We start from the raw sequence: 57444 nt of genomic DNA, 5'->3' as shown, positions 1-57444 counted from the left end.
GACGGCGCTCGTGCAGGCCACCGGCTCGACCCTCTCGGTCACGGTCTACCTCGCCGGCATGACGGTGATCGGCCTGATCGCGACGCTCCTCTTGCGCGATCGCAGCGGCATCCCACTCGGCCCCGAGCATGAGGCCGAGCAGGCGAAGAGCCCGATCTACGGAGCGGCGCGCGGCTGACGCGTTCCGCGACGAGGCCCGCACGTCCGAGGAGTCGGCGTGCGGGCCTCGTCGTCGCGCCCGACCGGGCGTCGTCGAGGTGTTCCGCCTGGTGACCCCCGCCGTGCGCTGAGCCGTCAGCCGTCGAGGGCCGAGCGGATCGCGGCGGCGCACCGCTCGAGGCGCCGGGCGATGGGCTCGGGGTCGTCGGGGCTGGCGACGTGCACGACGGCGATGGCGGCGGCGGGCCGTCCGCGCAGGGCGAGCGGCACGGCGACGGCCCGCACGGTCGGGATGACCTCGTCGGCGCTCGTCGCGTATCCGAGTTCTCCGGCGGCGCGCACCTGGGCGCGCAGGGCGTCGGAGGCGCCGGGGGGCCATTCGCCGGGGGCGAGCTGCGCGAGGATCGCCTTGCCGGGTGCGCCGACGGTCACGGCGTGACGGGCGCCCGGTCGCTGGGCGACCGAGGCGACGGCGTGGCGCGGTTCGACGCTGGCGAGGGTGACGCACTCGTCGCGGTCGTGCACCGCGAGGAAGCACGTCATGCCGAGCTCGTTGGCGACGGCGGTGAGCTCGGGCAGTGCCTCGGCCTGCAGGTCGGCGGAGACCCGCGAGGCGAGCGCGGCGAGCCGGGCGCCGAGGGCGAGCCTGCCGCCGGCGTCCCGCACGACGAGTGCGTGGTCCTCGAGGGTGCGCACGAGCCGGTAGGCGACCGAGCGGTGCACGCCGAGTCGCGCGGCGACCTCGTCGATCGAGAGCGGACCGGTCGCCTCGGCGAGCACCTCGAGCACGCGGATGCCGCGGCTGAGGGTCTGCGAGGCGGGCTGATCGCGGGCGCTCTCGGGGGGCATGCGGCATCCTCTCGTCGCCGTTCCCTTGTGGGCGCCGGACGTCGTCGTATACGATCCATTCAATAGTAGAACGGCGTGTTCGAATATAGAACATAGCGCGCGAGCGCCCCGCCGTCCACACCCTCGACGTCGATGTCGCAGGAAGGGATCGAAGACGATGCAGTTCCACCACCACGGTTACGTGTCCGCCGACCCGCGGGTGCAGCCCGCCGCCGGCATCGGCCTCGACCGGCCCGCCGATCTCCCCGACGCCGTCGACGTGCTCATCGTCGGGTCGGGCCCCGCGGGCATGCTCCTCGCCGCCCAGCTCTCGCAGTACCCGAGCGTCGTGACCCGCATCGTCGAGAAGCGGGAGGGACGCCTCGTGCTCGGCCAGGCCGACGGCATCCAGCCGCGCAGCGTCGAGACGTTCCAGGCCTTCGGGTTCGCCGAGCGCATCGTGGCCGAGGCCTACAACATCGGCTGGATGAACTTCTGGGGACCCGACCCCGCCGATCCCACCGCCATCGTGCGGCGCTCCCGCACGGCCGACTACGCCTTCGACATCAGCGAGTTCCCGCACCTCATCGTCAACCAGGCGCGCGTGCTCGACTACTTCGCCGAGGCCGCCGCCGCCGGCCCCGGCCGCATCGTTCCCGACTTCGGCGTCGAGTTCGCCGGCCTCACCCGCGACGACGCCGAGGAGTATCCGCTCGCCGTCGAGCTGCGTACCGCCGAGGGCGCCCGCACCGTGCGGGCGAAGTACGTCGTCGGCTGCGACGGCGCCCGCAGCCAGGTGCGCGAGGCGATCGGCCGCCGCCACCTGGGCGGCATCTCGGCCCACGCCTGGGGGGTCATGGACGTGCTCGTCGAGACCGACTTCCCCGACTGGCGCGTGAAGTGCGCGATCAACTCCGAGGCCGGCAACATCCTGCACATCCCGCGCGAGGGCGGCTACCTCAGCCGCATGTACATCGACCTCGGCGAGGTCGCCGCCGATGACGACCACCGCGTGCGTCAGACGCCCATCGAGGACGTCATCCGTCGGGCCAACGAGATTCTGCATCCGTACTCGATCGACGTGAAGGATGTCGCGTGGCACAGCGTCTACGAGGTGGGACACCGCGTCACCGACCGGTTCGACGACGTGCCGGACGACGGGTCGCGCTCGCCCCGGGTGTTCCTCACCGGTGACGCGTGCCACACGCACAGTGCGAAGGCCGGGCAGGGCATGAACGTGTCGATGCAGGACGGCTTCAACCTGGGCTGGAAGCTCGGCTCCGTGCTGACAGGTCTCAGCCCCGAGACGCTGCTCGACACGTACTCGTCGGAACGGCAGCCCGTCGCCCAGCAGCTCATCGACTTCGACCGGGAATGGTCGTCGCTCATGGCGCGCAAGCCCGAGGAGATCTCCGACCCCGGCGACCTCGCCACCTACTACCTCGCCACCGCCGAGTTCCCGTCGGGGTTCATGACCCAGTACCCGCCGTCGTCGATCGTCGCCGCCCACGCCCGCCCCGAGCTCGCCACCGGGTTCCCGCTCGGCAAGCGCTTCAAGTCCTCGCCCGTCGTGCTGGCGAGCGACGGCAACGTCGTTCACCTCGGGCACCACGCGCGCGCCGACGGCCGCTGGCGCATCTACGCGTTCGGCGACGCCGACGGACTCGCCGAGGGCTCCGCGCTCTCGCGGTTCGCCGACTGGCTGCTCACGGGCGACGCGTCGCCGGTGCGGCGCTTCACCCCCGCGGATGCCGCGCTCGACGCCGTGTTCGACGTCAAGGCGATCGTGCCCCAGAGCTTCGAGGACGTCGACGTCACCGCCGCACCGCGGGTGTTCCGTCCGCGCAACGGCGCGCTCGGGATCACCGACTGGGAGAAGGTGTTCGCCGCCGGCGCGAGCCGCTGGAACGACAGCGACATCTACGCCGAGCGCGGCATCGACCGGGCGGGCGCGGTCGTGGTCGTGCGCCCCGACCAGTACGTCGCCGACGTGCTCTCGCTCGCCGACACCGACGCGCTCGCCGCGTTCTTCGAGGGCACCCTGCTGCCGCAGCGGCAGCCGGCCGCCGTCTGACTCACCGCGGTGCGCGGGCGCCGTCGAGCCGCAGCTCCTCCAGGTCGAGGCCCGACTGCAGTCGACGGGCGACGAGGTCGTCGATCGTGCCCTCGCGCCGCAGGCGCAGCAGCACCTCGCGCTTGCGTCCGAGCAGGGCGAGCCGCAGTCGGGATGCCTCGTCGAACCGCACGATCGGGGAGCGCTGCGCGACATCCACGTCGGTGCTCGACGCGAGCATCTCGAGAGGCGCCGCCGCCGCGGCACCGCTCGGCGCGACGAACGACGTCGTCGAGGTGTCCGCGCGCACCGCGTCGTCGTCGGTCGTCGCGATCACGATCTCGAGCTCGGCGATCTCGCGGTTGAGCAGCGTCTGACGCTGTCGTTCGAGTGCACGGGCGTTGGCGAGCTCGAGGTGCTCGTAGCCGTCGCGCCGGGCGCGGTCGCGCACGTCGTCGCTGATGCCGTGCTCGAGGGCGAGGTCGTCGAGGGCCGCGAGGGCGGCCGCCGAGATCGCCCGCTGGGCGATCTCGATCTCGTCGAGGTCGGCGTCGTCCTGCGGCAGGCGCGCCCACCGTACGACGCCGACGAGCAGCGGCCCCTGCACGAGCAGGCTCAGCACGATGACCCCGGCGGTGACGAACACGACGGCGTCGCGTCCGTCGAGGGGCGCGCCCGCCGCGGTCACCGTCGGCACCGAGAGGGCGATCGCGAGCGAGACCGCGCCGCGGAATCCGGCCACCGTGCTCACGAGGCGCGACCGGTGCCGGGGACCGGCGGCCGCGCCCGCGGGCGGGCGCGAGAACGGGGCGAACAGCAGTTGGAAGAGGTACCGCACAACCAGGAGCGCGAGCCAGGCGCCCACGGTCACGAGCGAGAGCCACCCGATCTGCGCGGGGGAGATCTCGTGCACCACGTGCTGCACCTCGAGACCGATGAGCACGAACAGCGCACCGTTGAGCAGGTAGACGCCGAGGGGCCACGCGGCATCCGCCTGCCGTCTCGACGAGGCTGTCGTCACCCGCGGCGAGACCCAGGCCACGATGATGCCCGCGAACACGACCGCGAGCACGCCCGACGCGTCGATCAGCTCGGCGATGAGGAAGGCGGTGAACGGCACGAGCAGCAGGGTCAGGTTGATCGCGAGGGTTCCCGACAGGCGCCGTAGCAGCAGGTACGCGGCGGCCGCCACGACGATACCGGCCGCGGCTCCGCCGACGTACGACACGAGCACCGTGAGGGTGACGCTCCACGGCGTGATCTGGCCGCCGAGGGCGAGGGAGAGAGCGATCGCGTAGAGCACGAGGGCCGTGCCGTCGTTCGTCAGGCTCTCCGCCTTGAGCTTCATGAAGGTGCGCGCGGGCAGCAGGCGTCCGAGCGCCGCGACCGCCGTGGCATCCGGCGGGGCGACCGCCGCCCCCAGCAGCAGGGCCGCCTCCCACGGCACACCCATCGCCGCGGCGATGCCGGCGACGGCGAACGCGGACGCCACGACCAGCAGCGTGCTCATCGGCACGATGTAGCGCAGCGACCGGCGCACCGCCCGCAGCGATGTCGTGAGGCTCTCCCAGAACAGCATCACGGGGAGGAACAGCAGCAGCACGGTCTCCGGCGGGAGCTCCACACCGCGCAGGGCCGGCACGAATCCGAGCGCGAGCCCGATGATCAGGAGCACCAGCGGGGTGGCGAGCCGCAGCCTCGGCGCGAGCAGCGTCCCGGCGAGGATCGAGACCCCCAGCAGCACCGTGAGTTCGAGGCCTTCCATGGCGGCTCCCTTCGTCGCGCTCCAGTGTGCGCCCGCATCACAACGCTGCGCCAGGGACCGGCATTCCCCCTCTCGGTGACGGTCGTCCGCGTCAGGAGTTCACGCGGATGATCTCCCGCTGGTAGGGCGCGATCACGTCGGGCGAGATGCGCAGATCGAGCATGAGGAACCGCCGCTCGCCGACCGGCTCCGCCGCCCACGTGCCGAGCCGGTCGAGGTCGGCGAGCGAGCGCACCACGACTCCCTCGGCACCGACGGCCGTCCCGAGGGCCGCGAAGTCGACGTCGGGGATGAGCATGGGCTCCGTCGCGAGGCCCTTCAGGCCGTAGAGGTTCACCTCGGCGCCATACGCGCCGTCGTTCCACACGACCGCGACCCCCCGGCCGCCCGCCACCCGCACCGCCGACTCGAGGTCTGCGAGCGCCATCAGTCCGCCGCCATCGCCGGTGGTGAGCACCACGGTCGAGTCCGGCCGCGCGAGGGCTGCGCCCGGCACGCTCGCGAGCCCCAGTCCGATCGACTGGTAGGCGGTGCCGACCATCATGGCGCGGTCGGGGGAGGTGACATCCCAGTACATGTTCGACCAGCCGAGGAAGTGTCCGCCGTCGCTCACGACCACCCGGTCGCGCGGCAGCAGCTCACCGATGCGCGCCGCGGCCGAGCGGGGATCGAGGCGGCCGTCCGGGGCGAGTGCGTCGCCGGCCTCCCGCGCCCGCCAGCCGGCGACCTCGTCGGCGGACGCCCAGGGCGCTCGCGACGCGGAGCCGATGGCGTCACGCAGCACCTCGGCGGCGAGCCGCGCGTCGGCGCGCACGTACACACCGACATGAGGATGCGTCGCCGCCGGCGCCACATCCACCTGCACGACATGCGTGCCCGGGGAGAACAGCTCGCCGAAGCGCATCGTGAACTGGTTGAGCGAGGCGCCGAACACGACGGCGACGTCGGCCCGGGCGATGGCGGCCATCGCGCCGTCCGCACCGAAGCCGCCCGTGACGCCGAGGTCGCGCGCCGGGTCGGCGAACAGGCCGCGCCCGAGGGCGGTCGTGGCGGTGAGCGCGCCGGTCGCCGACGCGAGGGCGTCGAGGGCCGGGCCCGCCCCCGCCAGCCAGGCACCGCGCCCCGCGATCAGCACGGGCCGCGACGCCCCGGCGAGCAGCTCGCCGACACGACGCAGGGTCGCCGTGTCGAAGCCGGGCTGCACGGCCAGCGGTGCGGGCACCGCGGGGGCCGCGGCATCCGGCACGTCACCCGCGTCGCGCCGCGCGACGTCGTAGGGGATCGCGAGCACCGCGGGTACCCGGTAGGCGAGGGCGTGCTCGATGGCGATCGCCGTGGTGGCCGCGGCATCCGTGCGCCCGACCGTGTACGTGCGCGCGCCGACGGCCGACGCGAGGGCGATCTGGTCGACGTCCCACGGACGTGGCCCCGATGTCGGCTCGTCGCCGACGACGAGCACGAGCGGCACGTGGGCCTGCACCGCCTCGGCGAGGGCGGTGAGGGTGTTGGTGAAGCCGGCGCCGTAGGTGGCGGTGGCGGCGGCGATGCGTCCGGACGCGCGGTAGTGCGCGTCGGCGGCGACGACCGCGCCCGCCTCGTGCCGCAGCGCGGTGTAGGTCGCGGCGGTGCCGGTCACGAGGGCATCGAGGAAGTAGGCGTTGCCGTTGCCCATCACGCCGAAGACGTGATCGACGTGTCGGGCGAGGGTGTGGGCAACGTGGGCGGAGACGGTGGGCATGGCGAAGCGCTTTCGACAGGAACGGAACTGAGGCCGTGTGTGTCTCGCGCGCCGGCAGGCGGCTTCGTGCCCTTTTTTCGAGCACCGGGGCGTCGATGCCCGCGGACACGGTGAGTATACGACGCGTGCGGAGGCCGTCGTCAGCGACCGACGATGCGCCGCGCTGTCGAGGTGACGTTCGTGTGATCGCCGTGATGGCGAAACGTCCCGCGCACGACGGCGTGAGAATGGGACCGAACCACCGATTGATCGTATACGATCCATACCAGGGCGCCCGCGCGGCCGCCCGTGACGAGGGAGTCCCATGAGCGAGAACCGCGAGCGCGACCTGCTGGCCGCCGTCCCCGACAGCCTGTTCATCGGCGGCGAATGGCGTCGCGGCGAACGCGAGAGCACCGTCAAGGTCTACGACCCGGCGACCGGGGAGCTCATCAAGGAGATCGCGGATGCCTCGCCCGCCGACGGCATCGCGGCACTGGATGCCGCGGCCACCGCGTTCGAGACGTGGTCGCGCACGCCGTCACGTCAGCGCGCCGAGATCCTGCGCCGCGCGTTCGACCTGCTGCAGGAGCGCAAGGAGGACTTCGCGCTGCTGATGACCCTCGAGATGGGGAAGCCCCTCGCCGAGGCCCGCGGAGAGGTCGCGTACGGCGGCGAGTTCCTGCGCTGGTTCAGCGAGGAGACCGCCCACGTGCAGGGCCGGTACGGCGCGAACCCCGAGGGCACCGGCCGCATGATCGTCTCGCAGCACGCCGTCGGGCCCTGCTTCCTCATCACCCCCTGGAACTTCCCGCTCGCGATGGCGACCCGCAAGATCGCGCCCGCGCTCGCCGCCGGGTGCACGGTGGTCGTCAAGCCCGCCGAGCTGACCCCGCTCACGACCCTCGCCTTCGCCAAGCTGCTCGAAGATGCGGGCGTGCCCGCCGGTGTCGTCAACGTCATCACGACCTCCACCTCGGGCGCCGTGTCCGAGCCGATCATCCGCGACCCGCGGCTGCGCAAGCTCTCGTTCACGGGTTCCACCCCGGTGGGCCAGCGTCTGCTCGAGCAGGCCTCGCAGGGCGTGCTGCGCACCTCCATGGAGCTCGGCGGCAACGCGCCGTTCGTCGTGTTCGACGACGCCGACCTCGACAAGGCCGTCGACGGCGCGATCGCTGCGAAGTTCCGCAACATCGGCCAGGCCTGCACGGCCGCCAACCGCTTCATCGTGCACCGCTCGGTCGCCGACGAGTTCGCCCGCCGGGTCACCGAGCGGGTCGAGGCGTTCGGCATCGGACGCGGAACCGAGGACGGCGTCACCATCGGCCCGCTCATCGACGACCGAGCGGTCGCCAAGGCGCAGAGCCTCGTCGCCGACGCCGTCGGGCGCGGCGCGAGCCTGCGCACCGGCGGCTCGCCGATCGACCGGCCCGGTACGTTCTTCGAGCCGACGGTGATCTCCGACGTGCCGGCGGGAAGCGACATCCTTCGGGAGGAGATCTTCGGACCGGTGCTCGCCATCGTCCCGTTCGACGACGAGGACGACGCGGTCGCGCTCGCCAACTCGACCGAGTACGGACTCGTGTCATACGTCTACACCGAGAACCTCGCCCGCGGGCAGCGCATGATCGAGCGCCTCGAGACCGGGATGATGGGCCTGAACATCGGCGTCGTGTCGAACGCCGCCGCCCCCTTCGGCGGGTGGAAGCTCTCCGGGCTCGGCCGCGAAGGCGGCGCCGAGGGCATCCACGAGTACCTGCAGACCAAGTACACGTTGACGCCGAACCCTTTCGCCTGAGTTCGCCGATGTCGACGGGTGCCGCCAGACTGACGCGGTGGCATCCGTCGACCTGATCGAGCACCGCCTGCGCTCGCACCTGCTCGCCGCGCCCGAGGGCGGGGTGGTGGCGGCGGCACGCCACATGGTCGCGACCCAGGCGCAGGAGTGGTGGGCCGGGCGGTGGGGACTCGCACTGCGCACCTCGGGCACGCCGGGCGCGGCCGCGGTCGACAGTGCGTTCGACGACGGCCTGCTCGTGCGCTCGTGGACGCAACGCGGCACCCTGCACATCGTCGCGGCGGGCGACCTCCGCTCGTTCCTCGCCCTCACCGCCGATCGTCAGCACGCCCAGGCCGCGAGCGTGCACCGCAGCCGCGGGATCGACGCGGCTGTGATCGCCCGCGTCGAGCGCTCCGTGCACCGCGCGCTCGCCGATGCGGGCCGCCTGTCGCGCGCCGAGCTGTTCGACGTGATGCGTGCCGACGGCGTCGACACGGGCGACATGCGTGGCTCGCTCCTCCTTCAGGCGCTGAGCCTGCGCGGTCTGATCTGCCAGGGACCGACCCGCCCGGAGCCCGATGGGCTGTCCCGCGAGCAGTGGTTCGTGCTCGTCGACGACGTCGTCCCCGACGGGAAGGCCGCCGACCTCGCGACGCTGTTCACCCGCTTCGTCCACGGGCACGGTCCGGCGTCCAGCCGCGATTTCGCCTGGTGGATGGGGCTCACGCGCACCGCCGCGCGCGCCGCCGCGCTCGCGGCGACCGATGTGGACAGGCTCGACGACGACCTGTGGGCGCCGCTGCTCACACCCCGCGACCCCGCGGCGCCCGACCTCGTCGCCCTCCCCGCGTTCGACGAGTACGTGCTGTCGTACGTCGATCGCAGCGCGGTGTGCGCGCCGGAGGATCTGGGCGCGGTGGGACCCACGGCCAACGGCGTGCTGAGTCCCGTGCTGCTGCATCGGGGCCGCGTCGTCGGCACGTGGACCCACTCTCGCGCCCGCGGTCGTCTCGCCGAACGCCCGGTCGCGACGCTCTTCGCCACCGCCGCCGATCAGGTCGCGCCGGGCGAGATCGAGGCCGCACTCTCCCGCTACACCGGGTTCCTCGGCGGGTGAGGGGTCCCGCCGTCTGACACACTGATCGCGTGAGCACCGAGACCGGCGCCGACGCGCCCGCGGCCCCCGCCCCTGCGCCGCGCCCACGCCGCGGGCTTCTCTGGATCGCCGTCGGCGCGGTCGTGGTGGTCGCGGTCTACGTGACCGTCGCCGTGCTCTACGCGATCAGCGCGGCCGGCTCGACGTCGACCCCGATCAGCGCGGCGAACCCGCAGGCGGTCGTGGTGCTCAGCCCGCAGTCGATGGATGCCGCCGGCAACCGTCTCACCCTGTCGATCGACGTGCAGCCGGGGGAGTCGCTCACCGGCGGCGGCCTGTTCCTGACGAAGCCGCTCACGCTGCTCATCAGCGATGTCGACGGTCCGCGTACGATCACCTTCGCGGCGGGGCAGGCTCCGTCTGTCGTGAGCGTCAAGGTGATCACGTCCGGGCTCGTCGAGCAGTGGCCCTTCGATCGATACGCGGTGTCGCAGATGAACATCGCCCTCGCGCAGACCGCCGACGACGGCACGACACTGCACACCGTGCCGGTCAGCTGGCAGGTGTCCGACCGGGTGCCCGGCTGGAACGTCGAGTTCCGCGGTCAGCCCGATTCCACGAACGACGAGGTGTTGGTGACGGATGTGGCCGCCTCCCGTTCCGCGTCGACGGTGGCGTTCGCGATCGTCCTGATCACCCTCATGCTGGTGCTGCCCGCTCTCGCCCTCACGGTCGCGATCTCGGCCTTCCGGGGGCGTCGCAAGACGGAGGCGACCCTGCTCAGCTGGATCGGCGCGATGCTGTTCGCGATCGTGCCGCTGCGCGGCTTCTTCCCCGGCTCCCCTCCGATCGGGTCGTGGGTCGACTACCTCGTCGTGCTGTGGGTGGTCGCGGGGCTCATCGCCGCGCTCGTCGTGTTCGTCGCGGCATGGATGCGCTGGGTGCCGGGGGCCGGCGAGCGACCGGTGCGCTGAGGCATCCTGGTCGTCTCCGGCGGGTACGCTCCCGGGTCGGGGTGATCAGCCGCCCGCGTGCCGTTCGAGGAATGCATACACCTCGGAGTCGTCGATGCCGGGGAACAGGCCCGTCGGCAGCGGCGAGAACATCTGCATGTGCACGCGTGCGCTCGGCCAGGCCTTGCCGACCCAGCGGGCGGCGACCTCGTCGGCCGGGCGGCGGCAGCACGACTCGTCGGGGCAGCGCGACACGGCGCGGTTCTGCGTCTCACGGCCGCGGAACCAGCGGGCGTCGTCGAACGGCACGCCCACGGTGATGGAGAACTCGCCATCGGAGGTGGACCCCGTCTGCGTCGAGCACCAGTACGTGCCGGCGGGGGTGTCGGTGTACTGGTAGTGCTCGACGGTGCGGTTCTGCTCGGCGAACGCCGACCGTGCCGAGAACCACCGGCAGACGACCTGACCCTCGACGGCGCCGGTCACGTCCATCGGCAGCGGCAGGTCGTCGTTCTCGTAGACGCGGGAGACGGCGCCGGCGCCGTCGACGCGCAGGAAGTGCAGCGGGATCTCGAAGTGCCGCGTGAGGAGGTTGGTCATGCGCATCCCGGCGGCCTCGTGGGTGACGCCGAACGCATCGCGGAAGTCCTCGACGGCGAGGTTCCGGTCCTTCTTCGCCTGCTGCAGGAACGCGACCGACTGCGTCTCGGGCATGAGCGCGCACGCCGCGTAGTAGTTGATCTCGAGTCGCTGCTGCAGGAAGTCGGCGTAGTCGGTGGGCGGCTTGTGCCCGAGAAGGCGGTGCGCCATGGCCTGCAGCGCCATCGACCGCAGGCCGTGGCCGCCCGGGATCGAGGCGGGCGGCAGGTAGATGCGGCCGTTCTCGAGGTCGGTGACCGAGCGCGCCGAGTGCGGCAGATCGCTCACGTAGATCAGCTCGAAGCCCAGCTGCTCGGCCATGATGCTCACCGTGCGGTGGGTGAGGGCGCCGCCGTGGTGGCCCGCCGCCTTGAGCTGCTTCTCGGCGAGACGCTCGATGTCGCCGAGATAGTTGTTCTGGTCCCGCATCCGCAGGCGCAGATCGGTGTTCGCACGCCGAGCTTCCTCCGGGGTGGCGATCGTGGCACGCTCGCGCCGCTGCAGTTCGCGGTGCAGGCCGAGGATCGTCTCGATCGTCTCGTCAGGGAGTCCCTTCGACACCTTCACCGGGGGGATCCCGAGCTGGCGGAAGAGGTGTCCGGTCTGCGCCCGCTCGAGCTCGATCTCCAGCGCCGCCCGGCGGTTCGGCGGCTCGCTCGAGAGGAGGTCGGAGAGCTGGCTGTCGGTGGCGTCGGCGATCTGCTGCAGCAGCGAGAGCTTGGGCTCTCGCTTCCCGTTCTCGATGAGGCTGAGGTGGCTGCCGGCGACGCCGACGAGTGCGCCGAGCTCGTCGAGGGTGAGCCCCTTCTCGGAGCGACGGTGTCGGATGCGGTGCCCCAGGGTGGACAGCTCGATCGAGGTCGGCATTGTTTGAGTATACGGAAAGAACGCCTCTTCTTTCGCCGGAAACGTGGGAAAAGAGTGCGCGCTCCTCCGTGAGAGTGGAGGCACGACCCGTCCACGACACCGACCGTCACGACACGAGGAGCGCGCCATGGCCCTGGCTGAGACCTTCACCCCGACCGCATCCGGCACCCGCGCCGGCGGCGTCGCCGCCTTCGGGCAGCGACCCGAGGCATCCGGCCCCGCCATCGAGAAGCTCTATGCCTGGGTCGACGAGCTCACCGCGCTGCTCAAGCCCGAGCGGGTGCACTGGGTCGACGGATCGCGCGCCGAGAACGAGGCCCTGCTGCGCGAGCAGGTCGCCGAGGGCAAGCTCATCAAGCTCAACCCCGAGTGGCGGCCGGGCTCCTACCTCGCCCGCTCACACCCCAGCGACGTCGCCCGCACCGAGGGGCGTACCTTCATCGCCTCCGAGAAGGAGGAGGACGCCGGACCCACGAACAACTGGGTCGCGCCGGCCGAGATCCGCACGACCCTCACGGGCCTGTTCGACGGGGCGATGCGGGGCCGCACGCTCTACGTCGTGCCGTTCTCGATGGGTGCCGTCGGCGGACCCCTCTCCCACATCGGCGTGCAGCTGACCGACAGCGCCTACGCGGTCACCTCGATCGGCATCATGACCCGCGTCGGTGCGGAGGTCGTCGAGCAGATCGCCGCCGGCGCTGCGTGGGTCAAGACGGTGCACTCGGTGGGTGCCCCGCTCGAGCCCGGTCAGGCGGATGTCGCGTGGCCGTGCAACGACGACAAGTACATCGTGCACTTCCCCGACACCCTCGAGGTGTGGTCGTACGGCTCGGGGTACGGCGGCAACGCGATCCTCGCGAAGAAGTGCTTCGCGCTGCGCATCGCCTCGGTCATCGGACGCGACGAGGGCTGGCTCGCCGAGCACATGCTGCTCATCCGCGTCATCAGCCCCGAGGGCAAGGCCTACCACGTGGCCGCCGCGTTCCCGTCGGCCTGTGGCAAGACGAACCTCGCCATGCTGCGGCCGACGATCCCCGGCTGGCGCGTCGAGACCCTCGGCGACGACATCGCGTGGCTGCGTCCGGGGGAGGACGGCCGGCTCTGGGCGATCAACCCCGAGGCGGGCTTCTTCGGTGTCGCGCCGGGCACCGGCGAGTCGACCAACGTCACCGCGGTGGAGACCCTGTGGGGCAACACGATCTTCACGAACGTGGCGCTGCGTCCCGACGGCGACGTGTGGTGGGAGGGTCTGACCGACCAGCCGCCGGCAGAGCTGACCGACTGGGAGGGCAACGCGTGGACCCCGGCGTCGGGCCGGCCGGCCGCGCACCCGAACTCGCGTTTCACTGTCTCGGCCGCGCAGTGCCCGCAGATCGCCCCCGACTGGGATGCCGCGGAGGGCGTGCCGCTCGACGCGATCCTGTTCGGCGGGCGCCGGGCGACTAACGTGCCGCTCGTGGTCGAGGCCACCGACTGGACGCACGGCGTCTTCCTCGGCTCGACGATCTCGTCGGAGCGCACCGCCGCCGCCGAGGGCACCGTCGGCGAGCTGCGCCGCGACCCGTTCGCGATGCTGCCGTTCTGCGGCTACAACATGGCCGACTACTTCGGCCACTGGATCGAGGTGGGGCAGAAGCTCCGCTTCGACCGTGCGCCGCGCATCTTCCAGGTGAACTGGTTCCGTCGGGGTGCCGACGGCCGGTTCCTGTGGCCGGGCTTCGGAGACAACGCCCGTGTCATCGACTGGATCATCCGTCGCGTCGAGGGCAGCGTCCCCGCCGTGTCGAGCCCCATCGGTCGCCTCCCGCGCACCGATGACCTGAACCTCGAGGGCATCGAGGTGCCCGATGAGGACCTGGCCGAACTGTTCTCGATCGACCGCGACTCGTGGCTGACCGAGGCCGATCTCACGGAGCAGTTCTACGCCACCTTCGGTGGCCGGGTTCCGGCGGCGCTCCAGTCGGAGCTGTCGTCGCTGCGCTACCGCCTCAAGAGCGCGTAGCTCCCGCCCTCCCGGGCACGAACGGGCCCCCGTCGATCGCGCGACGGGGGCCCGTTGCGTCCCGTGCCGCCCGGGCGGTCGGCGCGGTGATCGTTCAGGCGGCGGGCTCGAGCGTGGCGGCCGGAACGTGCATGCCGGGCCGCGAGCGGAAGTGGCCGGCGACCGTCAGCACGACGCCGAGCACGACCCATCCGCCGAGCACCAGCCATTGAGCGGTGGCGTCGGCATCGGGGAAGTAGCTGAGCCCGCGCAGCAGCCACGACGCCGCGCCGGGCACCAGGTACTGCCCGATCGCGCCCCAGGGGGCCACGAGGAACTGCCACGGCATGGTCGCGCCCGAGATCGGGTTCGCGAACAGGATGGTGACCACGGCGCCGATGCCGATGCCGGCGGGGCCGAAGAGCGATGCGCACCCGACGACGAAGGCGGATGTCGCGGCGATCACGAGGGCGATGGCGGCGGCGTTGAGCAGGAAGTCGCCCTGCAGGTAGCCGAACCAGGTCTGCAGCACCACGGCGAGGAGGAGCCCGACCCCGACGCCGTACGCGAGGAGCGCCGTGAGGCGGCGGAGAGGACCGACCACGAGCAGCGAGATGAGCACGCCGCCCAGCATGCCGCCGAGGGTCAGTGGGAACGCCGCGGCGGCGAGGCCGGTGCCGGAAGGGTCGCTGTCCGACAGTGGCACGACGGCGGTCACGGCGACCTGCGGCACGGTGGGCGCGCCGGCGGCGTGCGCCTGCTGGCTGAGCTGGGCCTGCAGCTGTGCGGCGAGACCGGTGAGCAGCTGGGTCGGCACGGCTCCCGCAGCGGGGGCGGTCAGCACCTCGGGGGCGGCGGTCGCCGACAGCACGATCGCACCGTAGGTCGCCCGCGTCTCGATCTGGTGCGCGGCGTCCTCGCGGTCGGTCGAGGCCACGAAGGTGATGCTGTCGCCGCGGGCGGCCACGGCGTCCTCGATCGCGGTGACCGCGGCGTCCGGGCCGCTGATGCCGATCGGGAGGTCATGGGCGCTGGCGGTCTTGGTGGGCCAGAGGAAGGCGAGCACGACGACCCCGACGACGAGGGCGCCGATGAGCCCGAAGGCGAGCGAGAGTGTCCAGCGGGTGTGCGGACGGACCGGAGCGGCCATGGGGATCCCCTTTAAAAAGAACATCTGATCTGTTTGAGATCACCATAGCAGAACGTCTATTCTGTGTACGTGCCCCGCTTGAAAGAGGAGACCCGCCTCGCCCGCCGCCGCGAGATCGCCGAGGCGGCCCTGCGGTGCTTCGCCCGTCAGGGGTTCGCCGCGACATCCATGGCCGACATCATCGCCGAGTCGGGGCTGTCCGCCGGATCCATCTACTCGCACTACGACAGCAAGGCGGCGCTCGTGCACGAGGCCGCCAAGGAGATCCTCGACGACAGGTTCCGTCAGGTCGTCGCGGCGATCGACCTCGACGGCACCGCGACGATCAGCCCCGGCCGGCTCTTCCTCGCGGTCGTGGAGACGATGTTCGTCGCGAGCGCGGGGCCGGTGCTGCTGCGTGTGTGGGCCGAGATGCCCGTCGACCCGGAGCTCGCCGCGGTCGGCGTGAAGAACGTCGGGTTCATGCGCGCCCGCGTCTCCGAGCTGCTCGTGCCCTGGGTCGGCGCTCGCGCCGGCGCTGAGCTCACGGCCGACGATCCCCTCGTCGGCCGCACCGCCGACCTCGTCATCGCCGCCGTGCAGGGACTTCTCGTCCGTGCCGCGTTCGACGAGCCCGAGACGCTCGCCGCACTGCGTCAGACCCTGGCGCGCGCGCTCGACACCGCCGAGGTGTGAGGCGGCTGCCGCTCAGACCAGCAGCTGGTGCTTCGCCAGGTCTCGGTAGAGCGGCGTGGACGCCACGAGCTCCGAGTGGGTGCCGACCCCGACGACCTCGCCGCGATCCATCACGACGATGAGGTCGCTGTCGACCACCGTCGACAGGCGGTGCGCGATGACGACGAGCGTGCGACCGGTGGCGACCGCGTCGATGGCCTCCCGCATGCGCTGCTCGTTGAGACCGTCGAGCGACGACGTCGACTCGTCGAGCAGCAGGATCGGGGGAGCGGCCAGCAGTGCGCGGGCGATCGCGAGGCGCTGACGCTCGCCGCCCGACAGCATCACTCCCGCCTCGCCGACCTGCGCATCGAGCCCCTCGGCACTGCGGTCGAGCACGTCGCCGAGGTTCACCGCCCGCAGCACCGCCTCGCACGCCTCGTCGGTCGCGTCGGGGGAGGCGAGGCGCAGGTTGTCGCCGATCGAGCCCGCGAGAGTCGGGGCATCCTGCTCGACATAGCCGAGCCGCGCGCGCAGCGCGGTGCGATCGTGCAGGCGCACATCCACCCCATCGACCAGCACCGCACCGCCCGTCGCGTCGTAGAACCGCTCGATGAGCGCGAGCGTCGTCGACTTCCCGGCGCCCGAGGGGCCGACCAGCGCGACGCGCGATCCCCGCGGCACCCGGAAGCTCACCCCGCGCAGCACCTGCGCGCCCCCCTCGTCCCCCTCGTCCTCGATCGCCGACGCATCCACCCGCACGCTCGCCAGCGCCCGTCGCGCCTCGCCCTCGGCCCGGCGGCGGGTCGCGACGACGGCGTCGGGATAGGAGAAGTGCACGTCGCGGAACTCGACGGCGGGGGCGGATGCCGCGGCATCCGCATCATCGACGACGACGCCCGCCGCGCGCTGCGCGTCGTCGGCGTCCTCGGTGGGGAGGTCGAGCACCTCCTGGATGCGTCCGAGGGCGCCGAGCGCCTGGTTGATCGACAGGATCGCGCCCACGAACGTGCCGAGGGGAGCCACCAGCAGGAAGAGGAACATGATGAACGCCACGAGGTTGGCGATGCCGAGATCGCCGGAGGCGACGCGCAGGCCGCCGACCCCGAGCACCACGAGCAGGGAGACCTGCAGCGCGATGCCCGCGACCGGAACCACGAGCGCCGACACCTTCGCGATGCGCACCCCCACGGTGTACGCCTCGTCGGCGAGGCGGGTGACGCTCGCCGTCTCCCGCTCGGTCGCGCCCGCCGCCCGCACGGTGCGGATCGACCCGATCGCGCGCTCGACGCCCGAGGCCAGCTCGCCGACCTTCGCCTGCTGCGCACGCGTCGCAACGCGGATGCGCCCCGAGAGCACCACGACAGCGCCGATCGACGCGCCCAACACGATGACGATCAGAAGCAGCAGCACCGGGTCGATGACCGCCATCGCGATGAGCGCCCCGAGGAAGATGAGGGCGTTGCCGACGGCGTCCGCGAGACCCTGCGTGAGCACTGCATAGAGAAGAGTCGTGTCGGTGCCGACCCGCGAGACGAGGTCGCCGGTGCGGCGGGCGTCGAACTCGGCGATCGGGAGCCGCAGGATGCGGGCGATGAGTCGGCGGCGGCTGGATGCGACGACCGCGGTGCCGGTGCGCTGCAGCAGATAGTGCTGGTACCCGGAGATGAGCGACGTCACGACGACGAGCGCCACGATGGCCCAGACGAGCGGGCCGAGCCCGGTGCCCGACTGCACCTCGGCGATCACCTGCTGCACGACGAGCGGCTGGGCGAGCGTGGTCACCGCGCCGACGACGCTCAGCAGCGCGACGGCGATGAGGGTGCCGCGGTGGTCGGCGAGGAAGGGGAGGAGCTGCCGCACGCTCGCGCGCGGACCGTCGTCCTTCGACGGACGGGCGAACGGGCTGCGACGCGGGGTGGCGGGTGCGGACATGACTTCCTCATCGGTCTCGGCCGGCGCCCCCACGTGCCCGACGGGCGCCTCGGGGGATGCGGCACCGCTCACGAGTATCGCCCCGCACCGGGTCCCGCTCACAATCGACCCGGCGATGTCGCCGCCGCGGGCTACGGTGGATCGCGTGCCAACCCCCGTGATCACCGCTCAGAACCTCGCCAAGTCCTACCGCGTCAAGGGCAAGCCCGACTTCGTCGCGGTCGACGGACTCAGCTTCGAGGTCACGGCCGGGGAGTCGTTCGGGTTGTTGGGGCCGAACGGGGCGGGCAAGTCGACCACCATGAAGATGGTCGGCGCCGTGTCGTCGCGCACCGGGGGGAGTCTCAGCATCCTGGGGCTCGATCCCGACCGCTACGGACCCGAGATCCGCTCGCGCCTGGGCGTCGTGCCCCAGCAGGACAACCTCGACGCCGAGCTCAACGCGCGCGAGAACCTCTACATCTACGGCCGCTACTTCGGCCTGCCGGGAAAGGTCTGCCGCGAGCGCGCCGAGGAGCTGCTCTCGTTCGCGCAGCTCGAGGACAAGGCCACCGCCAAGGTCGATCAGCTCTCCGGTGGCATGAAGCGCCGCCTCACCATCGCCCGGGCTCTCATCAACGAGCCGCGCATCCTGCTGCTCGACGAGCCGACGACCGGCCTCGACCCGCAGGCGCGCCATGTGCTGTGGGACCGGCTGTTCCGGCTGAAGGAGCAGGGCACGACTCTCGTGCTGACGACCCACTACATGGACGAGGCCGAGCAGCTGTGCGACCGCCTGGTCGTCGTCGACAAGGGCCGCATCATGGCCGAGGGGTCGCCCGCGACCCTCATCCGCGAGCATTCGAGTCGCGAGGTGCTCGAGGTGCGCTTCGGCTCCGACCGCAACGAGCAGGTCGCGCCGCAGCTGGCCGGCATCGGCGATCGCGTCGAGGTGCTGCCCGACCGCATCCTCATCTACGCCGACGACGGCGAGGCGGCCCTCGAGCGCATCCACGCCCTGGGACTCGAGCCCGTCACCTCGCTCGTGCGCCGCTCGTCGCTCGAGGACGTCTTCCTGCGCCTCACCGGACGGTCGCTGGTCGAATGAGCGAGCTGAGAACCACCCCGACCCTCGACGAGCTGCGCGACGAGGCGCTCGCCTGGGGTCGCACGCCCCGGCGGGCGGGCACCCTGTTCGTGCTCGAGCACTGGCTGCGCGCCATGCGCGCGTACGGCTGGACGATCGTCGTCAACGCGATCGGGCAGCCCATCGTCTACCTGCTCGGCCTCGGCCTCGGCCTCGCCGCGCTCATCGCGGTGCCGATCGACGACGGCACGCAGCACGTCCGCTACGTCGTGTTCGTCGCGCCCGCCCTGCTCGTCACCGCGGCCGTCGCCGTGGCATCCGAGGAGTCGACCTATCCGGTGATGGCGGGCTTCAAATGGCGTCGCTACTTCTTCGGGTTCAACGCCGCGCCGCTCTCGCCCCGGCAGATCGTGAACGGCGTCGCCGCCGGCGCCTGCGTGCGCATGTTCATCGTCGTTGCCGCGTACTACGTGATCATCTGGGTGTTCCAGGCCGTGCCGCACCCCGAGACCGGGTGGCTGTCGATCATCGCCGGCGTGCTCGGCGGGCTCGCCTTCGGCGCCCCCCTCATGGCCTATGCGGCCTCCATCGAAGACGACCGCGGCCAGTTCGCGCTCGTGCAGCGGTTCATCTTCATGCCGCTGTTCCTGTTCTCCGGCACGTTCTACCCGCTCGGCAACGTCGGCTGGCTGCAGTGGATCGGGTGGCTCTCGCCCGTGTGGCACGCCTCGGAGCTGTCCCGCATGGTGACCTACGGGCGCGCGATCGAGCCGTGGCTGATCGCCGTGCATCTCGGCTACCTCGTGGTGCTGGCTGCGGTCGGCCTGCTCGCGGCGCACCACTTCTTCGGACGGAGGCTCTCGCGATGACCAGCACCGTCGCCTCCGCACCCGTGCGCGCCGGCAGCGTGCGGGCCCTCTGGGCCGGCAACCCGCAGTCCGTCGTGCAGCGCGGTCTGCTCTCGGCGCGGTCGTCGAGCTGGGTGGTCGTGCTCTCCGGCTTCTTCGAGCCCGTCTTCTATCTGCTCGCGATGGGCGTCGGACTCGGCTCCCTCATCCCGGGTGTCACGGTCAACGGCCAGAGCGTCGCGTACGCCGCCTACATCGCCCCGGCACTCCTCGCGGTGTCGGCGATGAACGGTGCCATCTACGACTCGACGTGGAACGTCTTCTTCAAGATGAACTACGGCAAGCTCTACGAGGGCATGTTGGCCACATCGCTCGGCCCGCTCGACGTCGCGCTCGGCGAGATCCTCTACGCGCTGCTGCGGGGGCTCCTCTACGCCTGCGGCTTCATGGTGATCATGCAGGTGCTCGGGCTCAATCTCTCGTTCACCGCGCTCCTCGCGCTCCCCGCGGTGCTGCTGATCGCGTTCGGATTCGCGAGCGTCGGCATGGCGGTCACGAGCTACATGAAGACCTTCCAGCAGATGGACTGGATCAACTTCGTGCTGTTGCCGATGTTCCTGTTCTCGGCGACGTTCTTTCCGCTCTCTGTCTACCCCGAACCGGTGCAGTGGATCGTGCAGGCGTTCCCGCTGTGGCACGGCGTCGAGCTCATCCGCGGGCTCACCACCGGCATCCTCACCCCGGCGATGCTCATCCACGTCGGCTACTTCGTGGCGATGATCACCGTCGGGCTCGTCTTCACCACGACGCGACTGCGCGCGCTATTCCTCGACTGACGTCGCACAGAACGCGGATGCCGCGGGGCGCCCGGCCCCGCGGCATCCGCGTTCTGTCGTGGTGCGCGGTTCAGAGGGAACCCGTCGATCCCACGCCGATGTTGTCGTCGTACGAGGCGTCCTTCGTCTCGCGCGACAGGAGCAGCGCGATGAGGGTGAGCACGGAGCATCCGGTCAGATACAGCCCGACGAGCCACGGCGAACCGCCCGCGGCGGCCCAGAGGGCCACAGCCACGATGGGGGCGAGCGCCGCGCCGAGGATCGACGACACGTTGTAGGAGATCGCCGAGCCCGTGTAGCGCACGTTCGTGGGGAACAGCTCCGGCAGGATCGCGCCCATCGGGCCGAAGGTCGAGCCCATCAGCACGAAGCCGAACACGAGGAACGCCTGCGTGAGCGCCCCGGTGAGCTTCGGGTCGGCGTACGGCGCGAGGAACACCGAGAAGGTGAGGCCGAACACGATGATGCCGACCGTCACCCAGATCAGCAGCTTGCGGCGTCCGATCGCGTCGGCGAGGGGGCCGGAGATCAGCGTGAAGATGCCGAAGAAGACCACGCCGATGATCTGCATGATGACGAAGTCGGTGTAGGCGAAGCCTTGGCCGGGCACATAGCTCGCGGCGAACGCCGCGGGATCGAACACCTTGCCGGCCGCCTCCGCGGCCTTCTGTGCGGCCGCGCTCGCCGTCGCGAGAGTGGCCTTGGTGCCGTACGAGAGGGTGAAGCTCGTCATCAGGTAGAAGAGCACGTAGGTCGCCAGCATGATGAACGTGCCGAGCACCAGGTGCCACCAGTGGCGCCGCAGCACCTCGCCGAGCGGGAACTTGCGGATCGCGCCGGTCTTCTCGGCCTTCGTGAACGTCTCCGACTCGACCAGACGCAGACGCACCCACAGGCCGATGATGACCATGACGGCGGAGAAGAGGAACGGCACGCGCCATCCCCAGCTGAGGAAGGCCTCCGAGCGCTGCGCGCCGCCGTCGGGGTGGGGCAGGGCGAAGTTGATGACCAGGAACACGCCGTTGGCGATGATGAAGCCGATGGGGGCGCCCAGCTGCGGGAAGGTGCCGTACCAGGCACGCTTGCCGGCTGGTGCGTTCTCGGTCGCCACGAGGGCGGCGCCCGACCACTCCCCGCCGAGCGCGAAGCCCTGCGCGAGGCGAAGGATCAGCAGCAGCACGGCCGCCCAGACGCCGATCTGGTTGAAGGTGGGCAGGCAGCCGATGAGGAACGTCGCGATGCCCATCGTGAGCAGCGACGTGACGAGGGTGGCCTTGCGGCCGAACCGGTCGCCGAAGTGGCCGAACACGACGGCGCCGATGGGTCGTGCGACCATCGCGGCGCCGAAGACGCCGAACGAGGCGAGCAGCGACGCGGTGTCGTTGCCGGTGGGGAAGAACAGCACCGGAAACACGAGCACCGCCGCCGTGGCGTACGCGTAGAAGTCGTAGAACTCGATCGTGGTGCCGATGAGGCTCGCCGTGATGACGCGCGAGCGCGGATTGGCGGGTGCGGGAGCGGAGGAAGGTGCGGACGAGACAGCCGTAGACATGCAAAACCTGCGTACAGAGAAGGGAGGAGGGGAGCGGTGCCGGAGGCGACGCACCTCGCGGGTGTGCGAGGGCCGGGACCGGGGCGCCACGGGATGGGTGACGCGGACCAGGTGTTCAGCCTACTCTTCGGCGACACCTGTCGGATTCGCGGTCCTCACCGTCCGGGGAGCGGCCCCAGCGATACCTTCACCTACGATGAAGGTATGGACACGCTTCTCGGAATCCTGCACGTCGGCACGGCCGTCTTCATCGTCGGACCGCTCGCGATCCTCCCGCACACCGCCCTGCGGGCGCTGCGCATCCGCAACGTCGACTCGGTGCGCACCCTCGCCACTTCGACGATGGTCTTCGCATGGCTGTCGTTGCTCACGTTCGTCTTCGGGTTCGGCGCCATGGGCATGGCCGATCCGAAGTATCAGCTGACGTTCACGACCCCGTGGATCCTGATCTCGATCATCCTGTACGCCGTCGCGTTCCTGCTGGCGGTGTTCCTGCTCGTCCCGCGCCTGCGCGCCGGGGCCGACGCCATCGAGGCGGCGGGGGCGGATGCCGCGGCGAAGCCCGCCGGCTACGGCGCGATCGCCGGCGTCAGCGGTGTGGTCACCCTGCTGCTCGTCGCGATCGTCGTGCTGATGATCTGGAAGCCCTGAGGCCCGTTCGGCGTCGCGCCCCTCGGCGCGCGACGCCGATCCGTGTCAGGCCCCGCGCAGCTCGCGCAGCGTGAGCGCGGTGCGCAGCGCGGCATCCGCCGCCTCGGCGCCCTTGTCCTCGGTCGACCCGGGGAGGCCCGCGCGGTCGATGCCCTGCTGTTCGTCGTCGAGGGTGAGCACCCCGAATCCGACCGGCTTCCCGGTGTCGAGCGCGACGCGGGTGAGCCCGTCGGTCGCGGCCGACGCGACGAAGTCGAAGTGCGGGGTCCCGCCGCGGATGATCACCCCGAGGGCGACGACCGCGTCGGCTCCGCTTGTGAGTGCAGCCTGCGCCACGACCGGAAGCTCGAACGACCCGGGCACCCGCACGAGCCGCCAGGTGGCGCCGGCGGCGTCGAGCGTGCGGGCCGCTCCGGCGATGAGTCCGTCGGTGATCGTCTCGTGCCACGTGCCGGCGATGACGACGACCTCGATGCCGGTCGCGTCGATCTGATCGGCGGTGCGCGGGGCGCCGTGTCCGCTCATCGGGCGTTCGCCTCGGTGCTGGGGGCCGCCTGGTGGGCGGCGGTGGTGGCGAGCGCCTCGGCGAGAGCGCCGTCGGCGATGATGTGACCCATGCGGTCGCGCTTGGTCTCGAGGTAGCCCTGGTTCGCGGGCCCGACCCCGACGATCAGCGGAACCTGCTCGACGACGTCGACGCCCAGGCGGCGCAGCTGCGCGACCTTGTCGGTGTTGTTCGTCAACAGCCGCACGCGCGCGACGCCGAGGTCCGAGAGGATGCCGGCGGCCGCCGCGTAGTCCCGGGCGTCGGCCGGGAGCCCCAGGGCGAGGTTCGCGTCGACGGTGTCGAGTCCGCGCTCCTGCAGGCTGTACGCGCGCAGCTTGTTGATGAGGCCGATCCCGCGACCCTCGTGGCCGCGCATGTAGATGACGATGCCGCCGTCCTGCTCGATGACGTCGAGGGCGGCGTCGAGCTGCGGGCCGCACTCGCACTTGAGCGAGCCGAACGCCTCGCCCGTGAGGCACTCGGAGTGCACGCGCACCAGCGGGGCCTCCTCGGTGAGCTCGCCCGAGACCACGGCGAGGTGGTCGGTGCCGCTGATGCGGTCGCGGTAGGCGAGGAAGCGGAACACGCCGTGTGACGTCGGCACGAGCGCCTCGGCGCGCAGACTGACGCGACGGCGCGGGCCGGAGGCCGCGGCATCCGTCGGCTCGACCTCGTCGAGATAGGCGATCAGCTGCTCGATCGTGATCACCGGCAGACCGTCGGTCTCGCCGAGCTCGAGCAGCCCGGGCAGTCGCATCATGCTGCCGTCGTCGGACACGATCTCGCAGATGCCGCCGACCGGGGGGAGCCCGGCGAGGCGCATCAGGTCGACAGCTGCCTCGGTGTGACCGGCGCGCTCGCGCACGCCGCCGTCGACGGCGCGCAGCGGCAGGATGTGGCCGGGGCGGATGACGCTCGACGGCGTCGACGCGGCGTCGGCCAGCACGTTGAGGGTGTGCGCGCGGTCCGAGGCGCTGATGCCCGTCGACTGGCGGTCGGCGGCGTCGACGCTGACCGTGTAGGCGGTGCCGCGGGCGTCCTGGTTGACCGGCACCATCGGGGGGAGGTCGAGGCGGTCGGCCCACTCGCCGGGGAGCGGGGCGCAGATGAATCCGCTGGAGTGGCGCACGATCCACGCGATCCACTCCGGGGTCGCGAGGGCGGCGGAGATGATCGCGTCGCCCTCGTTCTCGCGGTTCTCATCGTCGGCGACGATGACGGGCTTGCCCTGACGCAGGGCTTCGAGGGCTTCGGGAATGGTCGACAGGCTCATCGGGAGCCTCCTTCTTCGGGGGATGCAGCGGGGGTGATCGGGGCGCCGGCGGCCGGGAAGGCCAGCAGTCGGCGCACGTGGCGGGCGAGGATGTCGGTCTCGAGGTTCACCGCGTCGCCGACAGCGCGGCGGCCGAGCGTCGTCGCCTCGAGGGTCTCGGGGATGAGCGAGACCTCGAACCAGGGGACGGATGCCGCGGGCTCGCTGACCGCGCTCACGGTCAGTGACGTGCCGTCGACCGCGATCGATCCCTTGTCGACGACGAGGGGCGCGAGCTCGGTGGGCAGCGAGATGCGCAGCACGCGCCACTGGGCGCCCGGGCGCACCTCGAGCAGTGCGCCGGTGCCGTCGACGTGGCCCTGCACGATGTGGCCGCCCAGCCGTCCGCCCGCGCTCGTCGCGCGCTCGACGTTGACGGGGGTGCCGGCGCCGACGCTCGCGAGGGTCGTGACGTCGAGCGTCTGGCGCATCACGTCGGCGGTGAACCAGTCGTCGCCCTGGTCGATGACGGTGAGGCACACGCCCGAGATCGCGATCGAGTCGCCGTGGTGCGCGTCGGACACCGCCGCGGGCGCCCGCACGGTGAACCGTGCGCCGTCGCCCGAGGGCGAGACATCCGTCACGGTGCCGATCTCTTCCACGATGCCGGTGAACATCAGCTCTCCTTCTCAGAGGTGGTCTCGGACGCCGCGGGCACCGCGACGACCAGCAGGTCGTCGCCGAGCCGCTCGAGGTGGGTGAGGGCGAGGCGGCGCTGGTCGGCGATCGTGTCGACGCCGATCACCCGCAGTGCGGGGTTGTCCCGCCCGTCGGAGCCCGCACCGATGAGCGTCGGGGCGATGTAGGCGAGCACCTCGTCGGCGAGCCCGGCGCGCAGGAACGCGCTCGCGATCGTCGGGCCGCCCTCGACGAACACGCGCTGCACGCCGCGGTCGCGCAGTTCGGACAGCACGGATGCGGCGCGGTCGTCGCCGGGGTGCTCGCCGAAGAGGTTGTGACCGTCGCGCTGCAGGAATCCACGCGGGTGCGCGCGCACGAGCGCACGGTCGGGCACGATTCGGGCGCCGAGCACGACCGGCAACGGCTGGTGGTCGTAGAGGGTGCCGTCGGGGTGACGGGCGGTGAGGGCCGCGTCATCGACGAGGATCGTGCCGATGCCGGCCACGATCGCGTCGGCCTCGGCGCGGCGACGGTGCACGTCGGCGCGCGCCGCGGCTCCCGTGATCCAGCGGCTCGTGCCGTCGGCGGCGGCCGCGCGGCCGTCGAGCGACTGCGCCCACTTGACGGTGACGTGCGGACGGCCGAGCCGCTGCACGGTCAGCCACGAGTCGAGCAGGGATGCCGCGGCATCCGCCTCGAGGCCCGACTCCACGTCGACGCCGCCGTCGCGCAGGGTGTCGCCCCCGCCGTGGGCGTTCTCGGTCGGATCGGGGAGCGCGTACACCACGCGGGCGACGCCGGCGGCGAGCAGCGCCTGCGCGCACGGGCCGGTGCGGCCGGTGTGGTTGCACGGCTCGAGAGTGACGATCGCTGTCGCACCCTGCGCCTCGCCCGGGGCGAGCCGCGAGAGCGCGTCGACCTCGGCGTGCGCGGTTCCGGCGCCGCGGTGGAAGCCCTCGGCGAGCACGTCGCCGGTGGGGGAGAGGATCACGGCGCCGACCTGCGGGTTGACGCCGCGCGGGCCTTCGGCCGCGAGTGCGAGGGCACGTCGCATCGCCGCGTGTTCGGCGGGGGTCGTGCTCATGTCGTCTCGTCCTGTCGGTGTGGACTCCGGGCAGGGTCGACGAGCGCACCGCGGTGCGCGTGCCTCCTCCCATCCGGACTAGAGACGCCTGAGCGCCTCATCACCGTCGGTCCCGGAATTCCACCGGGTCGACCGCGACGGTGCCGATGTGGCACGGATGTCGCGGCTCGCGGACTGTCACCGCCGGTTCGGATTCTCACCGACCCCGGAGCACGTTGCTGTACTCGAGTGTACTGAACGCCGCTGACACGGATTCATTCCGCGACATGTGGGGACCCGCAGCATCCGCTCAGTGCAGCAGCCGCGACATCCGCCGGTCGGCGAGCGGGGTGCCGCCGGTCTGACACGTCGGGCAGTACTCGAGCGAGCGCTCCGCGAAGAACACCGACCGCACCGTGTCGCCGCAGACCGGGCAGGTCTCGCCGCGCCGGCCGTGCACCTTCATGCCGCGCCGCTTGGCGTCCTTCAGGTCGGCCGGGGGCTTTCCGGATGCCTCGGCCACCGCCTCGGCGAGGGTCGCGACCATCGCGTCGTAAAGCCGGGCGACCGTCGCCTCGTCGAGGGTCGCGGCGATCGCGTAGGGCGACAGGTGCGCGGCGTGCAGGATCTCGTCGGAGTAGGCGTTGCCGATGCCCGCGATCGTCGCCTGATCGCGCAGGAGCCCCTTGATCTGCGTGCGACGGCCGGAGAGCAGCGCCACGAAGGCGTCGAGATCGAACGCGGCATCGAGGGGGTCGGGCCCGAGGGTCGCGACCTGCGGTACGTCAGCGGGGCGGCGCACCACCGACACCGCCAGCGACTTCTTGGTCGCCGCCTCGGTGAGATCGAACCCGGAACCGTCGTCGAAGCCGACCCGCAGGGCGATCGGGCTGCGGCCCGGGCGGATCACTGTCGCCGGGAGTGCGTCGTACCAGCGCAGCCACCCCGACTTGGCGAGGTGGAACACGAGATGCAGGTCGCCCGCTGCCGCGGTGGCCGCGATGTCGAGGAACTTGCCGTGCCGCGCCACGCCGGACACGACCGCTCCCTCCAAGGCATGCACCGGCGGATCGAACGTCTTCAGCGCGGCGACGGCCGTCACCCGCACGGTGCTGAAGGTGCGCCCACGCAGCCGCCCGTCGAGGAAGTCGACGAGCCCCTGCACCTCCGGCATCTCCGGCATGCGGCCATCCTCGCACGGGTGGATGCCAGCGGGTCAGTCCCCGAGCGGCGGCCACGGCCGCGGCATCCGATCATCGCTCGCGAGCAGTCCGCCGACCCAGGCGTCGAAGCGCTCGCCGGCGCCGTTGAGCAACGACTGGCGCAGAAGGCCCTCGTAGCGGATGCCCACGGCGCGGGCGAGGCGTGCGGAGCCGATGTTGCCGACGACCGCCCGCCATTCGATGCGGGACAGCGCCGCGCCGTCGGCGGCGAAGCCGAACGCGATGACCGCGCGCGCGGCCTCCGTCGGGAACCCGCGGCGCCGGCCGCCCGGGGCCATCCAGTAGCCGATCTCGGCGTTTCCGCGCGCGACGCGGTGCAGACCGATCATGCCCACGAGCTCGTCGTCGTGACGGATGCCCCAGGTGAGCTCCGTGCCGTCCTCCCACCACCCGGCGGCCTTCTCGACGAACCCGACCGCGTGCTCGCGCAGGTAGGGCGTCGGCACGGTCGTGTAGCGCTGCACGTCGGGGTCCTGGCACGCCGCGAAGATCGCGTCGACATCGTCGGACGTCGGAGGCGAGAGCGTGAGCCGGGCGGTGTGGAGCGTGACGGGGGTCATGCCCCGAGAGTAGCGGCGGGGTGCGTGCGGGCGAGTCACGCCGGTGCTGCCCGAGCTCGCTGTGCCGTAACTCCGGAGATTCAGGTCTCCGCCGGTGAGGATGCGGCGCATCTCTCCGTATCTCCGGAGTTACGGCACAGCGCCGGCCGCGCCGCGGCACGAGTCCGCGCCCGAGGTAGTCCCTCGCCGCGCCCCCTCGAGACACCCCGCGTCGCCGCCTGCGCGCCGGCTCCTGCCGAACAGCGTGCGCCCTCGTGAATTCCACCGCACCCTCGGGGTGCCGCAACCGAGCAGTCGATGTCGGGCACTCTGCCCCGATGACAACGCCAGCGCTCTTCCGCACGATCGACACCGCCGCGCTGTCCCGGCGCACACGCCGAAGGATGGTCCAGAACGGCGACATCATCAGAGTTCGCCGGGGACGATACGTGGCGGGCGACCTCCCCGACCCGGTGGTGCGCGCCGCCCGGCTCGGCGGGCGCCTCGACTGCGTGAGCCTCCTCCGTGAGGTCGGAGTGTTCGTGGCCCGATCGCACGGGCTTCACCTGCAGGTTGAGCCGCACGCAAGTCGGCTGCCGCATCGCCCGAAGGACGTGCGCGCCCATTGGCGCGGTGACTCCGCCGATCCGACCCGCCTCGGCACCGATCTCGTCGGCGCGATCGTGCAGGCTGTGCGCTGCCAGTCGCCGCGCGACGCGGTCGCCACGCTCGACAGCGCGTTGCATCTCGGTCTCCTCGACGAGGAGATGATTGGCCAGGTGTTCGCGGCCCTGCCGGACAGGTGGCAGCGACTCCGGGCACTCGTCGATGGCCGTGCGGAGTCTGGCATCGAGACGTTGGTGAGGCTGATGCTCCGGGGTATCGGCGTCCCGTTCGAGGTGCAGGTGCGGATCACGGGAGTAGGGCGTGTCGACCTCCTCGTCGCAGGTCGGCTCATCATCGAGTGCGACAGTCGAGCATTTCACGGCGACGTCGCCACACAGCGGCGAGATCGCGCGCGCGATCGGGCCGCGGCCGAGCGGGGGTACGTCACGCTGCGGCTCCTCGCCGAAGACGTGCTGTTCCGTCCGGAACACACTCTCGCGGCCTTGCGTGGCGCGGTTTCCGGGGTGCGTCGTGGACAGGTGGACCGCAACTCCGGAGTTCGGACGCGTCGCCGGGGGGTCCCGGGCTGATTCCCCAGATTCTCCGGAGTTGCCGCACACCGTAGACCGGGGACGCGCCGCGGCGGGTGGCTCACCGGCGGCGCAGCAGGCCGATCTTGTCGTAGACCGCGTCGAGGGTCGCGTCGGCGACGGATGCCGCACGCTCGGCGTTGGCCGCGAGCACCCGGTCGAGCTCGGCCTCGTCGGACAGCAGCGCCAGCGCCCGCTCACGCACCGGACCGAACTCCGACACCACGACCTCGGCGAGGCCCTTCTTGAAGTCGCCGTAGCCACGACCCGCGTACTCGTCCTCGATCGAGGGGATCTGGCGTCCGGTGAGGGCCGCGTAGATCACGAGCAGGTTCGAGACGCCGGGCTTGTTCTCCCGGTCGTAGCGCACCGAGCCCTCGGAGTCCGTCACCGCGCGCATGACCTTCTTGGCCGACACCGACGGCTCGTCGAGCAGCCACAGCACGCCCGCGTCGGACTCTGCCGACTTCGACATCTTCGCGGTCGGGTTCTGCAGGTCGTAGATGCGTGCGGTCTCCTGCTGGATCATCGGCACGGGCACGGTGAAGGTCTCGCCGAACCTCGAGTTGAAGCGCTCCGCGAGGTCGCGGGTGAGTTCGACGTGCTGCTTCTGGTCGTCGCCGACGGGCACGACCGACGCCTGGAAGAGCAGGATGTCGGCGGCCATCAGCACCGGGTAGGTGAAGAGTCCGACCGTGGTGCCGTCGGTGCCGTAGCGCTGCGACTTGTCCTTGAACTGCGTCATGCGACTCGCCTCGCCGAAGCCGGTGAGGGTGCCGAGCACCCACGCGAGCTCGGCGTGCGCGGTGACGTGCGACTGCACGTACAGCGTCGACTTGGCGGGCTCGATGCCGGCCGCGATGTACTGCGCGGCCGTTCGGCGGGTCTTCTCACGCATCTCGGCGGGGTCGAACGGCTGCGTCAGCGCGTGCAGGTCGACCACCGAGAAGTACGCGTCGTACGACTCCTGAAGGTCGCGCCACTGCAGGAGGGCCCCGATGTAGTTGCCGACCTGCAGAGAGTCGGCGGAGGGCTGCATTCCCGAGTACAGACGCGCTTTGGTCACTCCCCGATTCTAGAGCGGTCGGATGCCGCGCCCCGCGGCATGCGGACGGCGGCGGGCCCCGCACCGGCAGGGCCGACATGACGACAGTGCGCTCTCAGCGACCGATCGCGTAGTCGGCGACGACCGGGGCGTGATCACTCCACCGCTCGGCGTAGGTCGCCGCCCGCGCCACGTGGTAGCCGCTCTCGCGTGCCGCGAGCGCGGCGGTCGCCAGGTGGTAGTCGATGCGCCAGCCGGTGTCATTGTCGAACGCCTGACCGCGGTTCGACCACCACGTGTACGGCCCCTCGACCTCTCCCGCATGACGGCGGCCGATGTCGACCCAGCCGAGACCGGTGCCGGTCGAGCCGTCGACACCGACGACCTGTGCGCCCTCGTCGCCGAGGAACCGGTCGACATAGGCCCGCTCCTTCGGCAGGAAGCCGGCCTTCTTCTGGTTCCCTCGCCAGTTCTTGATGTCGAGCGGGCGGTGGCCGACGTTCAGATCGCCCGTGACGAGCACGAGCGCACCGCCGGCGGCGAGGCGCGACATCCGCTCGGTCATCGCGTCGAGGAAGCCGTACTTCGCGTCCTGGCGCGGGGTGCCGTCCTCCCCGGAGTGCACGTAGGCGCTCACGACGGTGACGGTCTCGCCGTCGACCTCGAGGTCGGCCTCGATCCAGCGCCCCCGGGAGTCCACGCCCTCGCCGAGGTCGATGCGCGATGCGGCCGCAGGGATGCGGGACAGTACCGCGACCCCCGATCGCCCCTTGCTGAGCGACTCGTCATGCACGATGTGCCACCCGGGCAGCAGCTCGGTGATGTGCGTCGTTTCGGCGCGCACCTCTTGCAGCGTGAGGATGTCGACGCCGGCACCGTCGAGCCAGCCGGTCATGCCGTTGCGCACCGCCGCCCGGATGCCGTTGACGTTGACACTGGCGATGCGGACGGAGCGGGGCACGGGCTCCACCCTAGCGGCGGCCTCCGACGTCCTCGCCGTCCTCGGCCTCGAGCTGCTCCACCTCGAGTTCGGCCTGGGCGACCCGGCGGCGTGCGGCACGACTGCGCCACCAGGGAGCCTCGGTCTGCTCCTGGCGTGCGCGCCGCAGGTCGACCCGTGCGACGACCAGCCGAGCCTCACGCTCGATCGCGCGTCGCTCGGCGTCGGAGGTCGGCACGATCGCGACGTGGCGGTCGGCGGCGGCGACAGCGATCCACGCCGAGGCCACGAGGATGACCACGCCGACCACCCGGAACAGGAGCAGGAATCCGATGAAGGCCGTGAACGTCGCGAGCAGCGGATTGCGCGGGGCGTAGAGCAGCAGCAGCCCGGCGCCGAGCTGCACGATCGCGAGCGCAGCGCCGCCCATGAGCGACCCCGGCAGAATGCGTCGCCATCGCAGCGCGGCGCCGATCAGGAACCGGTAGAGGGCCGCGAGGGCGGCTGAGTTGATGACGAAGGCGACGAGCAGAGACGCGCCGCGCACGCTCACGCTCGACCAGAACGAATCACCGTCCAGCCCGAGCAGCGACCACACGAGATCGATCGCCCAGGTCGTGAACGAGCCGACCACGGCGCCGAGCAGGAGCGCGACGCCGAACACCAGCGCCGCGAGGAAGTCGCGTGCCTTCAGCAGCACGTACGACCTCGAGTCGTAGGGCAGGCCGAAGATGTCGCGCACCGCGCGGCGGGCGTAGGTCACGAAACCGATCGCCGTCCAGATGACGACGATCGCGGCCACGGCGCCGGTCACACCCAGCAGGCCGCGCCCGCCGCTCGCGACATCCTGCACCTGGTCGGTGCTGACCAGACTCGACTCGCCGCCGATGAGACCGGGGATGTACCGGTTTATGAGGTCGATGAGACCCTGCACGGCCTGGGGAGAGCCGCCGAGCCACAGACCCACGGCGGCGAACGCGAGGTAGAGCACCGCGAAGATCGCGAACAGCGACTGATAGCTCATTCCGGCGGCGAGCAGCAGGCCGTTGCGCTGCAGGAAGAGCCGCCACACCCGCACGGGGAACCACCCGAGCGTGCGCCGGGTGACCCGCGTCGCCTGGGCGATCGGCTCGTCGAGACGCTCGCGCACGACCCGCTGCGCGTCCTGCAGGCGGGCGCGCACACGCTCGGCGAGCTCGCGCTCCTCGTCGGCCGGGTCGGTCCGACCCCGGTCGGTGGTCACGGAGCCAGACTAGCCAGCGTCGGCCGCGGTGACGGATGCCGCGGGCCGCCGCAGCCGTCGGAGAACCGGCAGCACGGCGGCGAGGGCCACCGCGGGCAGCAGGAAACCGAGGGCGAGTGCGGGACCGCCGGAGAGCAGCCCGACCAGCACGGCGCCCGCGATCGCGCCGGCGTAGTTGAAGAGGTTGACCCGCGCGATGATCTCGTCGCTGCGCGCGGGATCGAGCTCGCCGGTCGCGCCGAATGTGATTGGCACGAGGGCGCCGACCGCCACACCGGCCAGGGCGAAGCCCGCGATCGCGGCACCACCGACCGGCACGAGGGCGACGACGAGGCATCCGATGACCGACACGATGACCGCGGCGGCTGCCACCGTGGCGCGAGGGAGCGTGCCGAGCAGCCGGTCGGTCACGAGGCGCGTCACCAGGATCACCACCTGGTAGAGCGCGTAGCCGAGCGGGGCGAGCGCAAGTGTCGTGCCGAGGTTGTCCGTGAGGAGGATCGAGCTCCACGTGCTCACGGCCGAGTCGACGGTGAACGCGGCCAGGATGATGAATCCGAGCGCCCAGATCGCGCGGTGGGGGAGCGCGGTGCGCTCCGCGGCGACAGCGGTCTCGGGCGCCGCCTCCCGGGCGAAGAAGCGCAGCCCCGCGAGAGCGACGAGCAGCGCGATCGCCGCCCCGACACCGAGCGCGACGCCTGCCGTCGTCGGGGTCAGCGCGAAGGCCGACACCAGCAGGGCGCCGACGATCGCGGCCGCCGTGTAGGCGGCGAAGAACCCGCCGAGCAGGGACCGGCCGTACGCCCGCTGCACCACGACGCCCTGCATCGCCGACGCCGCGTCGACGCATCCGAGACCCACGCCGTAGACGACGAAGGCCGCCACGAACACCGGAAACGGCACGGGCACCGCCGCCACCGGCAGGGCGATCGCCTGCAGCACGAACCCCGCCGAGAGCGCCACGCGCCCGCCCAGCCGAGTCGCCAGCGCACCGGCCAGCACCGATCCGGCGGCGGCGGCGACGCACACCCCCAGGATGATCAGACTCACGACCGTGTCGTCGATCTGCTGCCGGTTCTTCAACGTCGGCAACGACGTGACGACCACCGCGTAGCCGAGACCCTGCGTCGCGTAGGCGGCGGTCACCGCCACGCGGGAGGCGCGCGGCATCCGCTCACTGCCGGGGGAAGGAGCGAGCGGCACCGCCATCACCTCACGGCTTGCCGCGCAGAACCGCCTGCTTGACCTCGGCGATCGCCTGCGTCACCTGGATGCCGCGGGGGCACGCCTCGGTGCAGTTGAAGGTCGTGCGGCAGCGCCACACGCCCTCCTTGTCGTTCAGGATGTCGAGACGCACGTCGCCTGCGTCGTCGCGCGAGTCGAAGATGAAGCGGTGCGCGTTGACGATCGCCGCCGGTCCGAAGTACTGGCCGTCGGTCCAGAACACCGGGCACGACGAGGTGCACGCGGCACACAGGATGCACTTGGTCGTGTCGTCGAAGCGCTCGCGGTCGACGATCGACTGCACGCGCTCCTTGCCCTTCTCGGGGACCGAGCTGGAGATGAGGAACGGCTGCACCTCGCGGTAGGAGGCGAAGAACGGCTCCATGTCGACGATGAGGTCCTTCTCCAGCGGCAGGCCCTTGATCGCCTCGACGTAGATCGGCTTCGAGATGTCGAGGTCCTTGATCAGGGTCTTGCAGGCGAGGCGGTTACGGCCGTTGATGCGCATCGCGTCCGAACCGCAGATGCCGTGGGCGCACGAGCGACGGAAGCTCAGCGAGCCGTCGACCTCCCACTTGATCTTGTGGAGCGCGTCGAGGACGCGGTCGGTCGAGTAGACCTCGACGTCGTAGTCCACCCAGCGCGGCTCTTCGTCGACCTCAGGATTGAATCGACGCACGATGAAGGTGACCAGGAACGCCTGGATGCCGGTGTCGTCCGCCTCTTCGAGGTTCGCGACGGCGTCGGGATCGACGAGAGCGGTGGACATCAGTACTTCCTCTCCAGCGGGGGATAACGCAACTCGCCGGCCTCGTTCTTCGTGAAGACGACCGGCTTCCAGCCGAGCGCGATGTGGTCCTCCGGGCTCGACGAGTGCGGGTCGCCCGAGAGGTAGGCCATCGTGTGCTGCATGTAGTTCTCGTCGTCGCGCTTCGGGAAGTCGTCGCGCATGTGACCGCCGCGGCTCTCCTTGCGGTTCTTCGCGGTGACGACGACGACCTCGGCGATGTCGAGGAGGAATCCGAGCTCGACGGCCTCGAGCAGGTCGGTGTTGTACCGCTTGCCCTTGTCGTCGACGTGCACGTTCTTGAAGCGCTCGCGCAGCTCCTCGATGACCTCCAGCACCTCGCCGAGTGACTCGTCGGTGCGGAACACCTGCGCCTTGCGGTCCATCTCGTCCTGCAGCGTCTTGCGCAGCACCGCGATGCGCTCGGTGCCCTCGTTCGTGCGCAGGCCCTCGATGAGCTCGCGCACCTCCTTCGCGGGGTCCTCGGGGAGGGCGACGAAATCGGCGGTCTTGACGTACTCGACGGCATTGCGGCCGGCGCGCTTGCCGAACACGTTGATGTCGAGCAGCGAGTTGGTGCCGAGGCGGTTCGAGCCGTGCACCGACACGCACGCGCACTCGCCGGCGGCGTAGAGGCCCGGCACGACGGTCGTGTTGTCGCTGAGCACCTCGGCGTTGTTGTTCGTCGGGATGCCGCCCATCGCGTAGTGCGCGGTCGGCATCACGGGAACGGGCTCGACCACCGGGTCGACACCCAGGTAGGTGCGGGCGAACTCGGTGATGTCGGGGAGCTTCGTCTCGAGCACCTCGGCGCCGAGGTGGGTGCAGTCCAGCAGCACGTAGTCGCGGTGAGGACCGGCGCCGCGGCCCTCCGCGACCTCCTGCACCATGCAGCGGCTCACGATGTCGCGCGGCGCGAGGTCCTTGATCGTGGGGGCGTAGCGCTCCATGAAGCGCTCACCCGACATGTTGCGCAGGATGGCGCCCTCGCCTCGGGCTCCCTCGGTGAGGAGGATGCCGAGCCCGGCGAGGCCGGTCGGGTGGAACTGGAAGAACTCCATGTCCTCCAGCGGCAGGCCCTTCCGCCAGATGATGCCGACGCCGTCGCCCGTGAGGGTGTGGGCGTTGGAGGTGGTCTTGAAGATCTTGCCGAAGCCGCCGGTCGCGAAGATCACGGCCTTCGACTGGAACACGTGCAGGTCGCCCGTGGCGAGCTCGTAGGCGACCACGCCCGCGACCTTCGTCGAGCCGTCCGCATCCTTCACCGTCACGAGGTCGAGCACGTAGAACTCGTTGAAGAAGTTGATGCCGAGCTTCACGCAGTTCTGGAACAGCGTCTGCAGGATCATGTGACCCGTGCGGTCGGCCGCGTAGCACGCGCGGCGCACGGGGGTCTTGCCGTGGTCGGCGGTGTGTCCGCCGAACCGGCGCTGATCGATCTTGCCCTCGGGCGTGCGGTTGAACGGCAGGCCCATGTTCTCGAGGTCGATGACGGCGTCGATGGCCTCCTTCGCGAGGATCTCGGCCGCATCCTGGTCGACGAGGTAGTCGCCGCCCTTCACGGTGTCGAAGGTGTGCCACTCCCACGAGTCCTCTTCGACGTTGGCGAGCGCTGCCGCCATGCCGCCCTGCGCCGCACCCGTGTGGGAGCGCGTCGGGTAGAGCTTCGAGATGACCGCCGTGCGGGCGCCCGGACCGGCCTCGATCGCCGCGCGCATGCCGGCGCCACCGGCGCCCACGATGACGATGTCGAACTGGTGGTAGTAGACCCCGTCCTTCAGGACGGGCGCGGTGTCGGAGGCGGTGTCAGTCGTCATGATCGCAATCGGTGAGGCTCAGGAAGCGCTGCAGAAGTCGGGGAGAAGGTTGGCGGCGGCGCCGGCCGGGCACGGGTCGAATGTGAAGACGACGAGCGTGCCGAGGAGGATGAGGAAGGCCGCGACGAGCCAGATCGCCCAGATGAGCGTGCGTCGCACGCCGTTGTGGGTGACGTAGTCGTTGGTCACTGTGCGCATGCCGTTGGCGCCGTGGATGAGGGCCAGCCACAGCATCAGCACGTCCCACCACTGCCAGAACGGCGAGGAGAGCTTCCCGCCGACGAACGCGAAGTCGATCTGGTGGATGCCTTCGCCCGTGAGGAGGTTCACGAACAGGTGGCCGAAGATGAGCACGATCAGCAGCACGCCCGAGACGCGCATGTAGATCCAGCCCCACTTCTCGAGGTTGAGGCCCGTGCGGCGCGGCGCGGTGTGCGGGGCGCGCGGGTCGGCGATGGTGGTCATCAGTGCCCCCCTCCCGTCGCCGAGAAGACGTTCATGAGGTGGATGGGCGCGAAGCCGAGCATCGTGATCAGCCAGATCACCAGCACGACCCACCACAGCTGACGCTGGTACTTGGCGCCCTTCGACCAGGCGTCGACCAGGATGATGCGCAGGCCGTTGAACGCGTGGTAGGTGATCGCGGCGACCAGGATCGTCTCGCCGACGCCCATGACCTGGTTCTTGTAGGTGCCGATCACCGCGTTGTACGCATCGGGGGAGACCCGGATGAGCGCGGTGTCGAGGATGTGCACCAGCAGGAAGAAGAAGATCGAGACGCCGGTGATCCGGTGCAGTACCCACGACCACATGCCCTCGTGTCCGCGGTACAGCGTTCCGCGCGGGACTTTCGATGTGGTTTCCGAGATCTGCGGCGTGACACGCGCTGGTGCAGACACGACGGTCCTCCCTGTTCGAACACGGTCGGGGCAGACGTTGCCCCCGGAGGCAGAGCCCCCTGGCGTCACTCGGGCGCTGGGTCTCATCCTATGCCGAGCATGTGCATCGGTTCGCGTTAGGCAGACCTAACTGTCTTGATATCGAGATAAACGGGAGCGTCATCCGACACCGCTACTCTGTGGCCATGACCGAGCCGATCCCCGACTTCTACGCCGTCATCCCCGCCGGAGGGGTGGGATCACGACTCTGGCCGCTGTCGCGTGCCGACGCACCCAAGTTCCTCCACGACCTGACCGGGTCGGGGCACACCCTGCTCCGCGACACCTGGAACCGTCTCGAGCCGCTCGCCGGGCACGACCGCATCGCCGTCGTCACCGGGCGTGCGCATCGCGCGGCGGTGGAGGCGGAGCTTCCCGGCGTGCTCGACCGCAACGTCATCCTCGAGTCGGAACCGCGCGACTCGACCGCCGCCATCGGGCTCGCCGCCGCCATCCTCGTGCGTCGGGAGCCCGACGTCATCATCGGATCGTTCGCGGCCGACCACGTCATCAAGGTGCTCCCGGTGTTCACCTGGGCCGTGGAGCAGGCCGTCGCCGTCGCGCGCGAGGGATACGTGTGCACGATCGGCATCCAGCCGACCGAGCCGTCGGTCGGTTTCGGTTACATCCGCAAGGGTCAGATGCTGACCGTCGCCGGTGCTCCGGAGGCGGCGCTGGTCGACGCGTTCGTCGAGAAGCCCGACGCGGAGACCGCGCGCGGCTACTTCGCCGATCGCGGCTACCTCTGGAACGCGGGCATGTTCATCTCCCGGGCCGACGTGCTCCTCGCCGAGATCGAGGCGAACGAGCCCGAGCTGCACGCCGGACTCATCGAGCTCGCGGAGGCGTGGGACGACCGTGATCGTCGAGGCCCCGCCGTCGACCGCATCTGGCCGCGCCTGAAGAAGATCGCGATCGACTACGTGGTCGCCGAGCCCGCCGCCGCGAAGGGGCGACTCGCCGTCGTGCCCGGCCATTTCGACTGGGACGACGTGGGCGATTTCGCCAGCCTCGCCAAGCTCAACAGCAGCGGCCGCAAGAACGAGCTCGCGATTCTGGGGGAGAACGCCCGCATCCTCGCCGACGCGTCGAGCGGGATCGTCGTCTCGCAGACCTCTCGTGTCATCAGCGTCATCGGCGTGCAGGACATCGTGGTCGTCGACACCGAGGACGCGCTGCTGGTGACCACGAGCGAGCACGCGCAGAAGGTGAAGGGGATCGTCGACGCCCTCAAGCTCAGCGGTCAGGGCGACGTGCTCTGACCGAGCGCTCCGAGCGCGGCCCGATGGCGCACATGAGCATTTCGCGGCGTTCTGTTAAGTGTTTGTAACCATTCCGTACCAGGTGTTGGCCAGGACAACAATTCGCCCGACGCGATAGGTAACTTCGACTCGTCCCGACTCCCCGCGACATCCGCGGGGTACCGATTATGGAGGAACGAGTGACCATCTCAACCACCAAGAAGATCGCCGGCGCAGCCACCGCCGCCGGGCTTCTCGTGGCTCTCGCCGGCTGCGGATCCGCGCCGACGGCCACCAGCACCACCACCGCTCCCGCTGTCGCGGGCTTCAAGCCGTGCATCGTCTCCGACGCGGGCGGCTGGAACGACAAGTCGTTCAACGAGTACGCCAAGAAGGGTCTCGACGAGGCTGCCGCGACCCTGGGTGTCACCCCGGTCGAGGTGCAGTCGAGCTCCGCGAACGACTACGCGCCCAACCTCGAGAGCCTCGTCGCCGCGAACTGCACGCTGATCATCTCGGTCGGCTTCAACCTGGCCGCCGACACCGTGAAGTCCGCCCTCGCGAACCCGAACCTGCAGTACGCGATCGTCGACGACAGCGCCGACCTCAACAACGACGGCAAGACGGATGCCCCCAACATCAAGCCGCTGCTGTTCAACACGGTCGAGGCGGGCTACCTCGGCGGCTACGCCGCCGCGGCGTGGTCGGCGCAGGACGGCGTGAACAAGGTCGGCACCTTCGGCGGCATGCAGATCCCGCCGGTGACGATCTTCATGGACGGCTTCATCGACGGCGTGCAGAAGTACAACACCGACAAGGGCGCGAACGTCCAGACGTTCGGCTGGGACGTCGCCTCGCAGAAGGGCGTCTTCACCGGCGGCTTCGAGGCGAACGACACCGCGAAGCAGACCGCGAAGAGCATCCTCGACCAGGGTGTCGACGTGATCCTCCCCGTCGGCGGACCGATCTACCAGAGCGCCGCTCAGGCGATCAAGGAGTCGGGCAAGAACACCGTCATGCTCGGTGTCGACTCCGACCTCGCCGTCGCCGACCCCTCGGTCGCCTCGGTGCTGCTCACCTCGATCACCAAGCACGTCGACAACGCCGTGCGCGACACGGTGATCGCGGCGGCCGCGGGCAAGTACGACCCGACCCCGTACGTGGGCACGCTCGCCAACGGTGGTGTCGGTCTCGCCGACTTCCACGACTTCACGAGCAAGCTCCCGGCCGGTCTGACCGACGAGCTCGCGAAGCTCCAGAGCGAGATTATCGCCGGCACCCTCACGGTGACGTCGCCCAGCTCGCCCAAGTGATCTGATCACCCAGCTGCGGCCGGGGACGCGTCAGCGCCCCCGGCCGCAGTCCGTTGTCCACGACACCTCGATCGATAAGGTGCACTTATGAAGCTCGAACTCCGTGGCATCACGAAGCGGTTCGGAGCACTCGTCGCCAACAACCACATCGACCTCACGGTCGAGGCGGGCGAGATCCACGCTCTCCTGGGGGAGAACGGCGCCGGCAAGTCCACGCTCATGAACGTGCTGTACGGCCTGTACCAGGCCGACGAGGGCGAGATCCTCCTCGATGACGAGGTGCAGCACTTCCGCGGTCCCGGCGACGCGATGCGCGCCGGTATCGGCATGGTGCACCAGCACTTCATGCTCATCCCCGTCTTCACGGTCGCCGAGAACGTCATGCTCGGCCATGAAGAGACCAAGGGTCTCGGCACACTCGACCTCGCGAAGGCGCGAGCGCGGGTGCGCGAGATCGCCGACCGGTTCGGGTTCGACGTCGATCCCGATGCCCGCGTCGAGGACCTCCCCGTCGGCGTGCAGCAGCGCGTCGAGATCATCAAGGCGCTCTCCCGCAACGCGCGCGTGCTCGTGTTCGACGAGCCGACAGCTGTGCTCACCCCGCAGGAGACGGACGAGCTCATGGCGATCATGCGCCAGCTGCGCGACGAGGGCACATCGATCGTGTTCATCACCCACAAGCTGCGCGAGGTGCGCGAGGTCGCCGACCGCATCACCGTGGTGCGCCTCGGCACGGTCGTCGGCGAGGCGAGCCCCACCGCGTCGAACGCCGAGCTGGCGTCGATGATGGTGGGTCGCGCCGTCGAGCTGCGCGTGCAGAAGGATGCGGCGACCCCCGGTGAGGGCGGGCTCGCCGTGCGCGACCTGCGCGTCATCGACCCCGCGGGCGTCGTCGTCGTCGACGACGTCAGCTTCGACGTGCGCCCCGGTGAGGTGCTGGCGATCGCCGGTGTGCAGGGCAACGGCCAGACCGAACTGTCCGAAGCCATCGTCGGCCTCCAGGCGCGCGTCACCGGGTCGGTGCGGCTGGGCTCGGTGGAGCTCGTCGGCAAGAGTGTGCGCGGCATCCTCGACGAAGGTGTCGGGTTCGTGCCCGAGGACCGCACGCACGACGGTCTGGTCGGCTCGTTCTCGGTCGCCGAGAACCTCATCCTCGATCGCTCTGCGGATGCCGCGTTCAGCGTCGCGGGGACCATTCGCCGCGGAGCGCTCGATCGCTTCGCCCGCGACCGGATCGCCGAGTTCGACATCCGCACCCAGGGACCCCAGACGCGCGCCGGCGCGCTGTCGGGCGGCAACCAGCAGAAGGTCGTCATCGCGCGCGAGCTCAACCGCGAGCTCAAGCTCTTCCTCGCCTCGCAGCCCACCCGCGGCGTCGACGTCGGCTCGATCGAATTCATCCACAAGCGCATCATCGACACGCGCGACGCCGGCATCCCGGTGATCGTCGTCTCGACCGAGCTCGACGAGGTCACCGCCCTCGCCGACCGGATCGCGGTCATGTACCGCGGCGCGATCGTCGGCATCGTCCCGGGGGACACGCCCCGCGACGTGCTCGGACTCATGATGGCCGGGGAGGCAGCGGCGTGAACGACAACACCCCCGGGAGCACCACCCCCGACGCCGGCGGCGAGCAGCTGCCCGCGGCATCCGGTCCCCTCACCGGCCACGCGGTGACCGCCGACGGCCCCGCGGCACCGGTCGCGGGCGCCGCTGTGCCGCCGCCGCCCCGCTCGAACCAGCTCATCCGCGAGATCCTGCGGGGGAGCGTCGTCACCACGATCCTGGCGGTCGTCCTCGCGATGCTCATCGGCGGCATCCTCATCGCCGTCACCGACCCGAAGGTGCAGGCCGCGGCCGGCTACTTCTTCGCCCGCCCCGGCGACACGTTCGTCGCGCTGTGGACCTCGATCTACGGCGCGTACGACGCGATGTTCCGCGGGTCGATCTTCAACGCGACCGCGCCGACCTTCGAGGCGGCCATCCGCCCGCTGACCAACACACTCGGGTTCGCGACACCGCTGATCGCGGCGGCGCTCGGCGTCGCACTCGCGTTCCGGGTCGGCCTGTTCAACATCGGCGCGCGCGGTCAGATGCTGATCGCCGCGGCGACCGCGGCGCTGGTCGCCTTCAACCTGAACCTGCCGATGTGGATCCACATCCCCGTGACGCTCCTCGCGGGCATCGCCGGAGGTGCGATCTGGGGCGGCATCGTCGGGCTCCTCAAGGCGCGCACCGGCGCCCATGAGGTCATCCTCACGATCATGCTCAACTACGTCGCCTACTACCTGGTGTCGTGGCTGGTGCGCACCCCCGGCCTGCTGCAGAAGCCGGGCACCAACCAGCCGATCTCGGCGCCGACGCCCGAGACGGCGCAGTTCCCGGCGCTGTTCGGCGAGCAGTTCCCGCGCCTCGACTGGGGCTTCGTGGTGGTCATCATCGCGACGATCTTCGTGTGGTGGCTCATCGAGCGCTCGAGCCTCGGCTTCCGCATGCGGGCCGTCGGCGAGAACCCTCACGCAGCCCGCGCCGCGGGCATCAACGTCAAGCGCGTCTACGTCTACGCGATGCTGTTCGCGGGCGCGCTGGCGGGACTTGCCGGCATGAACCAGATCATGGGAACGGTCACGAGCGGGTTCGACGGCGGCATCGACGCCGGCATCGGTTTCGATGCGATCACCGTCGCGCTGCTGGGGCGCAGCTCGGCGTGGGGCACTTTCGCCGCCGGCATCCTGTTCGGTGCGCTGAAGTCCGGATCGTTCACCATGCAGGCGAGCGAGGGCATCCCCGTCGACATCGTGCTCGTCGTGCAGTCGCTCATCGTCCTGTTCATCGCGGCGCCGCCGCTCGTGCGCACGATCTTCTTCCTCCCGAAGGACGAGGCCGAGCGTTCCGCGCGGGCGAAAGCCCGCCTGGCGAAGAAGGCGGTGGCTCGATGAGCGTCGCAACCCTCGCGGCATCCGCGGTGCCCCACCTCGTGGTGCGGGTACGCCGCATCAAGCTCCCGGTCACCCTCACGATCGTCACGGTCGGTCTCGCCGCCCTGTTCCTGTTCGCGCCGCGCGACGGGCAGAGCGTCTTCCGGCTGAGCGACGACGCGGCGGTCATCGCCCTCGGCGACGTCGCCGTACCGTCGGCGCCGACGGCGTGGATCACGGCGGCGATCCTCGCGCTCCTCACGGTCTGGACCTGGCTGGATGCCGCGGCCTACCGCCGATCGAACCTGGCCGTGCCGATCGTCTACGCGATCCTGGCCGTGTTCGCCTTCCTCACCTGGTCGGCCGCGGGCGGTCTCGTTCCCGTCACGGGCCTGCTCTTCGGTGCGATGTCGCTCTCGGTGCCGCTCGTGTTCGGCGCCCTCGGCGGCGTGATCGGCGAACGGGTCGGCGTCGTGAACGTCGCGATCGAAGGGCAGTTCCTGCTCGGCGCGTTCGCGGCGGCCGTCATCGGCAGCATCACGCAGAACCCCTTCATCGGGCTCCTGGGCGCCATGGTGGGTGGTGTGCTGGTGTCGTTCGTGCTGGCCGCCTTCAGCATCAAGTACCTCGTCGACCAGGTCATCGTCGGCGTCGTGCTCAACGTGCTGGTGACGGGTCTGACGAGCTTCCTCTACGGCGTCGTGCTCGCGAACAACGAAGCGGCACTGAACAGTCCCGTGACGTTCTCGCGGTGGAAGATCCCGGTGCTCGGCGACATCCCGGTGCTCGGTCCGGTGCTGTTCGATCAGCCGTTCATCGTCTACCTCATGTACGCGGCCGTGATCCTCGTCGCATGGGGTCTGTACCGCACGCGCTGGGGCCTGCGCCTGCGAGCGGTCGGTGAGCACCCGCAGGCGGCCGACACGGTCGGCATCAGGGTCAACACGCTGCGCTTCTGGAACGTCTCGCTGGCGGGTGCGATCGCCGGTATCGGAGGCGCCTACTTCACGCTCGTCTCGGTGCCGCACTTCACGAAGGAGATGACCGCCGGCCTCGGCTTCATCGCCCTCGCCGCGGTGATCTTCGGACGCTGGGACCCGGTGCGCGCCGCGCTCGCGGGGCTGCTGTTCGGCTTCGCCACCAACCTGCAGAATCTGCTGACCGTGCTGAAGACCCCGATTCCCAGCGAGTTCATGCTCATGCTGCCCTACGTCGTCACGATCCTCGCGGTCGCCGGTTTCGCCGGTCAGATCCGGGGGCCTGCGGCTGCCGGCAAGCCGTACATCAAGGGGTGATGAACCGGATGCCGCGACCCGCGGCATCCGGTTCATCACCCCTCGCACCCCACACCACGGAGGTCAGCCATGCCCGACATCGACTGGGACGCCCTGCGCGTCGCCGCGAACGACGCGATGCGCCGCGCGTATGCGCCGTACTCGAACTTCCCCGTGGGGGCGGCGGCCCTCACCGACGACGGTCGCATCGTGTCGGGATGCAACGTGGAGAACGCGTCGTACGGCGTGGGCCTGTGTGCAGAGTGCGGTCTGGTCTCGAACCTGAACATGACCGGCGGCGGACGACTGGTGGCGTTCACCTGCGTCGACGGTCACGGCGCGACGCTCATGCCGTGCGGGCGCTGCCGCCAGCTGCTGTTCGAGTTCTCGGCGCCCGGGATGCTGCTCCAGACCGTGTCGGGTGTCCGCACGATCGAGCAGGTGCTTCCGGATGCCTTCGGTCCCCGCGAGCTCGAGGAGTACGCCCAGTGAGCGTGGAGCCGTTCGACGCGGTCGATGTGATCCGCACGAAGCGTGACGGCGGCGCCGTGCCCGAGGACGCGCTGCGCTGGATGGTCGACGCATACACGCGCGGCTACGTGTCCGACGCCCAGATGGCGTCGTTCGCGATGGCGGTGCTGCTGCGCGGCATGGAGCGCGACGAGATCCGTGTGATGACCGACGCGATGATCGCGTCGGGGGAGCGGATGAGCTTCGCCGGCCTCGGCAAGACCACCGTCGACAAACACTCCACGGGCGGGGTGGGCGACAAGATCACCCTGCCGCTGGCTCCTCTCGTCGCCTCGTTCGGCGTCGCCGTGCCCCAGCTCTCGGGCCGTGGGCTCGGGCACACGGGCGGCACGCTCGACAAGCTCGAGTCGATCCCCGGATGGCGCGCGGCGCTGTCGAACGAGGAGCTCACCGCGCAGCTCGCCGGCGTCGGCGCTGTCATCTGCGCCGCCGGCTCCGGGCTCGCCCCCGCCGACAAGAAGCTCTACGCGCTACGCGATGTGACCGGCACCGTCGAGGCCATCCCGCTGATCGCCTCGAGCATCATGTCGAAGAAGATCGCCGAGGGCACGGCCGCCCTCGTACTCGACGTGAAGTTCGGCTCGGGCGCGTTCATGCAGGACATCGATCGTGCGCGCGAGCTCGCCCGCACGATGGTCGCCCTCGGCACCGACTCCGGGGTGGCGACCACGGCGCTCCTCACCGACATGAACACGCCCCTCGGCCTCGCCATCGGCAACGCCAACGAGGTGCGCGAGTCGGTCGAGGTGCTCGCCGGCGGCGGTCCCGCCGACGTCGTCGAGCTCACGATCGCCCTCGCCCGGGAGATGCTCGCGCTCGCCGGGCTGCCCGACGCCGACGTCGAGGGCGCGCTCGCCGGCGGCGCCGCGATGGACGCCTGGCGGCGCATGATCGTCGCGCAGGGCGGCGACCCCGACGCATCCCCGCCGGTCGCCCGCGAGACGCACACCGTCACCGCCGCGCGCGACGGGGTGGTGTCTCGGCTGGATGCCCTGCCGTTCGGCATCGCCGCGTGGCGCCTGGGAGCCGGACGCGCCCGCGCCGAGGATCCGGTGATCCACGCGGCCGGCATCGACCTGCACGCCAAGCCGGGCGACGCCGTGCGCGCCGGCGACCCGCTCTTCACCCTGTCGGCCGACGACGACGCCCGTTTCGAGCGCGCGCTCGCCGCTCTCGACGGCGCCTACGAGATCTCGGATGCTGCGCCGGCCCGCGCGGCGATCGTGAGGGAGCGGATCTCCGCCTGACCCGTCAGAATGATCGGTGGGGGAGCCGCGACATCCGATCAGAAGGAGACCCGATGCCTATCGACCAGCACGACGACGCCCGCCTCGAGGGCGTGTCGATCCGGTCCCTTCCGAAGGTGTCGCTGCACGACCACCTCGACGGCGGGGTGCGCCCCGACACGGTGATCGAGCTCGCCGAGGAGGCGGGCATCGCCCTGCCAACCGGGGACGCCGACGAGCTCGCGGAGTGGTTCTCGGCGGTGCGGCCCGATCGCTCGCTCGTCGAGTACCTGCAGCGTTTCGAGCTGACGACCGGGGTCATGCAGACCCGCGACCAGCTGACCCGCGTCGCCCGTGAGTTCGTCGAGGACCTCGTCGACGACGGCGTCGTGTACGCGGAGGTGCGCTGGGCGCCCGAGCAGCACCTGCGCGGTGGGCTGACGCTCGAAGAGGCCGTCGAGGCCGTGCAGGAGGGCATCGAGCAGGGCGAGGACGACGCGGCGGAGGCAGGCCACGACATCCGCGTCGGACAGCTCATCACCGCGATGCGCCAGAACGACCGGTCGCTGGAGATCGCGAAGCTCGCGGTCGCGTTCCGCGAGGCGGGTGCGGTCGGCTTCGACATCGCCGGGCCCGAGGACGGCTTCCTGCCGTCTCGGCACCGCGAGGCGTTCGAGTACCTGGCGGGCGAGTTCTTCCCCGTCACGGTGCACGCCGGCGAGGCCGCCGGCCTGGAGTCGATCCGCTCCGCCCTCGTCGACGGCCGCGCGCTGCGGCTCGGACACGGCGTGCGCATCGCCGAGGACCTCGACGTCGTCTCGCGCAAGGGCGAGCAGGTGCTCGTCGAATTCGGCGACCTGGCGCGCTGGGTGCGCGACCGGGAGATCCCGCTCGAGCTCTCGCCGACCTCGAACGTGCACACCGGCGCGTTCGCGGCGTGGGGCAGCGAGCTCGAGGACCACCCCTTCGACCTGCTCTACCAGCTCGGCTTCGCGGTGACGGTGAACGTCGACAACCGCACGATGAGCCGTACGTCCCTCACCCGCGAGCTGGCCCTGCTCGCCGAGACGTTCGAGTACGACCTCGACGACCTCGAGAGCTTCCAGCTCAACGCCGCGGGCGGCGCGTTCCTGCCGGTGGAGGAGCGCGAGGAGCTCATCGACCTCATCTCCGAGGGCTTCGACCGCTGAGCCCCGACATGGTCGAGGGCGGCACCACGATCGGGTTCGCGGCGCCGGCCTCGGTCGGTGCGGTCAGGCCAGGTCTGCCTGCCGGGTCGTGACGGCGGCCACGAGGCCGTTGTAGAGCGGATGCCCCGCCTCGATGCCCGTGACGCGGGTGACGAGCGCCGTGGCCTCGGTCGTGCGCAGCAGCTCCTGCAGCTCGACGGCTTCCGGGTCGTCGGCGGTCTCGAAGGCGAGCGCGGCGCCGACGGTGCCGAGGAGCGCCGCGACCGACAGGCCCCGTTCGGCGGCGTCGGCCGCCGGGCCGACGAACCGCTCGTGGCGGGAGAGCTTGCGCAGCGGCTGACGACCCACACGCCATACGGTGTCGGGAAGCTCGGGGTTCTGGAACCGGCGCAGGATCGTCGCGCGGTAATCGGCGAGCTCCTCGGCCGTGAAGCCGTGACGGGCGATGAGCACCGCCGACGTCTCCTCGAGCGTCGCGCGCACCGCCGCGAGGATCTCGGGATCGGCGAGGGCGTCGGAGATGCGCTCGATGCCGGCGCGAGCGCCGAAGTAGGCGGTCGAGGCGTGCCCCGTGTTCACCGTGAAGAGCTTGCGCTCGATGTACGGCGTGAGGTCGTCGACGAAGTGCGCACCGGGGATCGATGGCAGTGCTCCCGCGAACGGACCCTGCTCGATCGCCCACTCGAAGAACGGCTCCACCGTGACATCCACCCCGTGCTGGCCCTCGGGCTGCCCGGGCACGATGCGGTCTACCGCGGTGTTCGCGAACACGGCCTTCGCCGCGACCGCAGGCCAGTCGGCGCCGGCGAGGGCGGCGATCTCGTCGCGCAGGGTGTCGGTCGCGCGGATCGCGTTCTCGCACGCCATGACGGCGAGGGGAGGCAGCTCGGCAGAGCGCGCCACGAGCCCGGCGTAGATCACCGGGGCGATGAAGCGCAGGATGTTGGGACCGACCGCTGTGGTGGCGACATCCGCGGTCGCGAGCTCGTCGACGACCGCCTGCGGGTCCAGCTGGCTGTTGACCGCGCGGAAGCCGGTCACGACGGTGTCACCGCCGCCGTCTCCGACGGCGTGCACGGTGTAGCTCGTCTCGGCGTTGATCGCGTCGACGAGGGGGGCTGCGACATCCGAGAACACGACCTCGTAGCCGCCCTCGTGCAGCAGCAGGCCCACGAAGCCGCGACCGATGTTGCCGGCGCCGAAATGGACGGCCTTCATCAGGCGTTCACCGTGGCAAGGCCGGCGAAGAGCTCCTCGGGCGTCGCGGCGGCCTTGAGGGCTGCGACCTCGTCCTCGTCGGAGAACAGGATCGCGATCTGGGAGAGGATCTCGAGGTGCTCATCGCCGCGACCGGCGATGCCGATCACGAACGTCACCGGCTCCCCGTCCCAGTCGACGCCGCCGTCGTAGCGCACGACCGACAGGGCCGAGGCGAGGATCTCGCTCTTGGCCTCGTTGGTGCCGTGCGGGATCGCCAGCTCATTGCCCATGTAGGTCGACACGGTCGCCTCGCGGGCGAGCATCGCGTCGTAGTAGGCGCCGGTGACGGCGCCCGCGGCCTCGAGGATGTCGGCGGCCTCCCGCTGCGCCTCGAGGCGCGTGGCGGCACCCGCGTGGATGCGCACCTGTCCGAGGGTCAGGATCTCTCCGGTCATGTTTCTTCCTTCCACAAAGAGTGCGGGGCGGGCGGATCGCTCCGCCCGCCCCGCGACGAACTCAACCCTGTGCACCATCCTGGTGCTGCGAGGCCACGAGGTCGACGACCTCGTCGTATCGCGGCGAGTTCATGAAGTTGTCGACCGACACGTGGAGCGAGTTCGGCGACGCCGACCGGGCGCGGTCGGTGAGCTGGTTCTGCGTGACGACCAGGTCGGCCGACCCGTCGAGGTTGGCGATGGCCTGGTTGGTCACCGTGACGCCCTCGATACCGGCCTTCTTGATCTTGTTGCGCAACACGCTCGCACCCATCGCGGACGACCCCATTCCGGCGTCGCAGGCGAACACGATCGTGGAGATCGGCTTGGTGGCGACGGCGGTGGTGCCGGCCTCCGACGAGGTGCGCAGGCCCGCGAGGGTGCTCGAGGACTTGCCCTTGTTGGCCTCGGTCGCAGAGATCGCGGCGCTGAGGTCGCCCGACTCGCCGAGCTCGAGGTCACGCTTACGCGTGCGCAGGAGGAACAGCGAGGAGAGCAGGAACGAGACCGTTGCGGCGAGGATCACCGACAGGATGACGCCCACGTAGCCCCAACCGGGACCAAAGTTGCTGTCGCCGGAGGTCTGCAACAGCACCGCGAAGATCGATCCGGGCGATGCGGGAGCGCGAAGGCCGGAACCGAACACCGCGTTGGTCGCCACACCGGTCATGCCGCCGGCGATGGCCGCGACGATGATGATCGGCTTCATGAGCACGTACGGGAAGTAGATCTCGTGGATGCCGCCGAGGAACTGGATGACGATCGCGCCGGGGGCGGAAGCGCGGGCGGCGCCCACACCGAAGAACGCGAAGGCGACCAGGATTCCGAGGCCGGGGCCGGGGTTCGCCTCGACGAGGAACAGGATCGAACGGCCGGTCTCGAGGGCCTGCTGGGTGCCGATCGGGGTGAACACACCGTGGTTGACGGCGTTGTTCAGGAACAGCACCTTGGCGGGCTCGACCAGGATCGACAGCAGCGGGAGCAGGCCCGCGGAGACCAGGAAGTCCACGACGGCGCCCAGGGCGTTCGAGACGGCGGTCATGATCGGGCCGAACCCGAAGAAGCCGACGATCGCGAGCAGCATGCCGAGGATGCCGGCCGAGAAGTTGTTGACGAGCATCTCGAAGCCCGCCTTGATCTTGCCTTCCCAGATGCGGTCCATCCACTTGGTCAGCAGCGCTGCCAGCGGGCCCATGACCATGGCGCCGAGGAACATCGGGATCGTCGTGCCGACGATGACACCGACGGTCGCGATGGCGGCGACCACACCACCGCGCTCGCCGTAGACCATGCGGCCACCGGTGTTCGCGATGAGGAGCGGGAGGAGGTAGGTGATCATCGGGCCCACGAGGCCGACGAACACGGGGATGACGTTGCCGTCCTTCGTCTGCGAGAGCGCGGTCATGGCGTGAGCCCAGTTGATCTGGCTCGCGTCACCGAAGCCGCCGAGGATGTCGGCGACCGGGTGCCAGAAGCCGAGCCAGCCGGTGGCGATGAACAGTGCCGTGATGAAGCCCCACGCGATGAAGGCCGCGATGTTCGGCATGATCATGCCGGACAGGAAGGTACCGAATCGCTGCACGGCGATCTGGGCCTTCTTACCTCCCGACAGCGCGGGCGACGTTGCCGTCGTTGTCATGTTTCTTTCCTTTTCTAGGAAGCGGCGGCCCGGGCGGCCGCACGCGCCGTTGCCGCGTCATTCGCGGCAAGTGCTGCCTCGGCGACGCGTCGGGCGTCGTCGAGCGAGTGGGAGAGCAGGCTCTGACGCACGTCGGCGAGCGCCGTGGGAGCCATGGACAGGGACGTCGCACCGAGGCCGACGAGCACGACCGCCAGCAGCGGGTCGGCGGCGGCCTCGCCGCAGATGCCGACCGGCTTGCCGAGGGCTGCGCCCGCGGCGCCGACCGACTGGATGAGGCGGAGCACCGCAGGGTGCCAGGGGTCCTGGAACGACGCGACCGAGCCGAGGAGCCGGTCCGCGGCAAGGGTGTACTGCGTGAGGTCGTTGGTGCCGATCGAGGCGAAGTCGGCCTGCGCGAGCACCCTGTCGGCGAGGAGGGCCGCCGACGGCACCTCGACCATGACTCCCGCGGTCTTCACGTCGTACTCGCGGGCGAGGGCGACGAAGTATTCGGTCTCCTCGACGGTCGCTACCATCGGCGCCATGACCCACAGATCCGCGGCCTCGCCGTCGGCGGCCGCCGCGGCGTTGGCCTCCGCGAGGGCGGTGAGCTGCTCGCGCAGGATGTCCTCGCTGGCCCGGAGGGCGCGCAGGCCCCGCAGGCCCAGCGCCGGGTTCTCCTCGTGGGCGTCGTTGAGGAACGGCAGCGGCTTGTCGGCACCGGCGTCGAGCACACGCACGACGACCTTCTTGCCGGCGAACGCGCGGAAGAGCTTTTCGTACGAGGTGCGCTGCTGGGCGACCGTGGGGGCGGTGTTCGAGCTCAGGAAGAGGAACTCGGTGCGGAACAGCCCCACGCCTTCCGCCCCGAGGGCCACGGCCTCAGCGGCGCCGTCCGGGCTGCCGAGGTTGGCGAGCAGCGGCACAGCGGTGCCGTCGGCGAGCGCACCCGGGGTGAGCGGTGCGGATGCCGCGGCCGACCGCGCGTCCGCGCGGCGCTGAGCCGCCGCACGCTCGTCCTCCGAGGGCGACACGGTGATCACGCCCGCAGCGGCATCGACGATCACGGTGTCGCCGTCGGCGAGGTCGAGGGCGCCGGCGGTGCCGACGACGGCGACGATGCCCTTCTCGCGGGCGAGGATCGCGGTGTGGGAGGTCGGGCCGCCCTCGCTCGTGACGAGCGCGAGCACCTGGTCGAGGTCGAGGAGCGCGGTGTCGGCGGGGGCGAGGTCGGTGGCCACGAGCACGTAGGGGTGGCCGGGCTCGGGCACCCCGGGGGCGGCGACGCCCCGGAGTCGCGCGATGACGCGCTGGGCGACGTCGTCGAGATCGGCGGCGCGCTCGCCGAGGTAGCCGCCGACCGCGGTGAGCTGGTCGCGGAAGGAGGCGAACGCGTCGTAGACGGCGAACTCCGCGGTCTTACCGGCGGTGATGCGTGTGGCGACCTCGGCCTCGAGCGTGGGGTCCTCGGCCATCATGGCCTGCGCCTCGAGCACGTCGCGGGCCGAGCCGCCCGCCTGGGCGCCGCGCGCCTCGAGCTCGCGGGCGACGACGCCGATGGCCTCCTGCACGCGCGCGGTCTCGGCATCGGAGCCGAGCGTCGAGGGGGCGTCGGCGGGAGCGGGGAGGGGCGCCGCCATACGGGCGACGGGACCCTGGGCGACGCCCAGGCCGATGCCGACTCCGCGGAGGGTGGTCGTGGTGCTCATGTCTGCGCTCCGTCCGGTCAGGCCGCGTCGTGGTCGGTCGTGAGGAGGTCGGCGAGGTCGTCGAGCACGTTCTCCGCGCCCTCGCCGTCGGCGGTGAGCGTGACGTAGTCGCCCTGCTCGATGCCGAGCGCGATCACCCCGAGGATGCTCGCGGCGTTGACCGGCGCACCGGCGTCCTTCGCGATCGTGACGGGGAGCCCCGCGTCCTTCGCCGCCTGGGCGAAGAGCTTCGCGGGGCGGGCGTGCAGACCGTGGGCGGATCCGATGCGCACGGTGCGGGTGGCGACTGTCATAGTGCTTCTCTCGTTGCGGCCGTCCGCGCACGGCGCGAGGCCGGATGCGACGGACGGATGGTGCGGTCTCGGAGCGGGGAGCGGCATCCGCTCCGGCACGGGCGACGTGACGGTTCGAGTGCGTCTCCACGGTTCGGTGCGTGCCCTCGCGTCGTGCGCTGCGTGACGCAGCTGCTGTGCTTCGCCTGTGCCGGTCGTACCGGCGGCGCACGTCGCCAGGATCCTCATCGATCCGCCTCCTGGGTCTATCTTGAGAATTCCCCGAGAGCGCGGGCAACCAGACCTGTTTCCGCCCCCCGCGGAAACGTCGCGGTCGCGTGATGGAATAGGGGAATCGGCGTATCGGAGGGATCACGTGACGCGTGCCAAGCAGGACCGGCTTCTCGGCCTGCTCCTTCGCGACGGCGGATGGGTGACGGCGGCGACCCTCGCCGATCAGCTGGGTGTGACGGCCCGGTCGGTGCGCTCCTATGTCACGAGCGTGAACGGTCGTGTCTCCGGCGGCCAGGCTGTCGAGTCGGGGCCGCAGGGCTACCGCGCCGGCGTCGAGGCGGGCGCCGCCCTGCAGACCTCTCCCGGTGACGGCGGGTCGCCCCGCGATCGCCTCCACACCCTCGTGACGAGGCTGCTCGACGCCCCCGACGGCCTCGACGTCTACGCCGTCGCCGACGAGATGTTCGTGAGCGCCGCGACGGTCGAGTCCGATCTCGCGCGGGTGCGCAGCCTGCTGGGCGGCACAGAGCTCATCCTCGACCGCCAGGGCGCACAGGTGCGCCTGCGCGGCACCGAGATGGCGCAGCGGCGGCTGCTCAGCCGGCTCGTCCATGACGAGATGGATGCCGGTGCCTACGACACCGCGGCGCTCCGGCGTGCGCTCGGCGAGCAGTCCGCGGTGCTCCCGTCGCTCGCGCCGTTCAAGGCGGCGCTCGTGGCACAGCTGGTCGATTTCGGCTATTACGTCAACGAGTACGGGATGAGCGACGTGCTCACCCACGTCGCGATCGCGGCCGACCGCGTCGCACGCCAGCGCGGCCTCGACGCGGAGGGGCTCCCCGAGCCGGTCGCGGCGCAGCTGCGGGTCGCGAACGCGATCGAGACGCTCGCCCGAGAGCATCTCGGCGTCGACCTCGGGCCGGCCGACAGCCGCCACCTCGCCTCCGTCGTGCTCACGCGGGTCGTCGCGCCGGGCATCGCCGACGAGACGCGGGCGCCCCTCGACCCCGAGGTGGAGGGAGCCGTGCGGGAGGCGGTCGGGGCCGCGGCATCCGAGTTCCTGGTGGAGATCCACGACGAGGACTTCGTGCTGCGGCTCGCCCTCCATGTGCAGAACCTGCGGCTGCGGGCGCGGGACAAGGCGTGGTCGCGCAACCCGCTGACCCGATCGTTGAAGTCGACCTATCCGATGATCTTCGAGGTCGCGGTCTTCATCGCCAGTGAGCTGTCGCAGCGACTGAACATCCCGCTGCACGATGACGAGATCGCCTACATCGCGATGCACGTGGGCGGCCAGCTCGAGCGCAGCCGCCGATCGGACGAACGGCTCACCGCGACGATCATCTGCCCTGGGTACTACGAGCTGCACGAGCTGCTGCGCTCGAGCGTCGCCCGCTCGCTCGGCCAGTCGATCGAGGTCGTGCGGGTCGAGACGCGCGTCGACCCCGACTGGGCCGACATCGACACCGACCTCGTGCTCACGACGATCGACGCGCCCCCGGGGGCGCCGGTGCAGCCCGAACGCGTCGTGCGCATCCAGCCCTTCCTCACGCCTGCCGACGTCGACCGCATCCAGGTCGTCGCGGTGCGAGCGCGACGCACGCGTCGCCTCGCGAAGCTGCGCACCGAGCTCGAGCGCTACTTCCGCCCCGACGCGTTCGTGCACGGCATCGATCCGACGCTCGGCGAGGAGGGCACCATCCGCCTCCTCGGCGGGCTGCTGCGGGACGCCGGCGTCATCGACGACGCCTACCTCGAGCGCGCGGTCGCGCGCGAGGGGATGTCGTCGACCGCCTTCACCGACGCGCTCGCGGTGCCGCACGCGATCGGGATGACCGCGGCCCACACGGCGATCGCCGTCGGCATCGCCGACCCGTCGATCCCGTGGGGCGACGCCCGCGTGCAGGTGGTGGCGCTCGTCGCCTTCTCGGAGAACGACCGTGCGGCGTTCCAGACGGTCTTCGAGCAGTTCGTCGAGGTGTTCAACGAGCGCGAATCGGCGCAACGCATCGTGCGCCGCGCGACGAGTCTGCCGTCGTTCCTCGACGAGCTCGTCGCCGTCATCGACGGCTGATCCGACGATCCGGCGTCAGGCCCGGATGAGCCTCTCGTCGAGTCCGCGCCGCACCGCGGGCCACTCGTGCGCGAGGATCGAGTAGACCACGGTGTCCCGCAGTGAGCCGTCGGGCATGATGCGGTGGCTGCGCAGCACGCCGTCGAGCTTCGCGCCGAGCCGCTCGATGGCGGCCCGTGACTGCCGATTGTGCCAGTGGGTGCGCAGCTCGACCGCGACGGCATCGCAGGACTCAAAGGCGTGGGCTAGCAGCAGGCGCTTCGCGGCCGTGTTCACGGCGCTGCGCTGGGCGGAGAGTCCGAGCCAGGTGTGTCCGATCTCGACTCGACGGTTCTCCTGGTCGATGTTGCAGAACGTCGTTTCGCCGACGACCTCGCCGTCGCTCTCGCGCACGACGACCCACGGATTCATGCCGCCGGCGGCATGAAGGCCCTCGCGCATCGCGATGTCGGCATCGACGGCGGCGTCGCTCGTCGGCACGCTCGTGTACCAGGCGTGGTCGAGACCGGATGCCGCGGCTCGGAGCCCCGCCGCATGTGCGGCCGTCAGCGGCTCCAGGCGGACCCAGTCGTTGGCGAGGACGAGCGGTGCGGCGAACTCCATGCCCCGAGCCTAGGGCGCCGGGCGGCGGGACGTGGGGGTCAGCTCCGATCGGACAGCAGTCGGCGGGCCCCGTCCCGCAGTCGTTCGAGCCGCGCGTCGGCGTCGGAGGCGCTGTCGCCGCGCACGTCGAGGTAGAGCTTGAGCTTCGGCTCGGTGCCCGACGGGCGCACGATCAGTCGGGTCTCTCCCTCGAGCCAGTAGCGCAGCACGTCGCCGGGCGGGAGGTCTCCGTGACCCGTCGCGAGGTCGTCGACACGCTCGACGGCGAACCCGCCGACCTCGGTCGGGGGAGCCTCTCGCAGCGACCCCATGAGGCGGGGGATCACGGCGAGGTCGTCGACCCGCACCGAGACCTGACCGCTCGCGACGTGGCCGACCTCCTCGGCGAGCTCGGCGAGCAGGTCGGAGAGGGTGGCGCCGCGTTCGCGGGCCTCTGCAACCAGGCCGAGGATCGCCACGGCGGCCGAGATGCCGTCCTTGTCTCGCACCGTCTCGGGGTTCACGAGATAGCCGAGGGCCTCCTCGAACCCATAGACGATGCCGGGCGCGCGGGAGATCCACTTGAACCCGGTGAGGGTCGCGTGGAAGCCGAGGCCATGGCGCTCCGCCATCGTCGCGAGCGCCGGCGACGACACCAGTGAGCACGCCAGTGACGCACCCGCGACCGGGTGGGCGGCGGCGAGCCGTGCGGCGCGCAGCCCCAGCAGCAGACCCGTCTCGTTGCCGGTCAGGCGGCGCCAGCCGCCGGTGGCGGCGGCATCCGGGATCGCGACCGCGAGCCTGTCGGCGTCGGGGTCGTTCGCGATGACGAGCTCCGCGCCGGCGGTGCGCGCCGTCGCGAAGGCGAGGTCCATCGCTCCCGGCTCCTCGGGGTTGGGGAACGCCACCGTCGGGAAGGCGCCGTCGGGGTGGAGCTGCTCGTCGACCGTGACCGGCAGCGGGTAGCCGGCCGTGCGCAGGATCGCGGCTGTCGTCTCCCAGCCGACTCCGTGCAGTGCCGTGTAGACCCACCGCAGGCCGGCGGCGCCGGCGGGGGCGGGCGCGACGGCCGCCGTGGCGGCGACGTAGGCGGCCACGACCGCCTCGTCGGCGATCTCGTAGTCCTGGGAGCGGGGCAGCGCGTCGACGCGCTCGTCATCGGCGACCCGGGTGATCTGCGCCGCGATCTCGGCGTCGCTCGGCGGCACGATCTGCGCGCCGTCGTCGGCGCCGCCGAGGTAGACCTTGTAGCCGTTGTCGTTCGGCGGATTGTGGCTGGCCGTCACCATCACGCCGGCGTCGGCGCCGAGGTGGCGCACGGCGAAGGCGAGCACGGGGGTCGGCAGCAGGCGGGGGAGGAGGATCGCGTGCAGACCCTGACCGGCGATGAGCTCGGCCGAGTCGCGGGCGAACACATCGGAGTTGCGCCGACCGTCGTAGCCGATCACGACGGTCGGGGTGTGGCCGGGCCGGGCCGAGGCCGCGAGGTACCGCGCGAGGCCGGTCGCGGCCTGCGCGACGAGCACCCGGTTCATGCGCTGCGGGCCCGCGCCGAGCTCTCCGCGCAGCCCTGCGGTGCCGAAGGCGAGGCGTCCCGAGAACCGCTCGCGCAGGGCGAGCACAGAGGCGTGATCGGATGCCGCGGCCCCCGCGATGAGCGCATCGAGCTCCGCGGCGGTGAGGGGGTCCGGATCCTGCGCGACCCAGGCGCGGGCGCGGACGAGAAGGTCGTCGTCGCTCACATCGCCTCGATCACACGGGCCAGGAGCGCGGAGATGACCGGCTCGGCGAGCTGGCCCGCCTCGATGACCTCGGCGTGGCTGAGCGGGGTGGTCTGGATGCCCGCGGCGAGGTTGGTGATGAGAGACATCCCGAGGATCTCCATGCCCGCCTGGCGGGCCGCGATCGCCTCGAGGGCTGTCGACATGCCGACGATGTGGCCGCCGATCGCCTTGGCCATCTGCACCTCGGCGGGCGTCTCGTACTGCGGCCCGCGGAACTGGCAGTAGACGCCCTCGTCGAGAGTCGGGTCGATCGTGCGGGCGAGATCGCGCAGGCGTCGCGAGTAGAGGTCGGTGAGATCGATGAACGTCGCGCCCTCGAGCGGCGAGGCCGCCGTGAGGTTGATGTGGTCGCTGACGAGCACCGGCTGCCCGGGAGTCCAGGCCTCTCGGATCCCGCCGGCGCCGTTGGTGAGCACCATGATGCGGGCTCCGGTGGCGGCAGCGGTGCGCACGCTGTGCACGACGCGGCGGGTGCCGTGCCCCTCGTAGAAGTGCGTGCGCGCGCCGATGACGAGCACGCGCTTTCCGGTCGGGGTCAGGATGCTGCGCAGCGTGCCGACGTGACCCTCGAGCGCGGGCTTGCTGAAGCCTGTCACCTCGGTGGCGGGGATCGTCGCGACCGTCTCACCGAGGAGGTCGGCGGCCTTGCCCCATCCGCTCCCGAGCGTCACCGCGATGTCGTGCGTTGCGACGCCGCTGAGGCGGGCGATGTCGGCGGCGGCGGTGGCGGCGACCTCGAACGGGTCGGCGGCGGGG

The 57444-nt window shown here is 70.9% G+C and carries 50 protein-coding genes and 1 riboswitch (1 of these 51 only partly in view); of the genes, 21 read left to right on the top strand and 29 right to left on the bottom strand.

Going from position 1 to position 57444, the window contains the following annotated elements; translation table 11 throughout:
• Positions 1-178 carry the end of an MFS transporter gene (locus FFS51_RS10290; RefSeq protein WP_137878281.1) on the top strand. Its footprint begins 1205 nt before the window's first position, so the window shows 178 of its 1383 coding nt (coding positions 1206-1383); the start codon falls outside the window, past its left edge; its stop codon occupies positions 176-178.
• Positions 179-294: 116 nt separating this feature from the next.
• On the opposite strand, the gene FFS51_RS10285 is transcribed toward FFS51_RS10290, so the two are convergent.
• Positions 295-1008: an IclR family transcriptional regulator gene (locus tag FFS51_RS10285; RefSeq protein WP_137878280.1), complete on the bottom strand. Its 714-nt coding sequence runs from the start codon at positions 1006-1008 to the stop codon at positions 295-297.
• A 157-nt stretch (positions 1009-1165) separates the two neighbouring features.
• On the opposite strand from FFS51_RS10285, the gene FFS51_RS10280 reads away from it, so the two are divergent.
• A complete protein-coding gene (locus tag FFS51_RS10280) occupies positions 1166-3061 on the top strand; it encodes an FAD-dependent monooxygenase (protein WP_137878279.1) in 1896 nt (631 codons plus the stop codon).
• A gap of 1 nt (position 3062) precedes the next feature.
• Here FFS51_RS10280 and FFS51_RS10275 read toward each other — a convergent pair whose 3' ends face one another.
• The gene (locus FFS51_RS10275) at positions 3063-4805 is read right to left on the bottom strand and encodes a Na+/H+ antiporter (protein ID WP_137878278.1); all 1743 of its coding nucleotides are present in this window, start codon (positions 4803-4805) and stop codon (positions 3063-3065) included.
• Positions 4806-4896: 91 nt separating this feature from the next.
• Positions 4897-6543 (bottom strand): thiamine pyrophosphate-binding protein, encoded by a 1647-nt coding sequence (locus FFS51_RS10270; RefSeq protein WP_137878277.1) that lies wholly within the window; start codon positions 6541-6543, stop codon positions 4897-4899.
• Positions 6544-6847: 304 nt separating this feature from the next.
• Here FFS51_RS10270 and FFS51_RS10265 point away from each other — a divergent pair, with 304 nt between their 5' ends.
• The 3 genes from FFS51_RS10265 to FFS51_RS10255 are packed head-to-tail and all read left to right on the top strand — an operon-like array spanning position 6848 to position 10372.
• Complete coding sequence (locus FFS51_RS10265; RefSeq protein ID WP_056207891.1) at positions 6848-8320, top strand: NAD-dependent succinate-semialdehyde dehydrogenase; 1473 nt, start codon at positions 6848-6850, stop codon at positions 8318-8320.
• A gap of 37 nt (positions 8321-8357) precedes the next feature.
• A complete protein-coding gene (locus tag FFS51_RS10260; protein WP_137878276.1) occupies positions 8358-9419 on the top strand; it encodes a winged helix DNA-binding domain-containing protein in 1062 nt (353 codons plus the stop codon).
• Positions 9420-9448: 29 nt separating this feature from the next.
• The gene (locus FFS51_RS10255) at positions 9449-10372 is read left to right on the top strand and encodes a DUF4436 family protein (RefSeq protein WP_045248210.1); all 924 of its coding nucleotides are present in this window, start codon (positions 9449-9451) and stop codon (positions 10370-10372) included.
• A gap of 45 nt (positions 10373-10417) precedes the next feature.
• Here FFS51_RS10255 and FFS51_RS10250 read toward each other — a convergent pair whose 3' ends face one another.
• The gene (locus FFS51_RS10250) at positions 10418-11857 is read right to left on the bottom strand and encodes a helix-turn-helix transcriptional regulator (RefSeq protein ID WP_137878275.1); all 1440 of its coding nucleotides are present in this window, start codon (positions 11855-11857) and stop codon (positions 10418-10420) included.
• Between the two features lie 127 nt (positions 11858-11984).
• Here FFS51_RS10250 and FFS51_RS10245 point away from each other — a divergent pair, with 127 nt between their 5' ends.
• Positions 11985-13859 carry a phosphoenolpyruvate carboxykinase (GTP) gene (locus tag FFS51_RS10245; RefSeq protein ID WP_137878274.1) on the top strand — a complete coding sequence of 625 codons (1875 nt, stop codon included), beginning with the start codon at positions 11985-11987 and terminating at the stop codon, positions 13857-13859.
• Between the two features lie 94 nt (positions 13860-13953).
• Here the strand turns inward: FFS51_RS10245 and FFS51_RS10240 are convergent, their stop codons facing one another.
• The gene (locus FFS51_RS10240) at positions 13954-14988 is read right to left on the bottom strand and encodes a hypothetical protein (protein ID WP_137878273.1); all 1035 of its coding nucleotides are present in this window, start codon (positions 14986-14988) and stop codon (positions 13954-13956) included.
• Between the two features lie 69 nt (positions 14989-15057).
• Between FFS51_RS10240 and FFS51_RS10235 the strand changes: the two genes are divergently transcribed.
• Positions 15058-15663: a TetR/AcrR family transcriptional regulator gene (locus FFS51_RS10235; RefSeq protein ID WP_162237836.1), complete on the top strand. Its 606-nt coding sequence runs from the start codon at positions 15058-15060 to the stop codon at positions 15661-15663.
• 12 nt (positions 15664-15675) lie between these two features.
• On the opposite strand, the gene FFS51_RS10230 is transcribed toward FFS51_RS10235, so the two are convergent.
• Positions 15676-17577: an ABC transporter ATP-binding protein gene (locus tag FFS51_RS10230; protein ID WP_137878272.1), complete on the bottom strand. Its 1902-nt coding sequence runs from the start codon at positions 17575-17577 to the stop codon at positions 15676-15678.
• A 145-nt stretch (positions 17578-17722) separates the two neighbouring features.
• Between FFS51_RS10230 and FFS51_RS10225 the strand changes: the two genes are divergently transcribed.
• Genes FFS51_RS10225 through FFS51_RS10215 form a run of 3 tightly spaced genes read left to right on the top strand, consistent with a single transcriptional unit; the run spans position 17723 to position 20327 of the window.
• Complete coding sequence (locus FFS51_RS10225) at positions 17723-18664, top strand: ABC transporter ATP-binding protein (protein WP_056207900.1); 942 nt, start codon at positions 17723-17725, stop codon at positions 18662-18664.
• The gene (locus FFS51_RS10220) at positions 18661-19512 is read left to right on the top strand and encodes an ABC transporter permease (RefSeq protein ID WP_056207903.1); all 852 of its coding nucleotides are present in this window, start codon (positions 18661-18663) and stop codon (positions 19510-19512) included. The genes FFS51_RS10225 and FFS51_RS10220 overlap by 4 nt, the downstream gene beginning before the upstream one ends.
• Positions 19509-20327 carry an ABC transporter permease gene (locus FFS51_RS10215; RefSeq protein WP_056207906.1) on the top strand — a complete coding sequence of 273 codons (819 nt, stop codon included), beginning with the start codon at positions 19509-19511 and terminating at the stop codon, positions 20325-20327. Before FFS51_RS10220 ends, FFS51_RS10215 begins: the two co-directional genes overlap by 4 nt.
• 70 nt (positions 20328-20397) lie before the next feature.
• Here the strand turns inward: FFS51_RS10215 and FFS51_RS10210 are convergent, their stop codons facing one another.
• Positions 20398-21879: an MFS transporter gene (locus tag FFS51_RS10210; protein ID WP_056518651.1), complete on the bottom strand. Its 1482-nt coding sequence runs from the start codon at positions 21877-21879 to the stop codon at positions 20398-20400.
• 204 nt (positions 21880-22083) lie between these two features.
• Between FFS51_RS10210 and FFS51_RS10205 the strand changes: the two genes are divergently transcribed.
• On the top strand, positions 22084-22530 hold the full coding sequence (locus tag FFS51_RS10205; RefSeq protein WP_056207911.1) for a DUF2269 family protein: 447 nt from the start codon (positions 22084-22086) through the stop codon (positions 22528-22530).
• A gap of 45 nt (positions 22531-22575) precedes the next feature.
• Here the strand turns inward: FFS51_RS10205 and ribH are convergent, their stop codons facing one another.
• From ribH to FFS51_RS10175, 6 genes are all read right to left on the bottom strand, one after another.
• Positions 22576-23055, bottom strand: coding sequence for a 6,7-dimethyl-8-ribityllumazine synthase (ribH, locus tag FFS51_RS10200; protein WP_045248220.1), 480 nt, complete (start codon positions 23053-23055; stop codon positions 22576-22578).
• Positions 23052-24350, bottom strand: coding sequence for a GTP cyclohydrolase II (gene ribA / locus FFS51_RS10195; RefSeq protein ID WP_137878271.1), 1299 nt, complete (start codon positions 24348-24350; stop codon positions 23052-23054). Before ribA ends, ribH begins: the two co-directional genes overlap by 4 nt.
• Positions 24347-25006: a riboflavin synthase gene (locus tag FFS51_RS10190; RefSeq protein ID WP_137878270.1), complete on the bottom strand. Its 660-nt coding sequence runs from the start codon at positions 25004-25006 to the stop codon at positions 24347-24349. Before FFS51_RS10190 ends, ribA begins: the two co-directional genes overlap by 4 nt.
• Positions 25006-26094, bottom strand: coding sequence for a bifunctional diaminohydroxyphosphoribosylaminopyrimidine deaminase/5-amino-6-(5-phosphoribosylamino)uracil reductase RibD (gene ribD, locus FFS51_RS10185; RefSeq protein ID WP_137878269.1), 1089 nt, complete (start codon positions 26092-26094; stop codon positions 25006-25008). The genes FFS51_RS10190 and ribD overlap by 1 nt, the downstream gene beginning before the upstream one ends.
• Before the next feature lie 56 nt (positions 26095-26150).
• Positions 26151-26311: riboswitch (FMN riboswitch) on the bottom strand.
• Positions 26312-26383: 72 nt separating this feature from the next.
• Positions 26384-27256, bottom strand: a complete 873-nt coding sequence (locus FFS51_RS10180; protein ID WP_137878268.1) for an Fpg/Nei family DNA glycosylase — start codon at positions 27254-27256, stop codon at positions 26384-26386.
• A 33-nt stretch (positions 27257-27289) separates the two neighbouring features.
• Complete coding sequence (locus FFS51_RS10175; protein WP_137878267.1) at positions 27290-27856, bottom strand: GNAT family N-acetyltransferase; 567 nt, start codon at positions 27854-27856, stop codon at positions 27290-27292.
• Positions 27857-28173: 317 nt separating this feature from the next.
• On the opposite strand from FFS51_RS10175, the gene FFS51_RS10170 reads away from it, so the two are divergent.
• The gene (locus tag FFS51_RS10170; protein WP_212742809.1) at positions 28174-29031 is read left to right on the top strand and encodes a hypothetical protein; all 858 of its coding nucleotides are present in this window, start codon (positions 28174-28176) and stop codon (positions 29029-29031) included.
• Positions 29032-29092: 61 nt separating this feature from the next.
• Here FFS51_RS10170 and trpS read toward each other — a convergent pair whose 3' ends face one another.
• The 8 genes from trpS to sdhC all read right to left on the bottom strand — a co-directional run bounded on the left by trpS (position 29093) and on the right by sdhC (position 36986).
• Positions 29093-30097 (bottom strand): tryptophan--tRNA ligase, encoded by a 1005-nt coding sequence (gene trpS, locus FFS51_RS10165; protein ID WP_048808893.1) that lies wholly within the window; start codon positions 30095-30097, stop codon positions 29093-29095.
• Positions 30098-30191: 94 nt separating this feature from the next.
• Complete coding sequence (locus FFS51_RS10160; protein WP_137878266.1) at positions 30192-31037, bottom strand: exodeoxyribonuclease III; 846 nt, start codon at positions 31035-31037, stop codon at positions 30192-30194.
• A gap of 10 nt (positions 31038-31047) precedes the next feature.
• On the bottom strand, positions 31048-32259 hold the full coding sequence (locus FFS51_RS10155) for a YihY/virulence factor BrkB family protein (protein WP_235557362.1): 1212 nt from the start codon (positions 32257-32259) through the stop codon (positions 31048-31050).
• A gap of 9 nt (positions 32260-32268) precedes the next feature.
• Positions 32269-33462: an MFS transporter gene (locus FFS51_RS10150; protein WP_249352707.1), complete on the bottom strand. Its 1194-nt coding sequence runs from the start codon at positions 33460-33462 to the stop codon at positions 32269-32271.
• 10 nt (positions 33463-33472) lie between these two features.
• Positions 33473-34252, bottom strand: coding sequence for a succinate dehydrogenase iron-sulfur subunit (locus FFS51_RS10145; protein ID WP_137878264.1), 780 nt, complete (start codon positions 34250-34252; stop codon positions 33473-33475).
• Positions 34252-36087: a succinate dehydrogenase flavoprotein subunit gene (gene sdhA / locus FFS51_RS10140; RefSeq protein WP_137878263.1), complete on the bottom strand. Its 1836-nt coding sequence runs from the start codon at positions 36085-36087 to the stop codon at positions 34252-34254. Before sdhA ends, FFS51_RS10145 begins: the two co-directional genes overlap by 1 nt.
• Before the next feature lie 18 nt (positions 36088-36105).
• Positions 36106-36552 carry a succinate dehydrogenase, hydrophobic membrane anchor protein gene (gene sdhD / locus FFS51_RS10135; RefSeq protein WP_137878262.1) on the bottom strand — a complete coding sequence of 149 codons (447 nt, stop codon included), beginning with the start codon at positions 36550-36552 and terminating at the stop codon, positions 36106-36108.
• Positions 36552-36986: a succinate dehydrogenase, cytochrome b556 subunit gene (sdhC, locus tag FFS51_RS10130; RefSeq protein WP_235557364.1), complete on the bottom strand. Its 435-nt coding sequence runs from the start codon at positions 36984-36986 to the stop codon at positions 36552-36554. The genes sdhD and sdhC overlap by 1 nt, the downstream gene beginning before the upstream one ends.
• 185 nt (positions 36987-37171) lie before the next feature.
• Between sdhC and FFS51_RS10125 the strand changes: the two genes are divergently transcribed.
• The 8 genes from FFS51_RS10125 (at position 37172) to FFS51_RS10090 (ending at position 46718) form a co-directional block, all read left to right on the top strand.
• The gene (locus FFS51_RS10125; protein ID WP_137878261.1) at positions 37172-38287 is read left to right on the top strand and encodes a mannose-1-phosphate guanylyltransferase; all 1116 of its coding nucleotides are present in this window, start codon (positions 37172-37174) and stop codon (positions 38285-38287) included.
• A 179-nt stretch (positions 38288-38466) separates the two neighbouring features.
• Positions 38467-39579: a BMP family lipoprotein gene (locus FFS51_RS10120; protein WP_056207933.1), complete on the top strand. Its 1113-nt coding sequence runs from the start codon at positions 38467-38469 to the stop codon at positions 39577-39579.
• A gap of 87 nt (positions 39580-39666) precedes the next feature.
• Complete coding sequence (locus tag FFS51_RS10115; RefSeq protein WP_045248235.1) at positions 39667-41169, top strand: ABC transporter ATP-binding protein; 1503 nt, start codon at positions 39667-39669, stop codon at positions 41167-41169.
• Positions 41166-42518 (top strand): ABC transporter permease, encoded by a 1353-nt coding sequence (locus FFS51_RS10110; protein ID WP_416361457.1) that lies wholly within the window; start codon positions 41166-41168, stop codon positions 42516-42518. Before FFS51_RS10115 ends, FFS51_RS10110 begins: the two co-directional genes overlap by 4 nt.
• Complete coding sequence (locus FFS51_RS10105) at positions 42515-43792, top strand: ABC transporter permease (protein WP_137878260.1); 1278 nt, start codon at positions 42515-42517, stop codon at positions 43790-43792. Before FFS51_RS10110 ends, FFS51_RS10105 begins: the two co-directional genes overlap by 4 nt.
• A 69-nt stretch (positions 43793-43861) precedes the next feature.
• A complete protein-coding gene (locus FFS51_RS10100; RefSeq protein ID WP_137878259.1) occupies positions 43862-44263 on the top strand; it encodes a cytidine deaminase in 402 nt (133 codons plus the stop codon).
• Positions 44260-45549, top strand: a complete 1290-nt coding sequence (locus FFS51_RS10095) for a thymidine phosphorylase (RefSeq protein ID WP_137878258.1) — start codon at positions 44260-44262, stop codon at positions 45547-45549. Before FFS51_RS10100 ends, FFS51_RS10095 begins: the two co-directional genes overlap by 4 nt.
• Positions 45550-45602: 53 nt before the next feature.
• Positions 45603-46718, top strand: coding sequence for an adenosine deaminase (locus FFS51_RS10090; RefSeq protein ID WP_045248239.1), 1116 nt, complete (start codon positions 45603-45605; stop codon positions 46716-46718).
• 63 nt (positions 46719-46781) lie between these two features.
• Here the strand turns inward: FFS51_RS10090 and FFS51_RS10085 are convergent, their stop codons facing one another.
• From FFS51_RS10085 to FFS51_RS10065, 5 genes are all read right to left on the bottom strand, one after another.
• On the bottom strand, positions 46782-47936 hold the full coding sequence (locus FFS51_RS10085; protein WP_137878257.1) for a mannitol-1-phosphate 5-dehydrogenase: 1155 nt from the start codon (positions 47934-47936) through the stop codon (positions 46782-46784).
• Positions 47936-48373, bottom strand: a complete 438-nt coding sequence (locus tag FFS51_RS10080; protein ID WP_137878256.1) for a PTS mannitol transporter subunit IIA — start codon at positions 48371-48373, stop codon at positions 47936-47938. Before FFS51_RS10080 ends, FFS51_RS10085 begins: the two co-directional genes overlap by 1 nt.
• 61 nt (positions 48374-48434) lie before the next feature.
• A complete protein-coding gene (locus FFS51_RS10075; protein WP_056207943.1) occupies positions 48435-50051 on the bottom strand; it encodes a PTS mannitol transporter subunit IIBC in 1617 nt (538 codons plus the stop codon).
• 14 nt (positions 50052-50065) lie between these two features.
• Positions 50066-51742, bottom strand: a complete 1677-nt coding sequence (gene ptsP, locus FFS51_RS10070; RefSeq protein ID WP_056207948.1) for a phosphoenolpyruvate--protein phosphotransferase — start codon at positions 51740-51742, stop codon at positions 50066-50068.
• 17 nt (positions 51743-51759) lie between these two features.
• Positions 51760-52035, bottom strand: coding sequence for an HPr family phosphocarrier protein (locus FFS51_RS10065; protein ID WP_045248244.1), 276 nt, complete (start codon positions 52033-52035; stop codon positions 51760-51762).
• A gap of 355 nt (positions 52036-52390) precedes the next feature.
• Here FFS51_RS10065 and FFS51_RS10060 point away from each other — a divergent pair, with 355 nt between their 5' ends.
• Positions 52391-54322, top strand: a complete 1932-nt coding sequence (locus tag FFS51_RS10060) for a BglG family transcription antiterminator (RefSeq protein ID WP_137878255.1) — start codon at positions 52391-52393, stop codon at positions 54320-54322.
• Between the two features lie 15 nt (positions 54323-54337).
• Here the strand turns inward: FFS51_RS10060 and FFS51_RS10055 are convergent, their stop codons facing one another.
• The 3 genes from FFS51_RS10055 to FFS51_RS10045 all read right to left on the bottom strand — a co-directional run.
• The gene (locus FFS51_RS10055; RefSeq protein WP_137878254.1) at positions 54338-54925 is read right to left on the bottom strand and encodes a GNAT family N-acetyltransferase; all 588 of its coding nucleotides are present in this window, start codon (positions 54923-54925) and stop codon (positions 54338-54340) included.
• Positions 54926-54963: 38 nt separating this feature from the next.
• Complete coding sequence (locus tag FFS51_RS10050; protein WP_137878253.1) at positions 54964-56646, bottom strand: phospho-sugar mutase; 1683 nt, start codon at positions 56644-56646, stop codon at positions 54964-54966.
• Positions 56643-57444 (bottom strand): purine-nucleoside phosphorylase (locus tag FFS51_RS10045; protein WP_137878252.1); only part of this gene is annotated, 802 nt, incomplete at its 5' end. The genes FFS51_RS10050 and FFS51_RS10045, both read right to left, overlap by 4 nt.

The organism is Microbacterium sp. 4NA327F11 (assembly GCF_005503465.1).
Taxonomy (GTDB): Bacteria; Actinomycetota; Actinomycetes; order Actinomycetales; family Microbacteriaceae; genus Microbacterium; species Microbacterium ginsengisoli.
This window is presented reverse-complemented; position numbering and strand designations above follow the sequence as displayed.

Excerpts from the sequence above, each read along its gene's own strand:
- FFS51_RS10085 (WP_137878257.1), bottom strand. The coding sequence starts at position 47,936 with ATGAAGGCCGTCCATTTCGGCGCCGGCAACATCGGTCGCGGCTTCGTG.
- FFS51_RS10230 (WP_137878272.1), bottom strand. The coding sequence starts at position 17,577 with ATGTCCGCACCCGCCACCCCGCGTCGCAGCCCGTTCGCCCGTCCGTCG.
- FFS51_RS10175 (WP_137878267.1), bottom strand. The coding sequence starts at position 27,856 with ATGACCCCCGTCACGCTCCACACCGCCCGGCTCACGCTCTCGCCTCCG.
- FFS51_RS10100 (WP_137878259.1), top strand. The coding sequence starts at position 43,862 with ATGCCCGACATCGACTGGGACGCCCTGCGCGTCGCCGCGAACGACGCG.
- FFS51_RS10285 (WP_137878280.1), bottom strand. The coding sequence starts at position 1,008 with ATGCCCCCCGAGAGCGCCCGCGATCAGCCCGCCTCGCAGACCCTCAGC.
- FFS51_RS10270 (WP_137878277.1), bottom strand. The coding sequence starts at position 6,543 with ATGCCCACCGTCTCCGCCCACGTTGCCCACACCCTCGCCCGACACGTC.
- FFS51_RS10240 (WP_137878273.1), bottom strand. The coding sequence starts at position 14,988 with ATGGCCGCTCCGGTCCGTCCGCACACCCGCTGGACACTCTCGCTCGCC.
- FFS51_RS10180 (WP_137878268.1), bottom strand. The coding sequence starts at position 27,256 with ATGCCGGAGATGCCGGAGGTGCAGGGGCTCGTCGACTTCCTCGACGGG.
- FFS51_RS10055 (WP_137878254.1), bottom strand. The coding sequence starts at position 54,925 with ATGGAGTTCGCCGCACCGCTCGTCCTCGCCAACGACTGGGTCCGCCTG.
- FFS51_RS10275 (WP_137878278.1), bottom strand. The coding sequence starts at position 4,805 with ATGGAAGGCCTCGAACTCACGGTGCTGCTGGGGGTCTCGATCCTCGCC.
- FFS51_RS10105 (WP_137878260.1), top strand. The coding sequence starts at position 42,515 with ATGAGCGTCGCAACCCTCGCGGCATCCGCGGTGCCCCACCTCGTGGTG.
- ribH (WP_045248220.1), bottom strand. The coding sequence starts at position 23,055 with ATGAGCGGACACGGCGCCCCGCGCACCGCCGATCAGATCGACGCGACC.
- FFS51_RS10265 (WP_056207891.1), top strand. The coding sequence starts at position 6,848 with ATGAGCGAGAACCGCGAGCGCGACCTGCTGGCCGCCGTCCCCGACAGC.
- FFS51_RS10090 (WP_045248239.1), top strand. The coding sequence starts at position 45,603 with ATGCCTATCGACCAGCACGACGACGCCCGCCTCGAGGGCGTGTCGATC.
- FFS51_RS10250 (WP_137878275.1), bottom strand. The coding sequence starts at position 11,857 with ATGCCGACCTCGATCGAGCTGTCCACCCTGGGGCACCGCATCCGACAC.
- FFS51_RS10215 (WP_056207906.1), top strand. The coding sequence starts at position 19,509 with ATGACCAGCACCGTCGCCTCCGCACCCGTGCGCGCCGGCAGCGTGCGG.
- ribA (WP_137878271.1), bottom strand. The coding sequence starts at position 24,350 with ATGAGCCTGTCGACCATTCCCGAAGCCCTCGAAGCCCTGCGTCAGGGC.
- FFS51_RS10190 (WP_137878270.1), bottom strand. The coding sequence starts at position 25,006 with ATGTTCACCGGCATCGTGGAAGAGATCGGCACCGTGACGGATGTCTCG.
- FFS51_RS10205 (WP_056207911.1), top strand. The coding sequence starts at position 22,084 with ATGGACACGCTTCTCGGAATCCTGCACGTCGGCACGGCCGTCTTCATC.
- FFS51_RS10245 (WP_137878274.1), top strand. The coding sequence starts at position 11,985 with ATGGCCCTGGCTGAGACCTTCACCCCGACCGCATCCGGCACCCGCGCC.
- FFS51_RS10080 (WP_137878256.1), bottom strand. The coding sequence starts at position 48,373 with ATGACCGGAGAGATCCTGACCCTCGGACAGGTGCGCATCCACGCGGGT.
- FFS51_RS10125 (WP_137878261.1), top strand. The coding sequence starts at position 37,172 with ATGACCGAGCCGATCCCCGACTTCTACGCCGTCATCCCCGCCGGAGGG.
- FFS51_RS10115 (WP_045248235.1), top strand. The coding sequence starts at position 39,667 with ATGAAGCTCGAACTCCGTGGCATCACGAAGCGGTTCGGAGCACTCGTC.
- FFS51_RS10220 (WP_056207903.1), top strand. The coding sequence starts at position 18,661 with ATGAGCGAGCTGAGAACCACCCCGACCCTCGACGAGCTGCGCGACGAG.
- FFS51_RS10210 (WP_056518651.1), bottom strand. The coding sequence starts at position 21,879 with ATGTCTACGGCTGTCTCGTCCGCACCTTCCTCCGCTCCCGCACCCGCC.
- ptsP (WP_056207948.1), bottom strand. The coding sequence starts at position 51,742 with ATGAGCACCACGACCACCCTCCGCGGAGTCGGCATCGGCCTGGGCGTC.
- sdhD (WP_137878262.1), bottom strand. The coding sequence starts at position 36,552 with ATGACCACCATCGCCGACCCGCGCGCCCCGCACACCGCGCCGCGCCGC.
- FFS51_RS10170 (WP_212742809.1), top strand. The coding sequence starts at position 28,174 with ATGACAACGCCAGCGCTCTTCCGCACGATCGACACCGCCGCGCTGTCC.
- FFS51_RS10145 (WP_137878264.1), bottom strand. The coding sequence starts at position 34,252 with ATGTCCACCGCTCTCGTCGATCCCGACGCCGTCGCGAACCTCGAAGAG.
- FFS51_RS10280 (WP_137878279.1), top strand. The coding sequence starts at position 1,166 with ATGCAGTTCCACCACCACGGTTACGTGTCCGCCGACCCGCGGGTGCAG.
- sdhA (WP_137878263.1), bottom strand. The coding sequence starts at position 36,087 with ATGACGACTGACACCGCCTCCGACACCGCGCCCGTCCTGAAGGACGGG.
- FFS51_RS10065 (WP_045248244.1), bottom strand. The coding sequence starts at position 52,035 with ATGACAGTCGCCACCCGCACCGTGCGCATCGGATCCGCCCACGGTCTG.
- ribD (WP_137878269.1), bottom strand. The coding sequence starts at position 26,094 with ATGAGCACGACCCCCGCCGAACACGCGGCGATGCGACGTGCCCTCGCA.
- FFS51_RS10075 (WP_056207943.1), bottom strand. The coding sequence starts at position 50,051 with ATGACAACGACGGCAACGTCGCCCGCGCTGTCGGGAGGTAAGAAGGCC.